The 57,671-nt window shown below is 42.8% G+C and carries 45 protein-coding genes (1 of these 45 running past the window's edge); 9 read left to right on the forward strand and 36 right to left on the reverse strand.

The window, feature by feature from the left end; translation table 11 throughout:
- Positions 1 to 494 precede the first annotated feature (494 nt).
- From glmS to G4420_RS17840, 26 genes are all read right to left on the reverse strand, one after another.
- The gene (glmS, locus tag G4420_RS17715) at positions 495 to 2,333 is read right to left on the reverse strand and encodes a glutamine--fructose-6-phosphate transaminase (isomerizing) (RefSeq protein WP_163325281.1); all 1,839 of its coding nucleotides are present in this window, start codon (positions 2,331 to 2,333) and stop codon (positions 495 to 497) included.
- A 131-nt stretch (positions 2,334 to 2,464) separates the two neighbouring features.
- Positions 2,465 to 4,492, reverse strand: coding sequence for a DUF4954 family protein (locus G4420_RS17720; protein ID WP_163325282.1), 2,028 nt, complete (start codon positions 4,490 to 4,492; stop codon positions 2,465 to 2,467).
- Positions 4,493 to 4,677: 185 nt separating this feature from the next.
- Positions 4,678 to 5,667 (reverse strand): PAS domain S-box protein, encoded by a 990-nt coding sequence (locus G4420_RS17725; RefSeq protein ID WP_163325283.1) that lies wholly within the window; start codon positions 5,665 to 5,667, stop codon positions 4,678 to 4,680.
- A gap of 65 nt (positions 5,668 to 5,732) precedes the next feature.
- Positions 5,733 to 6,209 (reverse strand): nucleoside deaminase, encoded by a 477-nt coding sequence (locus G4420_RS17730; RefSeq protein WP_163325284.1) that lies wholly within the window; start codon positions 6,207 to 6,209, stop codon positions 5,733 to 5,735.
- Positions 6,210 to 6,284: 75 nt separating this feature from the next.
- A complete protein-coding gene (locus tag G4420_RS17735) occupies positions 6,285 to 7,118 on the reverse strand; it encodes a ThuA domain-containing protein (protein ID WP_163325285.1) in 834 nt (277 codons plus the stop codon).
- Positions 7,119 to 7,147: 29 nt separating this feature from the next.
- Positions 7,148 to 10,390, reverse strand: coding sequence for an ABC transporter permease (locus G4420_RS17740; protein ID WP_163325286.1), 3,243 nt, complete (start codon positions 10,388 to 10,390; stop codon positions 7,148 to 7,150).
- Between the two features lie 38 nt (positions 10,391 to 10,428).
- Positions 10,429 to 11,106, reverse strand: coding sequence for an ABC transporter ATP-binding protein (locus tag G4420_RS17745; RefSeq protein WP_163325287.1), 678 nt, complete (start codon positions 11,104 to 11,106; stop codon positions 10,429 to 10,431).
- A gap of 39 nt (positions 11,107 to 11,145) precedes the next feature.
- Positions 11,146 to 12,432 carry a glycosyltransferase family 4 protein gene (locus G4420_RS17750; RefSeq protein ID WP_163325288.1) on the reverse strand — a complete coding sequence of 429 codons (1,287 nt, stop codon included), beginning with the start codon at positions 12,430 to 12,432 and terminating at the stop codon, positions 11,146 to 11,148.
- Positions 12,433 to 12,470: 38 nt separating this feature from the next.
- A complete protein-coding gene (locus G4420_RS17755; protein ID WP_163325289.1) occupies positions 12,471 to 13,577 on the reverse strand; it encodes an outer membrane protein assembly factor BamB family protein in 1,107 nt (368 codons plus the stop codon).
- 178 nt (positions 13,578 to 13,755) lie between these two features.
- A complete protein-coding gene (locus G4420_RS17760; RefSeq protein ID WP_163325290.1) occupies positions 13,756 to 15,309 on the reverse strand; it encodes an FAD-dependent oxidoreductase in 1,554 nt (517 codons plus the stop codon).
- A 39-nt stretch (positions 15,310 to 15,348) separates the two neighbouring features.
- On the reverse strand, positions 15,349 to 17,691 hold the full coding sequence (locus tag G4420_RS17765) for an NAD(P)H-dependent oxidoreductase subunit E (RefSeq protein ID WP_163325291.1): 2,343 nt from the start codon (positions 17,689 to 17,691) through the stop codon (positions 15,349 to 15,351).
- A gap of 19 nt (positions 17,692 to 17,710) precedes the next feature.
- Complete coding sequence (locus G4420_RS17770) at positions 17,711 to 19,558, reverse strand: PQQ-binding-like beta-propeller repeat protein (protein WP_163325292.1); 1,848 nt, start codon at positions 19,556 to 19,558, stop codon at positions 17,711 to 17,713.
- A 28-nt stretch (positions 19,559 to 19,586) separates the two neighbouring features.
- A complete protein-coding gene (locus G4420_RS17775) occupies positions 19,587 to 20,912 on the reverse strand; it encodes a 4Fe-4S binding protein (protein WP_163325293.1) in 1,326 nt (441 codons plus the stop codon).
- Between the two features lie 8 nt (positions 20,913 to 20,920).
- Positions 20,921 to 21,499, reverse strand: coding sequence for a 4Fe-4S dicluster domain-containing protein (locus G4420_RS17780; RefSeq protein WP_163325294.1), 579 nt, complete (start codon positions 21,497 to 21,499; stop codon positions 20,921 to 20,923).
- Entirely contained in the window at positions 21,489 to 21,680 is a 192-nt protein-coding gene (locus G4420_RS17785) for a hypothetical protein (protein WP_163325295.1), read from the reverse strand. Before G4420_RS17785 ends, G4420_RS17780 begins: the two co-directional genes overlap by 11 nt.
- Before the next feature lie 14 nt (positions 21,681 to 21,694).
- Positions 21,695 to 22,669: an NHL repeat-containing protein gene (locus tag G4420_RS17790; protein WP_163325296.1), complete on the reverse strand. Its 975-nt coding sequence runs from the start codon at positions 22,667 to 22,669 to the stop codon at positions 21,695 to 21,697.
- Between the two features lie 26 nt (positions 22,670 to 22,695).
- Entirely contained in the window at positions 22,696 to 24,123 is a 1,428-nt protein-coding gene (locus G4420_RS17795) for an outer membrane protein assembly factor BamB family protein (protein WP_163325297.1), read from the reverse strand.
- A gap of 59 nt (positions 24,124 to 24,182) precedes the next feature.
- A complete protein-coding gene (locus G4420_RS17800; protein ID WP_163325298.1) occupies positions 24,183 to 25,415 on the reverse strand; it encodes an outer membrane protein assembly factor BamB family protein in 1,233 nt (410 codons plus the stop codon).
- Positions 25,416 to 25,434: 19 nt separating this feature from the next.
- Positions 25,435 to 26,160, reverse strand: coding sequence for a LytR/AlgR family response regulator transcription factor (locus tag G4420_RS17805; RefSeq protein WP_163325299.1), 726 nt, complete (start codon positions 26,158 to 26,160; stop codon positions 25,435 to 25,437).
- On the reverse strand, positions 26,153 to 27,208 hold the full coding sequence (locus G4420_RS17810; RefSeq protein ID WP_163325300.1) for a sensor histidine kinase: 1,056 nt from the start codon (positions 27,206 to 27,208) through the stop codon (positions 26,153 to 26,155). The genes G4420_RS17805 and G4420_RS17810 overlap by 8 nt, the downstream gene beginning before the upstream one ends.
- A 109-nt stretch (positions 27,209 to 27,317) precedes the next feature.
- Positions 27,318 to 28,529, reverse strand: coding sequence for an outer membrane protein assembly factor BamB family protein (locus G4420_RS17815; RefSeq protein ID WP_163325301.1), 1,212 nt, complete (start codon positions 28,527 to 28,529; stop codon positions 27,318 to 27,320).
- Between the two features lie 406 nt (positions 28,530 to 28,935).
- The gene (gene typA / locus G4420_RS17820; RefSeq protein WP_163325302.1) at positions 28,936 to 30,747 is read right to left on the reverse strand and encodes a translational GTPase TypA; all 1,812 of its coding nucleotides are present in this window, start codon (positions 30,745 to 30,747) and stop codon (positions 28,936 to 28,938) included.
- A gap of 184 nt (positions 30,748 to 30,931) precedes the next feature.
- A complete protein-coding gene (locus tag G4420_RS17825; protein WP_163325303.1) occupies positions 30,932 to 31,501 on the reverse strand; it encodes an archaemetzincin family Zn-dependent metalloprotease in 570 nt (189 codons plus the stop codon).
- Positions 31,502 to 31,532: 31 nt separating this feature from the next.
- Positions 31,533 to 32,870, reverse strand: coding sequence for a sigma-54-dependent transcriptional regulator (locus tag G4420_RS17830; protein ID WP_163325304.1), 1,338 nt, complete (start codon positions 32,868 to 32,870; stop codon positions 31,533 to 31,535).
- Complete coding sequence (locus G4420_RS17835; protein ID WP_163325305.1) at positions 32,867 to 34,420, reverse strand: sensor histidine kinase; 1,554 nt, start codon at positions 34,418 to 34,420, stop codon at positions 32,867 to 32,869. The genes G4420_RS17830 and G4420_RS17835 overlap by 4 nt, the downstream gene beginning before the upstream one ends.
- 364 nt (positions 34,421 to 34,784) lie before the next feature.
- Positions 34,785 to 36,458 carry a hypothetical protein gene (locus tag G4420_RS17840; protein ID WP_163325306.1) on the reverse strand — a complete coding sequence of 558 codons (1,674 nt, stop codon included), beginning with the start codon at positions 36,456 to 36,458 and terminating at the stop codon, positions 34,785 to 34,787.
- Positions 36,459 to 36,998: 540 nt separating this feature from the next.
- Between G4420_RS17840 and G4420_RS17845 the strand changes: the two genes are divergently transcribed.
- The 3 genes from G4420_RS17845 (at position 36,999) to G4420_RS17855 (ending at position 38,537) form a co-directional block, all read left to right on the forward strand.
- Entirely contained in the window at positions 36,999 to 37,466 is a 468-nt protein-coding gene (locus G4420_RS17845) for an RNA polymerase sigma factor (protein ID WP_163325307.1), read from the forward strand.
- Positions 37,459 to 37,947 (forward strand): hypothetical protein, encoded by a 489-nt coding sequence (locus G4420_RS17850; protein WP_163325308.1) that lies wholly within the window; start codon positions 37,459 to 37,461, stop codon positions 37,945 to 37,947. The genes G4420_RS17845 and G4420_RS17850 overlap by 8 nt, the downstream gene beginning before the upstream one ends.
- A gap of 98 nt (positions 37,948 to 38,045) precedes the next feature.
- A complete protein-coding gene (locus tag G4420_RS17855) occupies positions 38,046 to 38,537 on the forward strand; it encodes a DUF4252 domain-containing protein (protein ID WP_163325309.1) in 492 nt (163 codons plus the stop codon).
- A 69-nt stretch (positions 38,538 to 38,606) separates the two neighbouring features.
- Here G4420_RS17855 and G4420_RS17860 read toward each other — a convergent pair whose 3' ends face one another.
- A complete protein-coding gene (locus tag G4420_RS17860; RefSeq protein ID WP_163325310.1) occupies positions 38,607 to 39,881 on the reverse strand; it encodes an outer membrane protein assembly factor BamB family protein in 1,275 nt (424 codons plus the stop codon).
- A 95-nt stretch (positions 39,882 to 39,976) separates the two neighbouring features.
- Between G4420_RS17860 and G4420_RS17865 the strand changes: the two genes are divergently transcribed.
- A complete protein-coding gene (locus tag G4420_RS17865) occupies positions 39,977 to 40,765 on the forward strand; it encodes an endonuclease/exonuclease/phosphatase family protein (RefSeq protein ID WP_204273736.1) in 789 nt (262 codons plus the stop codon).
- 17 nt (positions 40,766 to 40,782) lie between these two features.
- On the opposite strand, the gene G4420_RS17870 is transcribed toward G4420_RS17865, so the two are convergent.
- The 7 genes from G4420_RS17870 to G4420_RS17900 all read right to left on the reverse strand — a co-directional run bounded on the left by G4420_RS17870 (position 40,783) and on the right by G4420_RS17900 (position 49,498).
- Positions 40,783 to 42,132: a saccharopine dehydrogenase C-terminal domain-containing protein gene (locus G4420_RS17870; RefSeq protein ID WP_163325311.1), complete on the reverse strand. Its 1,350-nt coding sequence runs from the start codon at positions 42,130 to 42,132 to the stop codon at positions 40,783 to 40,785.
- Between the two features lie 222 nt (positions 42,133 to 42,354).
- The gene (gene amaB, locus G4420_RS17875) at positions 42,355 to 43,896 is read right to left on the reverse strand and encodes an L-piperidine-6-carboxylate dehydrogenase (protein ID WP_163325312.1); all 1,542 of its coding nucleotides are present in this window, start codon (positions 43,894 to 43,896) and stop codon (positions 42,355 to 42,357) included.
- 121 nt (positions 43,897 to 44,017) lie between these two features.
- On the reverse strand, positions 44,018 to 45,220 hold the full coding sequence (gene pcaF, locus G4420_RS17880) for a 3-oxoadipyl-CoA thiolase (protein ID WP_163325313.1): 1,203 nt from the start codon (positions 45,218 to 45,220) through the stop codon (positions 44,018 to 44,020).
- Positions 45,213 to 46,556, reverse strand: coding sequence for an aspartate aminotransferase family protein (locus G4420_RS17885; RefSeq protein ID WP_163325314.1), 1,344 nt, complete (start codon positions 46,554 to 46,556; stop codon positions 45,213 to 45,215). Before G4420_RS17885 ends, pcaF begins: the two co-directional genes overlap by 8 nt.
- Positions 46,557 to 46,574: 18 nt before the next feature.
- On the reverse strand, positions 46,575 to 47,243 hold the full coding sequence (locus G4420_RS17890; protein ID WP_163325315.1) for a 3-oxoacid CoA-transferase subunit B: 669 nt from the start codon (positions 47,241 to 47,243) through the stop codon (positions 46,575 to 46,577).
- Positions 47,215 to 47,937 carry a 3-oxoacid CoA-transferase subunit A gene (locus G4420_RS17895; protein ID WP_163325316.1) on the reverse strand — a complete coding sequence of 241 codons (723 nt, stop codon included), beginning with the start codon at positions 47,935 to 47,937 and terminating at the stop codon, positions 47,215 to 47,217. Before G4420_RS17895 ends, G4420_RS17890 begins: the two co-directional genes overlap by 29 nt.
- Positions 47,930 to 49,498: a hypothetical protein gene (locus tag G4420_RS17900; RefSeq protein WP_204273737.1), complete on the reverse strand. Its 1,569-nt coding sequence runs from the start codon at positions 49,496 to 49,498 to the stop codon at positions 47,930 to 47,932. Before G4420_RS17900 ends, G4420_RS17895 begins: the two co-directional genes overlap by 8 nt.
- A gap of 631 nt (positions 49,499 to 50,129) precedes the next feature.
- On the opposite strand from G4420_RS17900, the gene G4420_RS17905 reads away from it, so the two are divergent.
- Together G4420_RS17905 and amrB are read left to right on the forward strand one after the other, a co-directional pair.
- Positions 50,130 to 51,461 (forward strand): saccharopine dehydrogenase C-terminal domain-containing protein, encoded by a 1,332-nt coding sequence (locus G4420_RS17905; RefSeq protein ID WP_163325317.1) that lies wholly within the window; start codon positions 50,130 to 50,132, stop codon positions 51,459 to 51,461.
- 41 nt (positions 51,462 to 51,502) lie between these two features.
- Positions 51,503 to 52,600, forward strand: a complete 1,098-nt coding sequence (gene amrB / locus G4420_RS17910; RefSeq protein ID WP_163325318.1) for an AmmeMemoRadiSam system protein B — start codon at positions 51,503 to 51,505, stop codon at positions 52,598 to 52,600.
- A gap of 61 nt (positions 52,601 to 52,661) precedes the next feature.
- Here the strand turns inward: amrB and G4420_RS17915 are convergent, their stop codons facing one another.
- Complete coding sequence (locus tag G4420_RS17915) at positions 52,662 to 53,084, reverse strand: cupin domain-containing protein (RefSeq protein ID WP_163325319.1); 423 nt, start codon at positions 53,082 to 53,084, stop codon at positions 52,662 to 52,664.
- Between the two features lie 89 nt (positions 53,085 to 53,173).
- Complete coding sequence (locus tag G4420_RS17920) at positions 53,174 to 55,123, reverse strand: sialate O-acetylesterase (RefSeq protein ID WP_163325320.1); 1,950 nt, start codon at positions 55,121 to 55,123, stop codon at positions 53,174 to 53,176.
- 99 nt (positions 55,124 to 55,222) lie between these two features.
- On the opposite strand from G4420_RS17920, the gene G4420_RS17925 reads away from it, so the two are divergent.
- The 3 genes from G4420_RS17925 to G4420_RS17935 form a co-directional block, all read left to right on the forward strand.
- Positions 55,223 to 56,254: an AI-2E family transporter gene (locus G4420_RS17925; RefSeq protein WP_163325321.1), complete on the forward strand. Its 1,032-nt coding sequence runs from the start codon at positions 55,223 to 55,225 to the stop codon at positions 56,252 to 56,254.
- A gap of 16 nt (positions 56,255 to 56,270) precedes the next feature.
- Positions 56,271 to 56,870 carry a carboxymuconolactone decarboxylase family protein gene (locus tag G4420_RS17930; RefSeq protein ID WP_163325322.1) on the forward strand — a complete coding sequence of 200 codons (600 nt, stop codon included), beginning with the start codon at positions 56,271 to 56,273 and terminating at the stop codon, positions 56,868 to 56,870.
- Positions 56,871 to 56,950: 80 nt separating this feature from the next.
- Positions 56,951 to 57,671, forward strand: the beginning of a protein-coding gene (locus G4420_RS17935) for an aminoacyl-histidine dipeptidase (RefSeq protein ID WP_163325323.1). Its footprint extends 734 nt past the window's final position; the window shows 721 of its 1,455 coding nt (coding positions 1-721); it begins with the start codon at positions 56,951 to 56,953; the stop codon falls past the right edge of the window.

Genomic DNA, 57,671 nt, shown 5'->3' on the forward strand with positions numbered 1-57,671 from the left:
AACCTCCAACACCCGAAGATGAATAAATAGTAATAATTATTATAAATTTTGTTTTAAAGGTTAACAAAAGCATCCATCCTTCGGGTTGGGTGCTTTTTTGTGTGAAATACGATCAAAGAAGAACAGTTGTTTTTCGTCCGGAAGTTCGGGCGATCCTTGAACAGCTACCTTCGCCGGACGATTGCCATCCGGTCATTTCAGCCCGGCGCTACACACCGGGTTATTCACATTCGCCGCTTTCAGCGCCAATATCCCGAAGGGATGAAATAGGATTAACCTCGGGTGAAAAAAAGATGAAATCCCCCCGAATCTTTTTATTGGTTGCTTTGAAACGCTCCGGCAGGGATTGAAGCGACACCCTGTTGCAGGCAAGCGTGAAGTTTTTGTTAACGGATGGAGGCGGATGAAAGGAGCCCCCGTACCGTTTACAAAAACCACGCTTTGCCAAAAGAGGTAAAGCGGAAAGCCCGGCTGTCCGGCATTATTATTACGCCCTACTCTACCGTTACCGATTTGGCCAGGTTGCGCGGCTGATCGACGTTGCAACCTTTTAGCAAAGCGATGTGATAGGCCATTAGCTGCAGCGGAATTACCGCCAGCAAGGGCGCCACCGCGGGGTGCGATTTTGGTATTTCGATGATATCGTTTACCATTTCTTTTAAGCCCTTGTCGCCCTCGGTTACAATGGCAATTACGTTTCCTTTGCGGGCTTTTACCTCCTGAATATTGCTAACCACTTTTTCGTAATAATCGTCCTGAGGCGCCACCACCACAACCGGCAAATTACTATCGACCAGCGCAATTGGGCCGTGTTTCATTTCGCCGGCGGCATAACCTTCGGCGTGAATGTACGAGATCTCTTTTAGCTTTAAAGCCCCTTCGAGCGCCACCGGAAACAGGTAGCCGCGACCGAGGTAAAGCGCATTTACGGCCTCGTGGTATTTTTCGGCAATGACCTTTATTTTTTCACCGTCTTCGAGAATGGCACGTCCTTTTTCAGGAATTTCGGCCAGCTCTTTTACCAGCATTTTATAGTCGTCGTTGCTGATGGTTCCCTTGCGTTTAGCCAGTTTCAGGGCGATCATGGTAAGCACTGTTACCTGCGCGGTAAATGCCTTTGTTGAAGCCACACCAATTTCGACACCGGCATGGGTATACACACCGGCTTCGGTTTCGCGCGACAGGGTTGAGCCCACCACATTGCAAATTCCAATCACGGTTGCCCCTTTTGATTTGGCCAGTTCCAAAGCCGCCAGCGTATCGGCAGTTTCGCCACTCTGACTGATGAGAATGACCACGTCATCCGACGACAACACCGGCTTCCGGTAACGAAACTCGGAGGCATATTCCACCTCAACCGAAACCTGGGCATATTCTTCAAACAGGTATTCGGCAATAAGCCCGGCATGCCACGATGTTCCGCAACCAATGATAACAATCCGCTTTGCCGCCTCGATTTTTGGGAAAACATTTAGTAAGCCACCAAGCACAATCTCGGAATAATCGTTTTGCAAACGTCCGCGAAAAGTTTCTTCAATTGTTTTTGGCTGCTCGTGAATTTCCTTGAGCATAAAATAATCGTAATCGCCTTTGTCCATCGCCCCGATTTCCATATCGATATTGCTGATCTTCAGCGAAACCGGGGTGTTCTGAACGTTGCTTAGTGTAAAGCCATCTTTTTGCAGAATGGCAATATCTTCGTCGTTCAGGTAGATCACCTGATTGGTATACTCTGCAATGGGCGAAGCATCGCTAGCAATAAAATATTCGCCGCTACCCAAGCCAACCACCAGCGGGCTGCCTTTTCGGGCCACCACAATTTTCTCAGTTTCCTTTTTGCAAAGCACGGCAATTCCGTATGCTCCAACCACTTTCGACAAAGCCAACTGCACCGCCGCTTCAGAAGTCATTTCATTATCCTGTAAATAAAAATACTCAATCAGATTGGCCAACACCTCTGTATCGGTGTCACTTTCAAAGGTGTAGCCGTGCGTTTCCAAATCACGTTTCAGCTGCGCATAATTTTCAATAATACCGTTATGAACAATTGAAAAATGACCATTCATAGAAACATGCGGATGCGCGTTTTTGTCGCTGGGTTCGCCATGTGTTGCCCAACGTGTATGCCCTATGCCAATGGTTCCGTCGTCGGCTTTTCCGGCCACGAAGGCTTCGAGATCTGATACCTTGCCTTTCTTTTTATAGTTTTCGAGCGAACCGTTTAACAAGGCCACTCCCGCCGAATCATATCCACGGTATTCCAATCTTTTCAGGCCTCCGATCAGTATCGGAAAAGCCTTTTTATCTCCTATATATCCTACTATTCCACACATAATTTCTTTCTACTAGCCATTTATATTTCAGGGACATAATACATTATTACTTACTGACTCACCCTGATTGTGCCTTCGACACAATCGTCCCTCTCTACATATAGAGAGGGAATGAGGGAGAGTTCTTCTTACTAATTTTCAACTGTTTGCTTATTGACCCGTACCTGCATCATTTGCTCGATCACCCGACTACCAAGCCGTTCCTTTTTCTCCATGTGCTCTTTTATTTCCTTTACGGTGTCGTTATCTTCAAATTCGCCGCGCACTTCAGCAAAATCAAGTTCGCGAGCTCCGTCCTGACCGTCAACACCAAAACCGGTCATTTTACTCATCGAAAATTCTTTCCGGGCATCTTCGTACAAAAACCGATCGATTCCTAGCACACTTTCTTTCCATTTCTTTACAATGCTTATCACATCCGATGCTTCAAACTCGGAAATACTTTTCCCATAAAAACTTTCGAGCACGTCTACTGCCCAGGTCCATTCGAAATTGTAGTAATTCTTATGCATAGTTGCCAATGCCGAATTCACTTCTTCAAGTGACTGCACCGTGCCATTTTCTATTGATTGTAGCAATTGATCAAGCGCCTCAAAAGGACAAATCATTCCTGCCAGATCAACCCAATATCCTCTGCCAAATTTCATATCGGGTTGAAGAGTTTTTTGAATATCGGCTGCGGTTTCATACTCATTTCCGTTGAGACGGGTAATTAACGAGTTACCCAGAAACTTCCAGATTGCCATTTCATACAACTGGATTCCACGCTCGAGCGCACGTTTCTCGATCTTCATACGATCGTAAGTATATGCCTCAATGTTATCTCCCGAGGATTTTCGAAGATCCATTAATTTCTGCCGGCCTTTTACCATTTTATCAATAGTGTACGGACTCAGCAGGTTAAAATTAATCAGGTCGAGCAGATTTGAATCCGTACGTTTATCACGCTTTGGCCACTTTTGTGTATCGCGAATGGTTCCGATACTTTTTAGGTTGATGGCAGGAACAAGAATACTTTCGTCTTTACTCTCGATCAGGTACGAGAACGGAAAATCAGTCGTATCACAATGTTTGTAGTGGCGCCCCATTACAAGCGAGAATGCTCCAATACGCGAAGGCCATAGCACATAGGAATCGCTGGTGGTTTTAGCTCCACGCTCCATAATTCCCTGGTGAATAGGCCCCAATTTGTAAAGGTGGTTACTTTGATTCGATCCACTCCCGGCATTCAGGAATGAGAACATTCCGGCAATCAGCAAAGTAGATTTATGATGCGTAACGGTATATGGCCCGGCAAATATGGAACAGGCCTCTCCGTGAAATCCCTGGAAATTGGCAAAAAACAAGGAGTTTTCGGCCGAATAATGTTTATCGAGCACACAGCCCTGACCAATAAAACATTTTGAAACCAGCGTGGCATCGGTGATTTTTGACCCTGAACTAACAATAAAGTTATCCATGATCACTCCTTCGCCAATCGTTACAGGTGCTTCGTAGTTGCTGTTAATACTTCCGTTGTGTAATTTTTTAGCCCCATCGATTATGGTAGCCGGTCCGGTTTTAACATTTAAAATGGTGTTACAATTCAGAATTTTTGAATCGGCTCCGATCACCCCCATTTCGCTACTAACATATTTGTTGTAGTCGGCAACCATATTTTTTAGCGACCTCACCACCTCAGGCCGGTGCCTGTAAAGGGTCATCATGTAGGCAACATGCGTTGAGAGATAATCGTAAATCGGAATTTCGCGACCTCCTCCTTCGTTTATCGCTTCAACAACCACTCCGTTACCAAACGACGTTTCGCCATCAACAGCCAGTGTTGTGATGTTATGAATAATGACGTTCTCTTCAATCCGGTAGTTTGCAATGTAACTTCTTACGTTGTGGATCAGTGCATTTTTTCCCACCTCGCAGTTGTGCAACCAGGCATTGTAAATACCGGTTTTAAAGGTAATGCCTCCGATCAGCTTTACTGTTCCGGTAAAACTGTCGAGTCGGATACTTCCGGAGAACTTGCAATTCTCGATACAGTCAGGAATAAAATCGTGTGATACTTTTATTAAACTCCAATCGGAAGAAGAACACCCCTGATGAACGAGCTGCCCTATTTCCTCATCATATAGCTTTCGGTAATTATCTGCTGTGTTTTGTGTCATTACGGACTATTTTGAAAACCAAAGTTATTGTAAAAACAATATACCAATGCACACAACAACCTAACAACTACACAACACAAACAAACACCAACCTAACACTAAAACACAGAACCACGGTTTTAATGAGCTTTATATACTACCGAAACACTACATCAGAATATGACCAGACAAAATAATACCTAATATTACAATTGTCCCAAATAGTTCACCAAACGGATTTTTTCGTTTATGCCCAGTTTTTTCCGCAATCGTACGCGAGAGATTTCCACGCTTTTTGGGGTAATATTCAGCAGACCGGCAATTTCTTTGCTCGACAAACCCAAACGAATGTAGGAACACAATTTTTTATCATTGACCGAAACCACAGGATGTCGCTTTTGCAGGCGATCGAGAAAGCCCGGATGAATTTTATCCACCTGGTTTTCTACCATCGACCAATCAACCGGTTGAACGGCATTGGCCTCCAATAAATCTTTTAACTGCTGAACAAGCTTAACAGCTTTTTTCGATTTAGATGCCTCATCCGACTGAAGGATGTGAACCGCTTTATTCAACAACTCATTTTTCTGCGACAGCTGCAATAAAAATGAAACCAGTTCGCGGTCTTTCATTTCCAACTCGGTTTGCAGTCGCTGTTTATTCCGGCTATCAAATTCTTTTGTGCGCTCCAATTCAGAAATGTGCCCCATCGCTTGTTTCAGGCGGCTAATATCTATTACGGATGCCCTAATTCCAAGATACTTGCCAATTTTATCGTATACACCACGAACATTCATCATAAACCAACGAAGTTGTTTGGTACGTGTAAGCACACGAAATTCGAGGGTTTGGTTGACCAGTGTCTGATTTAAAGCACCACTTAAAAAGTTACTGTATTTCTCTTTGTCGGCGTCATAAACCAACAAGGCTGCAATTCCGGGCGAAGCAAGAATTTGATTTGCGGTATATCCTGTAAGATCGGAACACGAGGGCGAACAGTATTTTATCTTACCATTAGGCTCGAACCACAACTCCCAGGCAAAAGCAAACTCGGCAATCAGCTGGTAAAACAATCGTTTTTCCCGTTCCTGCTCTTCCTGAAATTTAACATTCTCCAGCTCAAGTTTTAGCTTTGAAAGCTCTTGCTCCAGTTCTTCTGTTCGTTTGTTCTGATCCTGATTCTTTTCGCCGGTCATGCAATAAAAATAAGAAAAATATTGTTGAGTGGATTTTTACAAAGTTCTTCTAATAAAGTGCACAGTTAATATTTCTTTTTATCCTCCTTTTTATTCCATGCGTCAAAAACCTCGCGGGCTTCATCGCGCATCATATTCTCAAACTGAATGTGGCGCCGACTCAGCTCCGTCTCCAGTTCATCGTAAATAAACTGATCATCAAATTGTGCACTTGCCGCATCCTGTTTTGTCGCTCCAAAAACAACTTTATCGGGGCGGGCCCAGTAAATGGCGCCTAAACACATCGGGCAGGGTTCGCACGAAGTATAAATCGTACATCCTTCCAATTGAAAAGTATTTAAAACCTTACACGCTTCCCGTATGGCAACAACTTCGGCATGCGCGGTGGGATCGTTTGACGATGTTACCTGATTGTATCCTTCTGCAATAATTTTATTGTCTTTCACTACCACAGCCCCAAACGGGCCGCCATGATTACCATCCATTCCCTTTTTTGCAAGCGCAATCGCCGCCTGCATAAATTTTTCTTTCTGTTCTCCCATTGTTTCTGAATGTTATACCGAACTCGTAAAATTAAAACAGTTATTGTTAAAATGAAAGCAGATCCAACTATCAAATCAATTCACTGAAGCTGAATCACGTGACATCAACCAAAACAAGGCATCAATTACCATCTTGTTTTGTACATCGTTTTTAAATGTGGATGACAGCTCCTTATTCGTCCCGCTTTCATAATCAATATCGTTGTGCCCCATATTCACATAAAGCATTTTGAAACGCCGGTTGGTCCACAAAACAGGATAATATCCGTCGTTCCATATTTCATGCTTTTTCGGACCTGTTCCAAGAGGAAAACTGGATGAGTCGATTGAAACAAGAATATCAATGTCGGGATTTTCTCTGAGATCATTTTCCCAACTATACCATTCGTTGGGCGAAGCACCAAAGGTTTTCGGCAGATCACTTGTTACAGGATGAGAATTATTCTCCACATTAAGAATTGCTGTCGTTGGGCGCCAGGTATTCCCCTTGTATTGCCCCGATCCTAAAAAGGTTTCATGATACCAGTCCCAGTTTTGAGGATAAGAAGAACCATTCAAAGCAAAAGCACAAAAATGAAATCCTAACCAGGCTCCCCCATTTTCCATATAGTTTTGAAAGGCCCGCCTCCCCGGTAGTGAATCCGGTCTTGTATCAAGAAATATAACAACATCTACGCTTGAAAGATTATCTTTATTCAGCTGATTCCAATCGTTTGTAGATTCGTATTCGAAACATGAATCTTTCGCCAACTCTGCCAACCATTGATCAGCTTCATGCACAAAACTTATATGTGCAGCATCATTCTTCCCGGTATAAAAAGCGACCACTCTGCTTTTAGCCGGAGACTGCGCTAATAGTTGAAATGTAAAACAGAAAATTAGTAGATTCAGTAAGATTATTCTTATCATTTTGAATTTCAATTGAAGAAATGTGAATATTATTCAACCTGTAATCCCGACACCAACACCTTTCGTTTCAACGCAAACCAGCTTAAACCAACAATCCATACTACACCGTTTACAAGAATTAATGCCACAACGATTGCTACTGTAGAAAATGACACATCGGTATTGGTCGACAAAAATGCCGGCAAAGTTGCAACAACAGCTGTAACAAAACCAAACAAAACACCTGATACCAGCAGTAACAAATATTCGCTTCTCAACAATTTAAATACGGAGTTTTTTGTAAATCCAATGGCCTGCATTAAAGCGATTTCCCGCCGACGCTCTAAAATGGTTCGGGCTAAAATAACAGCCAACCCAATGGTTCCGAGAATTAATCCCAAAGCACCAAGCGCAAGAAATATCGATAAATAAGTGTTTGTTACAGAATAAAACTCAACCAATCTTTTGGCTGCACTTTCCATTTCCCATCCATAATCACGGAATACCGATTGCAACTCGTCGCCGATCGCTACTTCATTTTCGGCATCACCATGCACCAAAAATATATTCGAGCCTGAACTGCTTGGGTAGTTTTTCAGAAAATGTTTATTCGAGATTATTACATAACCCTGAAAAACGGATGGTTTTGTTCCGGCGATCAGTTTCAACTCAAGAGTGTCGCCCAGTTCATTCTGATACAATAAAACATCACCCACTTTCATGCCGAGTCCCCACTGAATAACCGTTTGATCGGCGATGGCAGGAATGGTTCCGTCATCAAAATCAGTTTCCAGACTTTGCCACGGGTCAGTATCCAGACCTTTCATTTTTGCTGCGAAATCAAAACGCCCGGCCAAATTTTCAGCATCAACACCCAGAATTGCGGGCTGCGCAATACGATTCAGGTTCAGGCAACTTGCATCGTCGCCATCCACTTTGCGGAACTGCACCACATTAAAATCCTGGTATATTCCTTCTTCGGCCCTCTTTTCCTCGTTGTTAATATCGAAAAGAACCGGCATGGTAGTTTCAGCAAAATAGATAAAGCCACCGGTGCCACTTGTTTTTTTGTTCGCGCCGGCTATCAAATCCATTTTGTATGAACCGGTTGAAATAACGATAAATGTTCCCAACGCAAAAAGCGTAACAATGGTGACCGACCGACTGATATTTCTGGTAAGATTTATAGCAGACAACTGACTGAACTGAAATTCGCGGGATTTTTTAGCTTCCCGATTTTGCAATAACTTTCTGAAAAGCAATAACAATCCAAGCAACATTAATCCGCCCGACAGAAAAAATAGGGAAGCAGCGGCTTGTTTGGCAAACAATTGCATAACAAAAACTGCAACAGAAAGTGCTAATGCTCCCCACAACACACCATTCAGCAGGCGTGTTTTCAGGTGGCTTTCTTTAACCGCTATCTGCTTTTGCAATTCAACAGCTTTTTGTTTTTGAAAGCGACGTAATGAAATGGCAATGGCAGCCAAAGAAACTACCAAACTGATAACTAATCCGATTACCAATGTTGATGGCAACAATTGAATTTCGAGCACATTGGTACGAACAATGTCGAACCATAACGTATTTAATATGCGGAAAACCAGCGTAGTATAAAAATAAGAAATCACCAGCCCAACAACTCCTCCGAACAGAGAAACCACAAAACTTTCAGACAGATAAAAACTTCGGATGTGTTTTTGCTGAAATCCCAAAGCTACAAGTAGCCCGATTTGTGTTGAACGGCTTTCAAGATTCAGACGGAAAAGTAAAGCCGTCAAAATGATGGAAGCGACCAAAATAAAGAAACTTAAACCAATGAACAGTCCGCTAAAATCGGTACCGTTTTGAGCAGCGTGTACCCCCTGTTCTCGGATTGGCTCAACAATCATTCCCAAATCTGCAGGCGAAATAGCTTCGGCAAATTCCTTTTTATAATCATCCTCACTAAATGTTTCGGCGGGAAAGCGCACAGCCGTGTAGTCACCAAACCGATTGGACCACAACCGCAAAGCACTTTCTGTTGAAATAAAAGCCTTTGGTGTGCCTTTGTAGTCGTCCCAGTATTTTTCGTCTTTATCGCGGATGGCATCCAAATTTATTGGTACACCGGCTTCCCATTCGCGGCAATGACCGGCATCGGATAATCCCGGCAAATGCGGTACACGTGTTGGATCTGCGAATGGCGAATCCATTGGAACAATCTCCTTTAAAACAAAGGCTGCTTCCCTATTCACCAACTGGCGCAAAGGGCCAATCTCAAAATATTGCAAACGAATGGTATCTCCTATATTCGCATTAAAATCATCTGCGGCCCAACGGTTCAGAATTATTTCGTTTGGCCCCAACTTTGGCTCGGTCACCGACGACACAAATGAATAGGGAACCGAAGATTGATTGTGGTCGATCGCGTTTACAAAGTAGGTCAGGATCATATCTGCGCCTGGCAAACTTCCAAGCAGATCAGAAATTTTTGGTTCCATAAAAACCCGCTCGGTAGAAATTTCCACCTTTCGTCCATTATCTAATTTCTTCAACGTTAATCCTGCATCGGCGGGTGTTAAACAGCTATTCACTACTTCAGAAACCACTTCTGTTTTCAGCTCTGTAGAAACCAGAATCTGGTTCGCCTTTCCTTCAAATTCCATTAAACGATTGAGACGTTCAATCGATATGAAAATATTGTACGGTGCCGTCTGTGAGTTTTTCAAACTAAAGCGCCCCAACTCCTCTTTACTAACCACTTTTTTTATGGTTGCGCGTAAGGCCACACTTGTTTCTTCAGCCGATACAAACGGAGCGTTCATCGGAATTAAACTGGCTTTCTTTATACGAACCAGGATATTATCGCCGGCTCCTTTTTGCAGGCGTTCTGCCAGGTTTTCGCTTATGGCAATTTCATTATTTTGTAGTTCTGCAAAAAACTGCGTATTTGCGATCTCCTCAAAATCGGTATTAACGCCAACCACCTGAACTTTATTCGCGCGTTCCTGGCCTCCATCAGCCACAGCCATTCCCTCCAATAAAAGTACGGAAGTAGCTTTCAGATCAGGATTTGCAGTTTCCATCTCCGCAGCCATTTCCTGACGAAAATAGCGTTCTTTTACCGCGCCCAAATGCGTTGTTTCGCCCAAACGATAAAAGGTTGCCTGGGTTAGACTGTGCCTTACCGAATCGCCAATCACCAGCGAGCCGGTTAACACCATCGTACTGATAGCCACACCAATTGCCACCAACAAGTTGGCTTTAAAATAGTGAAGAAAAGATTTTATTATGTATTGAAATTTGGTCATACCCCTTTGTCCTTTGGACATTTCCCCTAAAGGGGAAACTATTCTTTTTCCAGTTTTCCGTTTCTTAGTGTGAATTTTGTATCCATTTTTTGGGCTAACTCTGCTGAGTGAGTTACTGTAACCAGCGTTACGCCTTCCTCTTCGCTGAGTTGTATAAGTAGCTCAGAAAGAGCATTGGCATTGGCCTCATCGAGTGCCCCGGTTGGCTCATCGGCAAGAATCAACTCAGGTTTATTGATTAGCGCACGAACCACAGCAGTGCGTTGGCACTCACCTCCCGACATTTCTGATGGTTTCTGATTACGCTGATCTGAAATACCAACCTTTTTAATGAGGTATTCTGCCCAGTCCTTTTGTTCCTTCGTAACTTTTCCTTGTGGTAAAAGCGGAAGCAACACATTTTCCCACAAACTCAGCTGTGGCATTAAATGGTGCAATTGAAATACAAAGCCGAGATTCTTGTTGCGAAAGGCAGCCAGTTGGGTTGAGTTATACCCGGTAATGTTGGTACCGTTAAACATGACTTCACCGGAATCGGGTGTATCCAAAGCTCCCACCAAATTCAGCAAAGTTGTTTTACCTGAACCACTTGGTCCTATTATAGCCACTTTTTGTCCTTTCTCCAATTCAAGATCGAGCTCTTTTAATACCGGACGAAAGCTGTGTGTACCGGCTTCTCCGTAACCTTTTGATATGTTTTTTAGTTGTAATAGCATTATGTTTCGTTTTACCGCTAAGGCGCAAAGACGCTAAGTTTATTTTTTCAGGGTTTCATACAACTCAACGATTTCGGCTGCATGGTTATGTATATTAAAATTCTTTCCAGTTCCTTCGTATCCGGCCAGGCTCAGTTTTTCCAGTTTTTCAGGATCATTTAATAGTTCTGCCCAGCTTTCACTTAATTTTTCAGGTGTATTTGGCGCATAAATCATACCGCCGCCAGAAACATCAACAATCTCCGGAAACGCGCCTAATCCAGGCTGCACTACCGGAACTCCCGATGCCATTGCTTCCAACAAATACATACCAAATGCCTCGCCTATACGAACCGGTACAGAAATCATAGAAACCTTCTTAAAAAATTCGTGACGGGCAGCTCCTTCAAACTCTTCCACCACCTCAAACTGATGCAATAAACCAGCCTCTTTAAGCTTCTGTTTTTGTTCTTTAAAAAACTTTTTATCATCGCCGGTCAAACCTCCTGTAGCAATCAGTTTCACCTCCTCAAAGCCGGCTTTCTTTTTCAATTCGATAAAAGCATCCACCACAATATCGAAACCGTCTTTGTGGCACATTCTCGAAATATAACCAACATTTTTCGGTTTCTCCATAACAGGAATGTATGGATAATCCTCCACATCAACTCCCAGGTAAAATTTGTGCACCTTTTTATCTTCCAAGCGCATGCGTTTTTTCATCTCACCGGCAAAATAAATACTCACGGCTACAAGCGCATCCACATCTTCGGCACGTTCGTGCATTAAATCCCAAATTGGCTGCTGAAACTGCGGTTGCATGGCATCAACCCAAACATCCTCATCCTGAAGCGAACAGACCACCGGAACACCAACCTTTTCTTTCAGCCGTTTGGCTAAACCAAGCAACAAAGCATTCGAAATATGGATAACATCGGGCTTGCAGTGCTCAGCAATCCAATCAACCATTTTTTCCAGCTCTTCCTTTTGCTCACCCTGTTCGCCCAGCAACATCGAAATGGTCATATCTTCCAAACCTTTTGCACGGGTTGAACCTGCCATAGAAGCAGCCATTTTCATCATGGGTTTTGAATTCAGCAGCTTATCGAACCAAGCCGGTGCTTTTCTGAAAATAGGATAAACCTGCTTAAGATAAGTACTTATTGCCCCATAAAAAATCGGGATATCGGAGATGTCGTGTTCATCGGAAAAAAGTGGCAAATACATGGGGATTTTTATCACCTGATGATCCAGTTTTCGTAAGGCATCCACATATTTGCTGTCGCGCAGACAATTACCGCAATAAAAGCTGCCACCTGATCCGGGTATGATTTGAATTATATTCATGCGCTAAATATTTAGAAGCCGGAAGACTGAAAAGGCAATTATTCGCCAAAACAATAAATGTTGCCATCGTAAGCTCCAACAAAGAGCTTTCCGTTGGCAACCGCAGGATTACTAATGATCTGACTTCCTATTTCATAAGTCCAAACAGGCTTTCCATCCGAAAGGTTCACAATGGCCAAATCGCCACGCATATTCGCCACAACTACCTTATTTTTAACAATTAGCGGAGAGGCTTCCACCTGTCGACCGGTGTTGTATTCCCAAAGTTTCTCTCCTGTATTTTTATTGAAACAGTATAAAAACTTGTTGTGATTGGCCGTTAATACTTTATCGCCTAACAAAGCCGGCGATGCAATAAACTGTAGGTTGGTTTTTTCGTCGGACCACACCCAGGTTGTTTTATCATTTTTTATATCCACCTGAAAAAAGCGGCCATCGTAATCGCCCACATAAGCTTTATCGTTTTCAATGGAAACCGATCCGGCCACATAAGTTGCCACATCAATTTTTTTCACCAGCTTACCTGTTGTTACGTCAACCACGTGAAGATAGCCGTCGCAGCCACCAAATATCGCCTTTCCATTGGCACAGGCCGCTGCTCCGTTGATGAAGTTATCCGACTCGTATTTCCATTTCAGCTCACCGGTTTTGGCATCAACACAGTGAAGGTAATAATCGTAACTGCCTACAAAAATATAGGTTGTTCCTCCTTCTGTCCACCAGTTTGCCGAGCCTACGATCTGGTTTTCACATTCGTAATCCCAGAGTTTTTCGCCGTTATCGAGATTTAGCGCGAATAGCATCCCATCCAAATTCCCAACGTATACTGTATTGTCAAGAATAAGAGCAGGCGCTTCAATCGAATTTTCGGTATTGAATTTCCACAACAATTCACCCGAAGTATCAATACAATAAACAAAACCATCGGTAGAACCGATCACCACTTTATTGTTCGCTACTACCGGTGCTGATTTGATATTATCACCGGTTTCGAAAACCCATAAAAGATCCGGAGCATCTGGCAGCATCGTTTTCGAAACTCCAGTAAGATGCTGCTCTCCGCGAAAAATGGGCCACGAATCGGAAGGCTGAGCAACAGCGCCAAAACTCAGTATTATAAAAAAAGTAACTATCCAATACTTCATCATTTCTTTGATTTGCGAATATTGATTAACGAATTTCGATTGTAGATTTACTACTAAAATCGCTACTCAACACTCTTCGTTCTTTTTTGAACCACATAGACACATAAGGACCAATAGCGTTTTGCCTATTGCAATTTGTCAACTGCCGACTCAATCTCAAATCGTTAATCGACATTCTTTATTCATCATTCTTCAACGAAATCGCTCCGGTTGGACAACCGTCAGCAACTTTTCGTGCTGTTTCGGTCAAGCCCAGTTTCAGGTCTTCGTTAAACGGAACGCCAATCTCCACATCAAAACCTCTGCCAATAAAAGTAAAACCAAACTTCTCCTTGTATTTCCCGGTGAGGCGCACACAAATTCCGCATTTAATACATTTTTGTGGTTCGTAAATCACCACATCATGATTGATCTCTTTTGTAATTTTTCGACGCTCGCTGGTTTTAAAGCGTTTCTGATCCACCTGATACTGATCGGAATATTCACGCAGTTTACAATTATCTATAGCGCGACAATCGCAATGCAAACACCGCTTTGCTTCAGCAATCGCTTCTTCCCTTGTAAAACCGGCATTCTTTCCCTGTTCCGGAATCTTCCGTTTACCTTCCACCGATTCTTTCAGGTATTCTGCAAACTCATCGGCAACCATTTTTCCAAAACGCGAATTAAATAAACGTGGCTCACCTTTTATCTCCTGCCCGAACAGGAATTGCATAACCGAAAAAGCCACTTCTTTTCCCTGACCAACCGAGCGAACTGCCAACCTAGATGAACGTAAAACATTGCCGATGGCGAAAACCTTTTGATCAGAAGTTTGATAGGTTGTTTTATCGGCGTTAATTCCTTTTGGATTGGCTTTTAAACCATACTTTTCTGAATCATCAGAAATTACACCCGATGCCAGAACAATAGCATCGAAATCCTTTTTCAGCTGTTCAAACTCAGCGGCTCCAATCGACTGACCTCCACGAAATTCAACACCGGTTTTTATTACCGCATCAATTTCTTTATCCAATACATCCATTGGTAAAACTTCTTCACTCAATTCGGTACGAAGCAGACCGCCGGCTTTTTCATTTTTATCAAAAAGTGTTACGTCGATTCCTTTTAGTTGCATGTAATAGGCAGCCGCCAGTCCGGCCGGACCGGCACCAATTACAGCTACTTTTTTCCCTGTTTTTTCAACTTCCGGAGCTGTTGGTACAATTCCGTTGTCTCCCACAATTCGTTTCAATAAACAAATCGAAATCGGTTCGTCAACTGTTTTCCGATGGCAGGCACCTTCGCAGGGAGCAGGACAAATACGTCCTAAAACTGCGGGCAGAGCAATGTCCTTTTTCACCACAGCAAGCGCCTCATCAAATTTTCCGGCAGCAATCAATCGATTCATTCGCGGAATATCCATGTGTGCCGGACAAGCCACCTGACAAGGACCTTCACAATCGCCAACATGTTCACTTAAAAGCAATTCCAAGGCAGTTTTTCGCGACTCGGCTATCTCCTGATCATCTGTAATCACCTCCATTCCTTCTGTTGCCCTTACCGAACAGGACGGGTAAAGTCTGCCGTTTTTGTGGTCCTTCACCATACAAAGCATGCAAGAAGTAAAGTGCTCCAACTCGTCGTGCCAGCACATATTAGGAATCTCAAATCCCATTTGCTGCGCGGCTTTCATCACCGAAGTCCCTTGTTCAACCTCAACTACTTTGTTATTTATTTTTAGTTTAATCATTTGTTTCTCGATACTGGATACTCGTTTCTTGATACTGGATTATTTCACATCAATGGCATCAACCGGACAAGCCGCCCGGCACGCATCACATTTTATACACAATTCCGTATCAATGGAATGTTTTTCGTGCGGCGTAAAAGGAATCGCATCAACCGGACATTTTTGAACACACTTGGTACATCCGATGCACTCGTCGTTTACCGAATAAGTAATCAATTCAGCACATTTTCCGGTCGGGCACGTTCCATTGATGTGTGCTTCATATTCCTCCCTGAAATGCCTCAATGTACTTAACACCGGATTTGGCGCCGATCTTCCCAATCCGCAAAGGCTTCCTTTTTTTGTCCAATCGGCCAGATGCTCCAACTCTTCAATGTCGCCTTTTTTCCCTTTTCCACTCACAATACCATCAAGAATGTCGAGCATCCGTTTTGTCCCAATGCGGCAGAATGTACATTTTCCACACGATTCTTCCTGGGTGAATGAAAGAAAATAACGTGCAATATCCACCATACAATCGGTGTCATCAAGAACAACAAGACCACCAGATCCCATCATGGCTCCCATTTCTCCCAACGATTCAAAATCAATTGGCGTATCAGAATGTTCAGCCGGAATACAACCACCCGACGGGCCACCAATCTGCACCGCTTTAAACTTACGTCCATTGGCAATTCCACCACCAATTTCTTCAATAACCTGCTTTATAGTGGTTCCCATTGGCACTTCAATTAGTCCGCCACGGGCCACCTTCCCGGCAAGGGCAAAAACCTTTGTTCCGGTACTTTTGCCTAATCCGATTTTTGAAAATCCTTCTGCTCCCTCACGTAGGATATATGAAATCTGGGCCAGTGTTTCGGTGTTGTTCACCAGGGTTGGTTTTCCCCACAAACCGCTCTCTGCCGGAAACGGCGGACGCATTCTCGGAAAGCCCCTATTTCCCTCGATAGAAGCGATAAGTGCACTTTCCTCGCCACAAACAAAAGCGCCGGCACCTTCGTAAATCTGCAAATCGAGATCAAAACCACTTCCCAGTATATTTTCTCCCAGGTAGTTTTTAGCCTTACAAATTGTTAAGGCCTCCCGAATTCGTTTCACCGCCAGCGGATATTCGGCACGGATATAAAAATACCCCTTATGAATGCCCGTTGCATAGGCCGCAATGATCATCCCCTCAATTACGCGATATGGATACGACTCTAGCAACATACGATCCATAAATGCTCCGGGATCGCCCTCATCGCCGTTACAAATAATATATTTTTCAGGATTCTCCTGTTTAGCTACCAGCTCCCATTTTATACCAGTTGGGAATCCGGCTCCACCACGGCCTCTTACTCCACTGTCTTTCACTTCGCGGATCACTTCTTTCGGAGCCATCTTATTCAATACCTTTTCCAGGGCTGAAAAACCACCACGACTCAGGTATTCATTAATATCCAGCGGATTGATAATTCCACGGTATTCGGTAGCAATTGGCACCTGTTTCCCTAAAAATGAAGCTACCGGTTTCTCGCGCATACTAATTTCGTAGCGCTCAATTCCATCCCAGTTACGATCGGTTTGAATCTCTTCAACCGTGTGTATCAATTTATTTTTCAAACGGGCAAACAAGCCAGGCGCCTGAAAATGACTTTCTACGATATTTTTTACGTCTTCGGGTTTTACTTTGGCGTAAAGTGTAGGCTCTCCTTCATTTGGAACCACCTCCACCAAAGGCACCTGGTGGCACATTCCCACACAGCCCACATGTTTTAGATTAACACGCAGCCCACTTTCGTTTACTACGTGCTCCACTTCCTCTTGGATCTCCTTACTTCCACTGGCCACACAACATGATCCAAGCCCAATCCGAATCTCACCCTGAATTTCGGAACCATCAGTTTTTCGGGCTTTCTTGGAGTTTTTAGTTCCTTTCAGACTTTCAAAATCTGCTATTAGCTGACCAACCTGATCGGATGCCACGTGACCATAGGTAGTTTCATCAATCTGAACTACCGGTGCCAGCGTACAACAGCCCAAACAAGCTACTTGCTCCAATGTATATTTTCCTGATTCCTCGGTATCCTGCCCGTCTGTCAGCTTCAGTTCACGACGAAAAGCATCGTAAACCTGCCCTGCACCTTTTACGTGACATGCCGTTCCCACGCACACTTTTATCATGTGCTCGCCAACGGGTTGCAAACGAAACTGTGAGTAAAAACTGGCCACGCCAATAATTTCAGCCAGGCTGATCTCGGTTTTTTCAGCCACCATTCTCAAAATTTCCTCAGGCAAATAGTTGTACTCCTTCTGGATAGCCTGCAGAATCGGAATCAGGCTCTTTTTTGTTACACCTTTTTCCTGAATGAGCTGATCGATGTATTTATTGTCTTCTGTCATTTATTCCTCCTCAAATGTCCTACTTCCCAATGCAAAACAAGTCGTTCTCTCCTCTTATATAAATTCGTCCATCGGCGAAAGCCGGTGTAGGGCCAGACATTTCACCCAATTCGTTTTCGCCAACTTTTTTCAATTCCCTTGAAAATTCGTAGATACGCATTACTCCGTCGTTGTCCATAAGGTAGACCTTTCCATCGGCAAAAACAGGCGATGAGTAGACCGGCGAACCAAAATCATCCTCCCAAAGCAATTCTCCCTCTTTAAGGTCGTAGCAAACAAAAACGCCATAACTGGTCGCGACAAATACCAATCCGTCGTGCGCCAAAATACTCGATGCTTCAGGCAGATAAAAATCGTCTTCCCAAAGTACCTCCTGCGTGCGAATATCAATCGCCACCATTCGTGCATATTCGTTGGCAGCCACCACAATTCCATCGGCATAACCAACCGATGGACCAACTTCGCCCATCATACATTCAACCGACCAAAGTTCTTCTCCGGTCTCAACGTCGTACCCGGCCACAATCGGATCGGCAGTTAACAGCAACTGATATTTACCATCAACTTCAGCCAATACCGGACTTGCCCATGAAATCTTCGAATTACGCTGTGTTTCCCACACTGTTTCTCCTGATTTATTATCCAGAGCCATCACTTTTCCTCCCCGGTTGGTATCGTATTGAACGAGAAGCTTTCCGTTCCAGCTAATCAACGATGATGAATGTCCATAGTGGTTATCCGGCACACCAAGATTCCGTGCCCACAAACGTTTGCCGTTCATATCGAAGGCAATTACATCGCCGGTAGCAAAAATCGCAAAAACGGCTTTCCCGTCAGTAGTTAAAGTTGGGGCAGCAAGACCGGTATCATCAGTAACACGCGGAGGTGTAGTCGGTGAACCTGAGATATTATCAGCAACTCCGGTCCAAAGCAATTTTCCATCGTTTCGATTGTAACAATATACTTCGCGGGTGGTGTTATCAGCACCTGCAACAAACAATTTGTCACCCCATATAATTGGCGAGTTGAATCCGTGTTTTGGTACCTCAACCTTCCATACCACATTTGTTCCGCCAGCGCCGTCCCATTCGGTTGGAATATTTTTATGCATAATCACTCCCTGTGCCAAAGGCCCGCGGAAAGAGTTATGATTTTTCTGAAGTTCAGCAAGCGTCATTCCTGATGACGCAGCTGCCGGTTTGGTTTCCGTGACAGGTGTTTCTGGAGAAGCATCTTCAGATTGCACCTCTGTTACATTTTCTGAAGCAGTAGTTTCGTTTACAGCTACCTCTTCCGAAACTTCGTTGATAGCAGTTTGTTCCGGAGCTACATTTATTACCTCAACTGCCTCATCTGCTGTAGTTTCGTTTTCAGCTACCAAAGCATTTGCATCGTATGATTTTAGCTGGTTCACCGAAAGATACGAAGCCAGAAGTGCCAAAACCATAACTGCCGCGCCAACAATTACAATTCCCTTTTGAGCAATTATACGGCTGGCAATTTCATTTTCCAATACTTTCTCAGGCTCTTCAATTTTACTTTTTGCAGCGTAATAAACCCGCAGTACAAATGCCAGTACAATGGCACCAAACAGCAACATGTAGGCACCAGTTTCAACCTGCCACTGGCTGTTAAAATAGGCCTTACGGGCCAGTAAATCGAAATTGCGAATCTCCTCTTTCAACTCCTCATTGTTTCGATCGTCTTTTAACCGTTGAACCAAAGCTTCCAAAGCCTTACTTTCAATGGGATCGGTTTTTGTGATCTGCCAAAAATTCAATAAAAGCAGCAGTGCAACAGCCGCACAAAAAATACCTGTAATTAAAGCAATGTTATGCGAGAGTTTTAGTTTATCCTGATTGTTCATTATTTTGGTTCTTCTTTTTTATTCAACATTATTTTTCCACAGGGCAATAATCTACACACCTTGCGCAACTGAAACAATTTCCTTTGTGCGGTTCATAATCCTGTCGTTTACGGAACACTACTGTATTCAACAAAGTCATCCCGATTACCAATCCCATAAATCCTCCGGCAATCATACTTCCGATGTAAAATTTCTCACGAATTGCAGTGGCTTCACTTACCAGCTGCTCCATCGGTTTTCCGGAGGCAAGGAAAGTCTGTACATCAATATTATCAGGATCGTTTCGCAACTCAGGATGTGCAATCAGCAATTCTGCCAGGTATACATCCTGATTTGCCTTCGAGAGGAAAGTATGCGATTTTGCGCCCACGAATACCCCAAGCGCAATCCACAACGGAATTACTAAAGCGTAGGTTATAAAGCGTTTTGGTCCCAGACCTGATTTTACCACTTCTTTCTCATTGGTTGGGAAATCAATAGCATCAAACGGGCACGAGTGTGTGCATAATTTACACTGAATACATTTTGATGGTGTGATAGTTAGATGCCGGCTTGAAAAACGCGACATCCAGCTGAGCAGCACGCCATAAGGACATAAAAAACGGCAATACGGACGGGCAACAAACATTCCCATTAAGAGGAAAGCAATACCCAAAACGATCATCAGGAATTTTGCATCCATACGAAAAATACCCACGAAGGGATCGTAGCGGCAAATGATAAAATCGGTTCCGGTAGCCGCAAAAAGCACTGCCAGCGACAGGTACAAATACGGAATCAACCCGAGTGTTTTATTTAACCACTTTGGCAAACTTATTGGTTTAACCACCACTAAATCCTGAATGGCACCCAACGGACAGGCACCGGCACAGAATGTTCGCCCGAAAAAGAGCGTAACAACAAGCGGAATAACAAAAAACAATAAGGCCGTTAACGAAATGGCATACGCCGGATCGAAAAAGGTGAGCGTAACATTTTGTATGGCTCCGATGCTGCAAATACAGCCGTTCCGGTAAAATCCGAAATAAACAAGCGTGAAGACCGAAAGCCACAAAATACCTTGTCGCGAGCGGCTTTTTAAGGCAAAATAAGTTGCTGCCGCTAAAACAAGCAGCAGAACCAGCACATCGAAATATTCCATTGCCAGTGCCCGTGGTTCGGGTGTTACCGGCGTTGGTTGCGTATAACCTGTATCGAATTCAGGTTTTGGGAACCTTTGTTTCTGGGCCGACAAATTAAAAGTGAAAAGGAAAAAGGCAAAAGTAAAAAGTAAGTACTTTAACTTATGTCTGATGTCCGGAATTCGAAGTCCGAAGCAATTTTGGTTTTTATTTTGGTTAAGTTGATTTCTCATTTTAAATATCAGGCTTCAGAATTGTTTGTAAAATCGCCTTTTACGTTGTAGGCTTCACTGGCTTTTACCCGGCTAATGGCGTCGGACGGGCAAACCCTGGCGATGGAACATTCGTTGCAATTCACACAAATGTGGTGCATGATCTGCAGGTGCATCGAACCGTTTCCGAAAGAAGTACACCCGGCCACACATTTTGCACAACCAATGCACAAATCCTCATTAATATGATATTCGAAATAGGGTTCCTCGATAAAACGACGTTCGATGGCTGCCGTAGGGCACAACTGGTTTTCGGCAGCTGTACTTTGCGCGTTTGCATCGGGTTTGAGGTAACCGCCGCAAAGGTCGCAGTAACCACACAAATCAAAAGCGTGCAGACATTTTACGGCTGAAGGATTTAATACACACTCGGTTGCACATCGGCCGCACTGCGTACATTTAAACGGATCGATCTGCCACACATAATCATCGCCACTTACCTTACGAAGTGCCGAAACACTTACCGCGCCCAACGATAATAACAAGGAGGCGCGCACCCCGTTACGAATAAATTTCCGGCGGCTTTGTGATTTGCTGTTATTTTCCATCTTTTACCTCCTTCGCCTGTGGCAAATCGCATTTCTGAAATTTGCCACAATTATCACAAGTTGGGGAAACCGAACAAGCAGCAGACACTTTTTTATTCACGAACAAATAACCTGCAGAAGCAGTAATTCCTCCGAGAAGTAAAAGTCGGCCTGTTGTTCTTATAAATTCTTTTCGTTTCATCTCCTTAAAATTGTCTATTCTGAAATTTTTGGTTCAAATACACGCAATACATTTCTGTCGAAATCAAGCGCATAAATATTTCCTTCGTCGTCGACAGCCACATCGGGTGCCTGTCCTTCAATTTTTTCATCGAATTTTGCCGGTGGTGCTACAACTCCGCTGAATTCTCCGGACGCTTTGTAGATCTTCACACGAACCAAACCTTTTTCGCTGGTAACAAAACTGCCATCGGGCAAAAAGCAAAAATGAGCAGGATTGCAACATCCGCTAAAATTTTCGGTTTGATTTCCTGAAGCTTTCCAAAACTCGCGCAAACGACCTTCTTTAGTGTAATTTTCCATGGTATGCATACCCGGATTGGCCACCCATAAATCGCCATAGGCATTTATATCAACGTCGAAATACGGGCTGGGAATTATAAAACCGTGTGCTAAATCGTCATCGGTTTTTCCTTCAAACTCATTCACAATTTCTCCCTGGTGATTAAAACGCAGAACGCGTCGGTTGCCGGCATCGGCAACCATAATATCCTCGCCATCAACTGCCACAGCAGTTAAATAGGTATCTTCTCCTTCAATTTCCCATTTGTGAATGGTAGTGCCCGTTTCATCAACTATCCACACAAATTTCTCGAAAACCACATAAATGGTATCACCAACCACATCCAATCCGTGAGGTTCGTCAAGAAAACCAACCTCGCCCAATAGCGTCCCTGAAAAATCAACGATCTTCAGTTCCTGATCGCCAACTGCATATATTTTATTATTGGCAACTTCCAGCGCTTCAGCCAAAACAAAGCCCAGGTTAAAATTCCGGGTTTCTTTGTACTTCACCAACTCCTCCGGAACGTTTCGAAACTCATCAACACTGAACTCAAATTTATTGGCCTCCATGTTATCCGGGCGCTTCGAGTACCAGTCAACCACCATTATGCCAACGATTACTACCGCCAGTACAATCAGAAATAGTACAATTCCTTTATTCTTCATGACTATATATTTGCATTAATGCTTTTCTATCCGTTCACATTCAAATCGATACAGATCATTGTTTTTGCATCGCGCAGCAACAAATAACCATCGGCCAGTGCAAAAGGAGCCCAGGCATCGTGCCCGTCTTCAATTACTTTAACCTGTTCCAACTGAATGTATTTTTCGGTGCTTGGGCGTGCAATAGTCAGGGTTCCGTCGTCGCTCAGAATAAACATTTTATTGTCGGCAATAAAATACGGACCAAGTCCAAAACGGGTTTCCTTACCACTTGTCCACACTGCATTCCTGGTATCATTTGGACTCACACAAATCAGCTGATTTCGGTTGGCTCCTCCATCTTTCGGAACGATACCAAACAAATAGCCATTCCACAAAATCGGTGTTTGCTGCTCGCATGCCAGTCCATCTTTTGGTGCATATTCGTAAAGCGGCTCAGCAGAGAAAGCGCCATTACTTTCCGTTAGTTGAACCATCATACTTCCGGCACCATAACCCGCGGTCATAAATATCTTTCCGTCGGGCATACAAACCGGCGAAGGTGCGACAACCGAGTGGTTCCACTTCGATGTTTCCCACAAGATCTGCCCGGCATCAGGACCGTCGGCAGCCACTCCAAGCAAACCTCCGATGGCACTGTACACATACATTTTTCGTCCGCCAAAAGTAAAAGGTACAACTGATGAGTGCGACATTTTCCAGCCCTCCGGATTTAGCGTTTCCCATAATTTCTCGCCGGTTTCACAATCAATAGCCACCATCATTTTACTTCCTCCGGTGGCAATAATTGCAACGCCATTGTCGATTATCGGACACTGCCCGGTATACCAGAAAGGAATTTCATTCTGATACTCTTTCACTACGTCGAGTCCCCAGCGGAAATCTCCGGTTTCACGGTCGAGACACATAACATGGCACTTTGGCCCGATGGTTACAATGTAGTCTTCAGTAACTGCCGGAATTGTTCGCGACATGCCGTGATTTCGTTTTATGGCCACATCGTAACCGCGTCGCCACAGCTCTTCTCCAGTAACCACCGAAAAACAGCGCAAAATATCGGCACGCTCTTCTTCGTCGTAATCAAGCACATACGCCAAACCTTTGTAGATTGCAGCGCCTGAGTGTCCTTCTCCTAATGTTTTCGACCAAAGAATTTTTGGCCCTTCAGCCCCAAAACTTTCCACCAGTTTTACCGGCGACTTTGAGATATTATCATAATCGGCACCCCGAAAATTGGTCCATGTTTCTTCCAGCACCTCGTAATCAGAGGCCAGTTGTTCGAAATGCTCACCAATAGTTACATCTTGCGGAGGCACTCCTTTCCCCCTGTTATCGGCACCTTCAAGATTAACGGTAAAATCTTTTGTAGGATCGGCATTTAACCACCAAAAAATAGAAATAAATCCAATGGTACCGATCGAGATCAGAATGATATTTATGGTTCTTTTAGTCATCAATTCAGGTAAAAAACAGAAAGATAATAGTTTTGCTGCAAACTTGAGTTAACGCGGGGTTAAGCTTTAATATTATACACCATCAGCACATCGCCATGGCGCATATACAGCTTACCATTTGCAATAAACGGATGCGCCCAGTGTGGTCCGGCTCCCTCGGTAATTTTAAACTGGCTTATTACTTCAAAACCGTCAGGATCAGGTTTTACAAGGCCAACATTTCCACGTTCGTTGTAGCAGAATAAAAGTCCATCGGCCATAACAATTGCGCCTTTTGTGTCCCAATCGGCTACGTATTTAATCTCACCAGTGTCCCAGTTCATGCAAATCCAGCGTCCGCGTTTGTTGTCGAACCAGTTCGAGCCATACAAATATCCATCGTGAAGAATCACTCCATGATGATGATTATCAAAAGTATGGTCAACAAATTTTTCGCTAACTGAAGTTCCTGTTGAATCCATTTCAAGCATAACAGCCGGGTAATCGTAACCCATCGTAAGGAAAATAGTATTGTCTTTAAAAACAGGCGTATTCGTCCAAATCAATCCATTCTGATCCCACTTATCAGAATTCCAATACCTGTAACTCCAGGCTATCTCGCCAGTTTCGGGAACAATTGCCATAAGATCGGTGCCGATTACCGCCAGAATATAACGGAAGCCATTCCACTCGTAAATAGTTGCCGACGCATACGCTCTCGGGCCTCCAAGCGACTTGGTTTGCCAAACTTTCTCGCCAGTCATTTTATTTAACGCCACAACGCTGGTTTCTTTTCCTCCGGGCGAAACAATTACTTTATCGTCGTAAATCAGAACGGTTTCAGAATTTCCCCAAATATGGTATTCTCCATGAAAATATTCGTCAACGTTAACTTCCCAAATGATTTCCCCGTTTTCTTTGTTGATACATGAAACCTGTCCGGTTCCACTTTGAACATAAATCCGACTATCCTCAACAACCGGTGTACTACGTGTGTCGGGAAACGATTTATTCCATGAACGCCCGTAAGGTACCTGCCATTTAAACGAACCATCAGGATTTATCGCAGTAAGGTAATCGAGCGTATCAATCATTCCCGTAATGTAAATCATATCACCTTCGGGAATTGCAGACGAATATCCTTTTCCTATTTTCTCCACCTGCATCAACAATTCAGGGCCATCCTCGGGCCATTCTTTTAGCAGACCAGTTTCGGGGAAATGCCCGTCGCGGTTTGGGCCGCGCCATTGGGTAACCTGTGCGCTTATTGAAAAAGCAAATGCGGTAATCAAAAGTGTTAGTGCAATCTTCATGTTTTTTTATTTATGGTTTTTATTTGTTCAAAAATGAATTATAATCGAGTTTTTCAAAGGTCTTTTCGCGGTACCGAGTGCCTATCGGGAACTCTTTATCGCCAATGGCAACCATAACCGGACTAAAGCTGGTTATCCGGCTAACAGCAATTAAAAACGAGCGGTGCACCCGGATAAAGCCCTTATCGGGCAAAGCTTTTTCGAGTGCTGCCATCGTGCAGCGGCTGTTAATTTCCCGGTCGGGCGTATGCAACTTCAGGTAATCGCCAAAACTTTCGACATAAAGGATTTCGGTAACCGGAATTTTGTGAATCACATTTTTCTCGCGCAGATAAATGTATTCCGAATCGCCGTTGTGTTTATGTAGCGAAACCTCTTCAATCAACAAATTTTGCTGTGTATATTTTTCCACTGCCTGCAAAAAGCGCTCGAACGAAATGGGTTTCAACAGGTAGTCCAGCACATTCAGATCGTAGCTTTCAATGGCATATTCGCGGTAAGCAGTTGTAAAAACAATGGCCGGCGGTTTTTTCAGGGTTTTCACCAGGTCAGTCCCTTTCATTTCCGGCATATTGATATCAAGAAAAACCAGGTCTACCTTGTGCGACTTTAAGAAATCGAAAGCCTCAATGGCATCGGCACAGGTTCCAACAATTTCCAACGAATCCAGCTTTTGGATATGCGACTTTAACACTTCAATCGCAAGCGGTTCGTCATCAACTATTATGCACCTTGTTTTATTCATTTGCCCAGCACACTTTTAGGTTAATCTCAAATTTAGTATCCTGCTTATCGATCGTAAGTTTATGCGATTTTGGATAAAGCAGTTCCAAACGCCGACGTACATTTTTCAACCCAATTCCTTCATTCAGCTTCTCTTCCTTTTCGTTCTCAGGATGGATTGAATTTGTCACCTGCAACGTCAGGCATTTTTCGTCAATCTCTATATCGATGTCTACCTTTGGGTTTTTACGGTCTTTGCTGGCACCATGTTTAAATGCATTTTCAATAAATGGCAATAATATCAGCGGCGCAATCCGGTGATGATCAACAGCTCCTTCGATGTTGTATTTCAGATCGAGGCGATTATTGTAACGCATGCTTTCCAGCTCCACATAGCTTTCAATAATCTTAATTTCTTCTTTTAACGGCACAAAATCGTCGTTGCTTTTGTAGATCATATAATCGAGCAAACCCGACAATTTTAGCACAATATCGGGTGTTTTTTCCGATTTGATCAAGGTAAGCGCATAAAGGTTATTTAGTGTATTAAAAAGAAAATGCGGATGAACCTGCGACTTCAGAAAATTCAGTTCGGCGGCCAGCTTTTCTTCGGCCAGCTTTTTATTTTTTTGCTCGTCGATGTACCACTTTTTAAATACGATTATTGATGCGGCCAAAAGCGGAATTCCATAATTGGAAATAACTTTATTGAAGATTTTTGGCACATAAAAAAGTGGCAGTTTTGAATAATCAAACATTTCGGGATACAAGTTTGGTATCTTGTACGAAATGTAGATCAGAAATCCGAAAAGCGGTGCATGAATCAGGGTTAGAACGCCAAAAGTTACAAATTTTTTCTTCTCAATGGCATACGGTAAAATACCGTATATAAGCGTATATGTTCCTATAATTCGGGCCGGCAATAAGGTTAAACCGATAAAAAATTCCTGACGATAATGCTCAAGATAACCGCCGTAGGTAAGCCAGTAGCCAATAAAAACAACCACCCAAAACAAGAGGTGCCACAAAAAACGGTAGCGAAAAAATATTGGTAGTTGGTTTTCGTTCATGATTTTTTCTCAAATATACTTTTTGAGCTATTGGCCATCAAAAACATACGACAAATAAAGGCTAAAAAAGGATGTTTACTTTGCAAACATCCTTTTTCAGTTCCTCCATCTATTTTATTTTGTAGGCAATTAGTACGTCGCCATGGCGAACAAACAAACGGCCGTTGTTAATTACCGGGTGTGCCCAATGTTGTGCAGCTCCCAGTTCAACCTTTGTTTGGCTTACAATATTAAAACTTTCGGGTGTAGCTTCAACCAGGGCCAGTTCGCCACGTTCGCTGTAACAATACAACATGCCGTCGGCATAAATGGTAACACCTTTTGCAATGTCTTTCGATGCATATTTTTCCTCGCCTGTTTCCCAGTTCACACAGCGCCATTCGCGCCCTTTGTCGCCCGATCCGTACATGTAACCATCAACCACAACCATTCCTCCCATGCGGCTGTCGAGTTCCGGTTTTTCCCACTGTTTTGTTACGCTGCTGCCATCGTCGCTAAGATCGAGTTTTACACCACCTTTACCATAGCCACTAAAGCAAAACAAATCGCCGTTGTAAAAAAGCGGTGTATTCGGATGAACGCTCCACTGGTTTTTATGCGGGTAATCCCACAACAACTGCCCGGTTTTAGCATCAACACCAATAATATGATCGGCAGTGTGTGTAACGATAAGTTTCCGTGCCGTAAGATTTATCAGAAGAGGAGTACAATAGGCTGAGAGTTCTCCTTTTCCGGCTGATGTCCAGATCAGGTCGCCGGTAAAACGGTTTAAGGCCACCATATTATTTTTCTTTCCACCCGGAGTTAAATACAAAACGTCGCCATCGATAAGAACGGTTTCGGTAACTCCCCAGCGAATATTTTCACCATCGAAATCTGTAAATGCGTTTTTTGTCCATTTTTTAGCCCCCGAATTGGCATCCATACAAACCAAATCGCCATACCCGGTATACATATACATTAAGTCGCCTGCAACCACAACCGACGAACGCGTTCCGGGATAACTTTCCGTAAATTCTTTTCCGTAAGAAATCTTCTTAAGCTCCTTACCGTTTTGCGAGAAAATGAAAATAAAACCTTCGCCATCGATCATCGTCGACAGGTAAATTTTATCGTTGGCAAAAACCGGCGACGAATGTCCTTCGCCCAAACCCTCAGCGGTCCATAATATTTCAGGACCATCGGCCGGCCACTCCTTTAACAGACCGGTTTCCGGGTAAACGCCATTATTTTCGCCCCGCCAAACCGTAGGTTCCTGGGCAAATAAAATTGTTACTGAAAAAAGCAGTACCGAAGCAAGAAATAAGCATTTTCTAATCATGACTTTATCGTTAAGTTTTGCTCCTAAAAATAGAACCAAAACCCCACATTAGCAACGCTTACCAGCAATTTATCAGCTATCTAAATAGTAAGATATGTTTAGAATTGGTTTAGAAATTATTAACAAATAAGAAGTAGCGAACAGAAATTAAAACATATGTGTGAATTGCTTAAACGACAGGAATTGAATTGTCTGAATTAGCTATTTTTGGGAATAAGTAACAATTTGATACAATTTTGGTTTCTGATAAATCCTACCCGCAAGACCCCCTGTAATCCCCCAAAGGAGGATAATTCCTCCCCTTTGGGAAGGCTAGGTGGGGTGAATAAGATCTACTTATAGAACAGAACTCAAAAAAAAAGGCAGATCGATAATCAACCTGCCTTTCCTATATTCTTTTAGCTTCTTATTCGCTTATTACTTTCGCACGGCGTTTACGCTCATGCTCATCGAGGTAAATTTTACGGATACGCATAAAATTAGGTGTAATCTCGATGTACTCATCATTACGGATGTATTCCATTGCTTCTTCCAGCGAAAATTTAATCGCCGGTGCAATGGCTGTTTTATCATCGGAACCTGATGCACGCATGTTGCTCAACTTCTTGGTTCTGATAATATTTATAGTCAGGTCATCTAATCGGGTATTTTCGCCAATTACCTGTCCGGCGTAAACCTCCTCGCCCGGATTTACAAAGAAACGCCCGCGATCCTGCATTTTATCAATCGAATAGGCAATAGCTGTTCCTGTTTCAAGCGAAATAAGTGCACCGTTTCGTTTTACGCCCAGCTCTCCTTTCCATGGTTCGTAACCTTTCAAACGGTGAGCCATAATGGCTTCTCCTTCGGTAGCTGTAAGCATTTGGTTACGTAAACCGATCAAACCACGCGCCGGAATATGAAACTCCAAGTGCGCACGCTCGTCTTTTACTTCAATATTTGCAATATCACCTTTACGGGCAGTTACCAGTTCAATTACTTTTCCTGAAAATTCTTCCGGAACCTGAACGGTTAATGCTTCAATCGGCTCGCATTTTTTGCCGTCAATTTCTTTTATAATTACCTGTGGCTGTCCTACCTGAATTTCGTAACCTTCGCGACGCATAGTTTCAATCAGAATCGACAAGTGAAGAATTCCACGGCCATAAACCAGGAACGAATCGGCCGAATTGGTTTCTTCAACACGCAATGCCAGGTTCTTTTCTGTTTCTTTAAACAAACGGTCGCGCACCTGGCGCGAAGTTACAAACTTACCATCGCGTCCGAAAAATGGTGAATTGTTCGACACAAACAACATGCTCATGGTTGGCTCATCTACCTGAATCGGAGTCAATCCTTCCGGTTCTTCAGCGTCGGCAATGGTATCGCCAATATCAAAACCTTCCAGTCCGAGTACGGCACAAATTTCGCCACACGGTACCGGAGCTTGTGTTTTTTCTTTTCCCAGTCCTTCAAACAAATAGCACTCTTTAGCCGCTGTTTTTAGAATGCTTCCATCGCGTTTTACCAACGACACTCTCGAGCCCGGAATCAATTCGCCACGTGTAACTTTCCCTACCGCAATACGGCCGGTGTACGACGAATAATCAAGCGAGGTAATACGCATTTGTACGGTACCTTCTTTGTGTTTTGTTGGCGGAATATGTTCCAGAATCTGATCGAGCAGATAAACCACATCTTCAGTTGGTGTTTGCCAGTCGGGTCCCATCCAGCCGCCTTTTGCCGATCCGTAAACGGTTGGAAAATCCAACTGATCTTCAGTAGCATCAAGGCTAAACATCAGGTCGAAAACTTTCTCCTGTGCGATTTCGGGCGTACAGTTTTCCTTATCAACTTTATTTACCACCACAATTGGTTTTAATCCCAACTCGATGGCTTTTTGCAAAACAAAACGGGTTTGCGGCATTGGGCCTTCAAAAGCATCAACAATTAGCAAAACCCCGTCGGCCATATTCAATACGCGCTCCACCTCGCCACCAAAGTCGCTGTGCCCCGGTGTATCGATGATGTTAATTTTGGTGTCTTTGTAGCGTACCGAAACGTTTTTCGAAAGAATGGTAATTCCACGTTCACGTTCCAGGTCGTTGTTATCCAGAAAAAGTTCCTGAACCTCCTGGTTCTCACGGAACAACTTTACCTGGTGAAGTATTCGGTCAACCAACGTAGTTTTTCCGTGGTCGACGTGTGCAATAATTGCAATGTTTCTGATTTCTGTCATTTTACTTTTTTCTAATCCAACTAACCAACACCGAAAGGCTTTATTTGTTTTCAATCAATTATTTATGTCATGGAAAACCAGACTCCGGAATCGGCGCGCAAATGTAAGAAAGTTTTACTGACGACAGATAAAACCCTGATTAAATGAGCCAAATTAATATATCATTTAATAAAGGCAGTGAATATTAAGCCTGATCTGTTGAATTACTTGCATTTAAAAGGAGCGCTGCTTGCAACTCAATACTGCATTTTTTACAGAAAAGATGCTTTTTCTGATCAATATCTTCCACATAATTGCCCGGTCTCATTACGCAAACCGGAACATGACAGTGTATCAATCCAAAAGTATGCCCCAGTTCATGGATTATTACTTTTCGAAATCGTTCGAATAATAAGCGGTCATTCCCCTTCATTCCGTAATTCTCGTTTCGTAAACGAAAAACCGATGCCACGCCTGCATTTCCCCTGTAATGTGCCTGCCCAAATATAAACGTAAGAATAGGAATATAAAGATCAACCTTGAAGATTCCCATGGTTTTGAAACCTTCGCTTGCGTACTCCGAATCAACCAGCTGTAGCAAACGGTTGGCATCGTATTGTTTCCGTGTGGGATCAAAATAAGAAGCGATATCATGCAGAAACTGCTCAACCAAAACCGGCATTCCGAAAATCACCTGCACATCTTTTGCTAAAGCTTCAAGAAAATTTTTCTCGAAACTGCCATGCGAAACCAGCGTAATTCCTTTTGTTTCCAACGTGTAGGTGTAATTAATTGAAAAGCTTAAGTTATTTATGCTTTAACTTATGCTTTTTGATCTTGTTGTATAGTGTCACCCGATCAATCTGCAATGCACGCGCTGAACGGCTGATATTCCAATCGTACTTATTCAGTGTTTGTAAAATGTACTTCTTCTCCAGTTCGTTCAGACTGTCATTCGAGTTGCTGATCACATCTTTTTCCAGCGGAAGATCCTTCAACCGTATTTCTTTCCCGTTTCCAACGACAATAGCCCGTTCAATCATATTTTCCAGTTCGCGCACGTTTCCCGGGAAGTTATACTCTTCCAGGCGACGCAAGGCCGCCGGGTTGATCGTAAGGACATCCCGGCTCATTAAAGTGCAGTATTTTTTTATGAAGTAGTCAACCAGCATTGGGATATCTTCCTTTCTGTCGCGGAGAGGCGAAATAGCAATGTTCACCACATTTAAACGATAGTAGAGATCTTCCCTGAATGCCCCCTCTGCCACCATCTTTTTTAAATCTTTATTGGTGGCACAAATAATTCTGAAATCGGATTTAATCTCTTTGTTTCCTCCAACACGAGTAAAACTTTTCGTTTCGATCACCCGAAGCAATTCAATTTGCATTTTCATCGAAATGGTTGCGATTTCATCCAGAAAGATCGTTCCGCCATCCGCCATCTCAAACCGTCCTTTCCGGTTAAACATGGCACCTGTAAACGCACCTTTTTCGTGCCCGAACAACTCACTTTCAAGCAGATCCTCAGACAAGGCACCACAGTGCACCGTCACCAACGGGAAAAACTTACGCGGTGAATTGGAGTGTATGGCTCGTGCTATCAGCTCCTTTCCGGTGCCACTTTCACCAGTTATAATTACAGAGGAAGCGGTTATGGCAACATTCTCCACTTCCTTCAGCACCCTCATCATACTATCGCTGTTTCCAACAATATCCTCGATATTTTCAAGTGTCACTATTTTATTTTTCAGGGCTTCGTTTTCATTTTTCAGCGTGATCTGCCTGGCCGCATTTCGAATTAAGTGTGAAAGATCATCAGGATCGAAAGGTTTGGTGATATAATCAAATGCCCCGTCTTTAAGGGCCTGCACTGCTGTTTCAACCGAAGCAAAAGCGGTCATTATAATTACGATTGCAGCGCTGTTAAAAGCTTTAATTCTTCGGTGCATTTCCAGTCCGTCCATCCCCGGCATTTTAATGTCGGCAAGAATAATATCGAAGTTTCTGGCCTCGACTTTTGCAAGCGCCTCCTTGGCATTTGCCGCACAATCTACATCATAACCATCTTCAATAAACCAGTTATATAACGAATCCCGAACTGATTCCTCATCATCAACAATAAGCATTGAAATTGTTGTTTTCATATTTCGTTTTTTTCATTTTTTACCAGTTTGAATAATACCGACATTGTAGTTCCTTTACCGGATTCGGAAACAACCTCTACCTTTCCCTGGTGACTTTGCACAATTCCGTGCACAATAGCCAGCCCAAGCCCCATTCCACTTGCCCGTTGTTTGGCAGAATAAAACGGCTGAAAGATTCTTGAAATATCCTCTGCAGCTATTCCAACTCCATTATCGGAGATATTCACTTTTATATGATCCGCATCCGGATTGGAAGTGCTGATTAATATCTCCCCGTTAACGGTTATGGCCTCCATTGCATTTACCAAAAGCGCTACGCAAACTTGTTTAACCTGATTATCGTTACAAAAAACCAAGTCATCGTTAGCATCAAACTCGGTATAAAAATGGATTCCAGCCATATGCATCTGGTGGGCCATCAGATTATATGTTTCTTTCAGAATACGATGCAGCTGGCAATTCTGGAAATTCTCCTGGTCTTTTCTGGAGAAATCGAGAAGGCCTTTTACAATATCGCCACAACGTTTCGATTCGCTTTCGATAACCTTTAAGTAGCGCAACATCGAATCCTTTGTTTTTTCGGGCAGCTCAATTTTTGCCAATTGTTTGGCCACTAATTTGCTGTAGGTTAGAATCCCTGAAAGTGGATTATTAATTTCATGTGCAACGGAAGAAGAAAGCTTACCGAGCGATGTAATACGTTCAATGTGGATCAGTTCGTTCTGAATTTCGGCCAGTTCTTCCGATTTCTTCTGTACTTTATATTCCAACTGATGCGACCAGTTTTCCAATTCGCGGTTGGCTGCATCCAGATTATCAAGCATGTTGTTAAAGGCCAGTGCCACTGAGCGTATATCATCCAATAAATATGGTTTTATCTCTAAACGCCGGCTGCGGTCGCCTTTCGAAACTGCTTCGCTGGCAGTAATAATATCGCTTAACGGTTTCCTGATCTTATTGCGCGTAAAAAAAATCAATAATGAAAAGACCAGGATAGTGATAACAATAGCAAGTATAAAATATTCGGTTGATGATTTTGCAACAGCGGCATCGAGCTCAGTCAGCGGCACTTTTATGATCAGTGAACCCAGCACTTCCTCGTCGCGGCTGTGTGCATGGCAAGCGCTTACATAACACGATTGTTCATTCAGAATGGGAGTCCGCAGCAGCAACTGGCGATGGCCCTTATCGCTCTGGTTCATACTGCAGGCGCTTTTGTAATCAATTATCCGGTAAGTTTTTTGCCTTGAAGGGAACATCACCTCAAAATCATCATGACAGCTCAAACAGTCCGGATTGCTATGTACTGCAGAATCAGGGGTAAACAAAGAATACACCACATCTCCCTGGCTGTTGTACATGTTCACTTCGTCAATCCCCGGCATGGCATTAATAATGTCGAGGGTACTTTGCAGCGCGCTTTTATCGTTTTGTAACATGGAATAATACAAAGAGCCCTCAATTACAGACCCCATATTATCACTCCGCTGCCGAATTACGGTATTCAAATATTCTTCGTAAACCGATCTAAAAATTAAGCTGTAAGCCACAAAAAGAAAAATGGATAAAATAGCAATTATAGATACTACGCGCGCATAAATAGAGGAACGGAAGCTAAAATAATGATTAAGAATTTGAAGAAAAGACTTTCTTCTTTCGGAAAATGGTCTATTCACATTATGTGAAGCATCGGTTTTCATTGTAGTTGGTCGATCTTTAGCAGTTTTGATGTGAAAAGTTACAAAAAAGAACGAAAGAACTATTGAACATTAGTAATTAATCACACTTCATATTCCGAAAACTGCATTTGAAAATCATCCCAAACAAAGGCATCCAGGCAGCTAACAGACTCACCTGCAATAGACAACTTCACTGGACAACCTTTTCGTTATGAACAACTATTTAGTAATCAAACTAGTAAATATCTGAATTATCAATGAACCGAATCTGGAACTCTTCCCACACATGAGGTTCGAAATCGTGCAAAACATGATCCGGTAAATCACCACCTTCCTGCAATACCAATTGACCTTCCAACTCTTTTTGCTGACAAATCTCAATAATGAAATCTTTGAAACGTGTTAATTCCTTGCTAATCCAGGTGCGGTACTGTTCCGCCATTTTCAAAAATGCTATTTCGCGTATCCAGTTCGTTGGCTCCATTTCATACAACCATCCCCAGTTATAGGGAGAATTGTTGGCTAGTGAAGGAAAATCCATCAGATCTTCATTCGTTTGAATGATGCGCCCTGACACGGGAGCATAAATATTAATCTTTTTCCCTTCGTGAACCAGGGTTGCAATGATCTCATTTCGCCGAACCACTTCATTTGGACTCTTAACCACCAACCCGGTATAATTACCGGTAACATGTTGCAGAAAATCGTCGATGCCAATTTTTACTACCCCATCTTTTTCCATAAAAGCCCAGGTATGTTTCTTGTCGTAGAAAAGACCTTCAGGTGTCTTGATTGACTCAGGTCGAAGTAAACTGTTGTTTTCTGTATTGTCGTACAATAGTTTGTGCGATTTTCTGTGCAAGTTCCAAACCATTAGTAAAACAACAACAGCCAACACTACAAATACCAATATTAGGATTCTTGTAGCAACAGCATTATTCGATGAAGCTTCTCCCATTGTTAAACGAACCACAGGATTCAGTTTCCCTAAGCTCGACTGTTTTTCGTAATAGGCCAGATCGGTATATCCGCTTTCCTCTACAGCCGATTGACCTAACGTAAATGTCCAGTTCAAAAAATCAATAACAGACTGATTCTTTGGCTGCTCCGTAGCTAAAGCATAAATATTACAAATTAGCGACCTTGGATATTTCCCGATCCAAATCGAACGCTCAAACTGGTCAAGTGAACCGTAAATATTTTCATTAGAATCGATCTTACCATTGTCGTTCCTATCAAGCGGTAAAGGAGAAATATTGGCGGCAAACTCATTATTCTCCACATCTGTGAGTGTTACCAGTTTGCAAAACCCAATGGAATAAATATCATTTCTAATCATCTGGATAAAATCGTTACCGGAATTCATTGTATTCATCGCTGAAGGTTCCAAACCAAGAAACTTTGCAACAAGCAACTCCACCTCTGATTCATTTTCCAAAACTACTGTCAGCCGGTGATTAATGCCATCGCCCAACACGTCTCCCCACCCGGGATTTTTGTTGCTTACCAGCCCGGCAAGTGCCTCTATGGAAATGCCTGCTGATTTGAGATTTTCGAAATAAGGATTTGAGGTATTTACAACAGGAACGATAACTTCCCTGCCAAGAGTAATGTGCCACAAAGATGTAGCTACTGTTTCAATATCGGGACTTCTTTTCACAATGCCGATGGTGTTCTCACCTGCTACTTCAGTATTAATTTTATCAATACTGATATTATTGAGCTCAAATTTTTGATCGGGATTTATTTTGATGTAGTTGCTGATCCATATTTCAGCCATATTCTCCATATCAGGAGTGACGCAAATTTTAATGGGCTCCTTCTCTGATGCCAACTGCGTGGCATTCTCACTGCTCCAAACAAGTAAACTCATCAATAGGAGCATACTAAATAAAAATCTTGTTTTCATAGTTGTATTGATTTAAATATTACAGAACTAAGGTGTTTCTCACTATCTCCTATTTACTGAAACACTCCGAATAGCACAATCCAACTATGATACCAAACCTAAAAACCCACACAATCAACTGATTTAATGCCTATTACACAAACATCTGTATTGATTTTAAACATAACGAACTGTTGAATATATTTACACTTTTAATGAACATCATCATTTAGCACTGATATTCAATAGTTTATAATAGTGTTTAATTTTTCAACAGGTGTAAGTATTTTAAACAGTTTAATGTGGCTTATGTCTGGAAACCCGACCAAAGACACCATTTCGCCATAAACTTTTTTGAAATACCAGCGAAGAGATAAATAATAATTTACTTTTCCAATTAATCACGACAGACACAATACACTCAAAATCAGCCCCGGTATTGAATACCACAAACAATTGTTTCATTTTTTTACCTTAGCCGTGTTATGAAACCGGTACTTAAACGTAATTCATAAAAGCAAGAACCCGCGCAGGATGACTAGGAGCGAATTTGAAAAACTCATGATACAACAAAAAGACAAACTATTCAGGTTTGCCTTTAGCATACTAAAAGACAGCAACGATGCGCAAGATGCAGTTCAGGATGTGGTGCTGAAGTTGTGGAAAAACAGGCGCTTGCTCGATAATGCAAAAAACCTGGAAAGCTATTGTTTGAATGCGGTTAAAAACCTTTGTTTCGATGTGTTGCGAAAGCAAAAAAAACACCAAAACTATCTTCAGACAAACATTTCCGAACACATGGAAGAAACACGATTTGATACCATTGACTTTGTAGAAAAACTGAAACAGGAATTGCACCAACTTCCCGTTCAGCAACGAATGGCTATCGAATTAAAAGATTTCCAGGGAATGGAATATGAAGAGATAAGCGATATTATGGATCAAAGCGCAAACACCATACGCGTGCATGTTTCGAGAGGAAGAAAAAAATTATTTGAAATTTTTAAGGAGGAGTTAGCAAATGTGTAACAAGAAAACAAAACACTTTTCTGAAGAGGATTTCGATCTGAAAGATTTCAGCCAATCCGAAAATGATAATTCGGTTGAACAGGAGTTTATCCAATCGTACCAACAACTGAACGACCGGATAAATGAGGAAATTCCAAACTTTAATCCGTTCGAAAAATTAGAAGAACATAAAAAACAGCGTTTCTTACAAACAAAACGATTGTTTGCCTATGCTGCCTCAATTCTGTTAGTGGTGAGCCTGGTTTTTGTTGGTGTAAATCACACGCGCAATGAAAATCAGATCACATTAACAGAAAATGAGTTAGCTGAACTACAGGAAAATACCAAGCTGGCTTTGTGGCATTTTTCGAAAGAAATGAATGCCTGCCTTGCCAATCTTGAAAACGCAAAACGAATCAATGCTCCGTTAAGCGACGTTGAATCGTTGAGAAATTTGAATATTCAATTTGACAATCCAATTAAAGATCTTAAAATCAATTAATCATGAAATGAGCATGAAAGTGGGATCGCACCAATCGAAATAATCAGCTGTAAAATGCGAGTTCCATACAATGTCTTATTCACAAACATTTTAATCGTATGAAAACAAAATTCATCTTATTTTTTCTATTCATTAGTTTCTGCAGCTTGGCACAAAATGGCAACAAAAGTATCGATCAGGCCTTTAAACTAATCGACAGCCGCGAAGACATTTCGTACTTTGAAGTTACCAAAGACATGTTTAAAATGCTGTCGGAATCCCGGGATATCAGTCCCGAGTTTAAGGAATATATCAGCACGCTTCATCAACTGAAAATGATTCAACCAAGGGGTGAAAAACGCCAGGTGCTTGGCGAAGAGCTCTACAATAGCATGATGAACAATGTGAATCTGAAGGATTATACGCGGCTAATGACCCAACGAGACCAACGCTCTAAAATATCGTTCTACAAAAAGGATGGTAAAGATGAGAATGAGTTTCTTCTGGTAAGTACAAACATGATTATTTACATCACAGGCACACTCGACCTGCAGAATATCCAGCAGTTTGAGCAAATAATTGAAATAGCCGGAAGTGCTATGGGAATGTAGTTGAAACTCCCATTTGGAAGAACGAAAAGGATGTCACCTTTTGAGAAGATGACATCCTTTTTCTATTTACTACTGAATCAAAATCAAATTCTTCTCGCTCCGTAAAAGCATTTTATCGCCAACAAAAACCGGTACCGCTTTAACGGTTTCACCGATATCGTTTTCAGCAACTTTTTCAAACGTATCTCCGGGTTTTATAATCGTACAAAATCCTTTTACATTGATGAAGTAAATATTTCCACCGGCATAAATGGGTGATGAATTAAAGTTGCCTTTCAGTTTTTCTTTCCAGATTACTTTGCCGGTCATTGGATCCAGGCAAGTTACCATTCCGCGGTCGTGTACCATATACATTTTACCATCAACAATAAGCGGCGTTGGAATTTGAGGCACCTCATCTTCATACATCCACACCTGGTGGGTTTCAGTTACATTGCCTTCTCCTGTTGGATCGATTGCATACTGGCGGGTAAAATACGGGACTCCGTCGAGAAAAATCCAGCCGGAATTTACAAATACCAGGCCGTTGCAAAATAAAGGCTGACTTACGGTTGAGTCGTAACCATACTTAAACGACCAGACTACTTCTCCGCTAGTAACATCATGTGCAAAACACATGTAGGCCGAATTACTGATCAGCAAATCCCGGTTGCCCACAGTTATTACAATTGGCGTTTGGTACGACTTCCGGTAAACCGGCTCCAGTGTATCATAAATTTCTTTTGGGCGAACACTTTTCCAAATTGTTTCTCCGGTATTTTTATCCAGCGCAATTACATACGGATCTTCTGTTCCTTCCAGATGCACAATCAATTTATCATGGTAAATAATTGGCGACGAAGCCGGTCCCTGCATGTGTTTACATGGTAAATCATCTCGTTTCCAAATTACTTCAAAACTTTTGGTATCAACACAGGCCGTCCCAAAACTTCCGTAATGCACATAAACGTGTTCTTCATCAACACACGGAGTTGGCGTGGCATACGAGTTTGTTCCATGAATACGTTGCGGATCTTCTGCCGTAAATAAGGTTTGTTCATTCAGTAGTTTGCCGGTTTCCAAATCGAAACAAAACAGGTAAAATTCGTGGCCATCCTTTTCGGCTGACGTTACCCAAATCCGGCCATCATACACCACCGGCGACGACCAGCCCAATCCTTTTACGGGCACTTTCCAAACTATATTTTCAGTCTCGCTCCAGTGCAAGGGAGCAGTTTCAACATGAGCCTGTCCATCCATGTTCGAACCACGAAAATGGGTCCAGTTTTGTTGTTTATTTTGGCACGCTGCCAACACTAAAAAAAGGAAAACAAATACGGTGAAGTTGATTCTTTTGGTCATCATTTTAGGTAAAGTTTGTTACATCCAAAGTTAAATGAATTCTGGAATTTCAAAAATTTAATCTCTACCTTCACCGCTTTAATTTAAGATCGATAAAAATGACAAAACTGGCACTTTCTATACTCACTCTTATTTTAACGTTCAATGCTCTTTCTGCGCAGAATAACAGTGATGAAGAACTTACGATTCGGGTTCTAACTTTCAATATTCTTCACGGTGCAACGACCAAAGGCGATTTTGATTTGGATAAGATCGCATCGGTAATTCAAAACACAAATCCCGACCTGGTAGCACTGCAAGAAGTTGACTTTAAAACCAACCGCGCCCGCAACTACGACTTGGTTACCGAACTGGGCTGGCGCACTAAAATGGCGCCCTTATTTGGTATTGCCATGCCTTTTGACGGTGGCGGATACGGAGAAGGAATATTGACAAAGATGCCTATTCTCTCGAGCAAAAATGTACCGCTACCCCATTCACCCAACAACGAATCGCGGGCAGCACTTCAGGTATTGGTGCAACTGGAATCGGGCGACACCATCAGCTTTATCGGCACGCATTTGGAGCACCAGGAGACCAGCACAGACAGAATCGACCAGGTAAATACCATCAATGAAGTTTTTGCCTCATGTAAGTACCCGACAATTTTAGCCGGAGATTTAAATGCTACGCCCAACAGCCAACCAATTTCAATTCTAAAAGAATACTGGACAGCAAGCGACCAAAAAGGCGCAGTAACTTATCCTTCCAATGATCCTGAAATAAAGATCGATTACATATTTTTCAGGCCTGCCGACAAGTGGCAAGTTGTGGATACGGAAGTTATTTGCGATGAAATTGCATCCGACCACTGTGCCGTTTTATCCGTACTTAGATTGATAAAATAAGGGAAGATTCTTTCTCCTTACAAGGTATTTTCCTGTCCTGCCAACCTTTTCTCCTTTTCGGTGAATTTGATACCAAAACTTTCCAATTCGTCCAAAATTGGTTCATAAATATCGGGATGCGTTGGTATATAAACTCCACGGTGGTTGAGTTTATCGGTTAGAAACAATTTGGCTGCAACCGCGAGCGGTAAACCTACGGTTTTTGCCATGGCTGTTTTCTCTCCCGATTCTCCAATTACCACCAACGAGCTGTTCTTCTCCACTTTATCCTTAGTATCGCGATCCAGGTATTCAAACTTATGCCACATCACGATCATGTCTTTGTCGTCGGGCATCAATTGCCATTTTTCCGAAAGTAACTTTTCCATAACCTGGGCAGGCGTAGCACGTTTTAAGCCAATTTTTCGGTTATCAAAGATTCCCAACCACTCCAGCTTTGGAATGATTTCCGAATCCATTGGTATTTGCATCGAATGATACAGTTTCAGATCGACCGTTGCAGGATGGTAATACAAAAAGGAGTTGATAAACTCGCGGTAGGTCATGTCTTCCACATTGTCGATATAGTGATCGTCGCTGGTAGCTCCCAACTGCACAAACACATTCCATGCTTTACAAAAACCCGGTCGACGCAAAGTTCCCCGGAAAACAGTGGGAACCTCCTGCAATCCATATTTATCGATATAGCTCATCGAATCGCGGTTGGCATAGCCTTCAAACCAGCCGTAATCATCAATTTCAATCACCTCCGTTCTGCGAAATAAACGGTTGTACGGAATGTACTTTACCTTTCCTTTCTGGATAAATTTTGCAGGTCCGCCCTGCCCTGCCAACACCACATTTCGCGGATTCCAGCTAAACTTGTAGTGCCACGGATTATCATCCGATTCGGGCGCGACCAAACCTCCGGTAAACGATTCAAAAGCCTCCAACTGATGACCTTCCTGTTTAATCTGGTTGATCACACGCATGGCTGACATGTGATCGAGGCCGGGATCCAATCCGCACTCGTTTAAGAATAGCAGGCCTTTACTTTTCACCTCATCTTCAACCTGATGAATCTCTTTACTTTCGTAAGAAGCCGTAAACAAGCTTCTCGAATATTTCAGGCAAGATTGCATCACCAGTTTATGAAAGCGTGCAGGCAACATGGAAATTACCAGGTCGGCTTCGCGAACTTCCTGATCACGGGCAAATTCATCCCGCACATTTAATATCGCAAAAGCCAGTTTTAACGATTTTACCAATTCACTTTCTTCGGCGTCAACAACTTTTATGTGCCAGTGATATTTTGATGCACGTTCGGCCAGATAGGTGAGCAAAAATACGCTCGACCTACCGGCTCCAAAAATTAATATGTTTTTCATACTTTTTAGCTATTAGCTACGAGCCACGAGTTAACATGGACTGTCTATAAAGTTAAAATAGAAAATGATTGATGTACAAACTGAGATCGTTTTTATCAAAGCCCCCCCTAAATCCCCCAAAGGTGGACTTTCTCCTCCCCTTTGGGGAGGCCGGGTGGGGTCATTATTAAAAATTGAACACGTCATTTCTACTATTACTTTTTTGACACCTCGACTTATCTTTTAAACATTAAACTCAATTCCCTGAGCCAACGGAAGCTCTGTACTGTAATTTATTGTATTGGTTTGGCGACGCATGTAAACCTTCCAGGCATCGGAACCCGACTCGCGACCACCGCCTGTTTCTTTTTCGCCACCAAAAGCACCACCAATTTCAGCACCTGATGTTCCAATATTTACATTGGCGATTCCACAATCAGATCCTTCATGCGACAGGAATTTTTCGGTTTCCAATATATGTGTTGAGAAAATTGCCGATGATAATCCTTGTGGGACATCGTTGTGTAAACGAATGGCCTCATCAAATTCGGAATAACGAATCATGTATAACAATGGAGCAAAAGTTTCGTCCTGAACGATTTCGTAATGATTTTCCACTTCCGCAATAGCCGGAGTAACAAAACATCCTGATTCGTATCCTTCTCCCGAAAGCACTTCTCCGCCAATCAGCACATTTCCGCCTTCAGCTTTTACTTTCTCAATGGCGGCCAGGTAAGTATCCACAGCCCAACGATCAACCAGCGGACCAACCAGTGTTTTTTCATCCAGGGCATGACCAATTGGTAACTGCCCGTAAATGGCGACCAATCGGTTTTTAAAATCTTCGTAAACCGAATCGTGAACGATAATGCGGCGTGTGGAAGTACAACGCTGACCGCAAGTCCCCACTGCACCAAAAACAACCGCACGAAGCGCCATTTCCAGATCAGCTTCAGGAGTGATTATTATGGCATTGTTTCCGCCGAGTTCGAGGATGGTTTTCCCCAAACGCTGACCGACAAGACCGCCAACTTTCTTACCAATTTTTGTTGAGCCGGTAAACGACACCAGCGGAATATTTTTATCGCTGAAAAACTCGTCACCCAATTCGCGCGAACCAGCTGCGACCAGGTTCAAAACACCTTCAGGAATATCGTTTTCTTTTAAAACTTTAGCAACAATGTTGTGAACGGCAATGGCACATAAAAATACTTTTGATGAAGGCTTCCAGATTACCACATCACCCGCTACCAAAGCGATCATTGCATTCCATGCCCAAACAGCAACCGGAAAGTTAAAGGCTGAAACCACACCCACAATTCCAAGCGGATGATACTGGTCATACATGCGGTGCTTTTCCCGTTCCGAATGCATGGTGAAACCGTATAACTGGCGCGACTGACCAACAGCAAAATCGCAGATATCGATCATTTCCTGCACCTCGCCCAAACCTTCCTGGTAAATTTTACCCATTTCGTACGAAACCAATTTTCCGAGCGGCTCCTTGTATTTACGAAGTTCCAGGCCAATCTGGCGCACAATCTCACCGCGTTTTGGAGCCGGCACCATTCGCCACACTTTAAAAGCGTCTTTTGCTTTTTTCACCACCTCGTGGTAGTCGGCAGCAGTTGCCTGATTCACGCTTGCAATCAACTTTCCATCCGAAGGCGAAAACGATTCAACAACTGCACCGGAGGTTGTTTTCCATTCGGTTCCGGTGCAAACACCATTGTTAACTTCACTAATTCCTAACTGTTTTAATTCTTTTGAGATGTCAATTTTCATTGTACTATTTTTAGTTGTTTATAAATTCTACTTATTAAATTATCATCAACCCTTTGCCTATCGGCATTTCCCCTCAAAGGGAAAACTCTATCCTACAAGCGGGCAGATATATTCTTATCTTTTAAACCTTTTCCAAGACCATTGAAACTCCCTGACCAACGCCAACACACATGGTACAAAGCGCGAATTTTGAGTTTGAATTTTGCAGCTGATAAATTGCTGTGGTAATCAAACGCGCTCCAGACATTCCCAGCGGGTGTCCGAGTGCAATTGCTCCGCCTAACGGATTCACTCGCGGATCATCATCTGCCATTCCAAACTCACGGATGCAGGCCAGCGATTGAGCGGCGAATGCTTCATTTAATTCGATAATATCCATCTGGTTCAGACTCATTCCCAGTCGTTTCAAAAGCTTATTGGTCGCCGGTACCGGTCCAATTCCCATGGTACGAGGCGGCACTCCGGCAGCCTGAGTTCCCAAAATTCTGGCTTTCGGAGTAAGATTGAACTTCTTAACCGCAGCTTCCGAAGCTACAATTACAGCTGCTGCTCCGTCGTTAATGCCCGATGCATTGCCAGCGGTTACTGTAGTTCCCGGGCCATAAACAGTATTTAGCGTCGCCAGTTTTTCAAGCGAAGTCAGCCGCGGGTGTTCATCCATTTCAAAGATGATAGGATCTCCTTTTCGCTGCGGAATAGAAACCGGAATTATTTCCCGGGCCAGTGCCCCGTTTTGCTGAGCTTCAGCCGTTTTCAGCTGACTGTTGTGTGCAAAACGATCCTGATCTTCACGACTGATCTTAAATTCTGAGGCCAGATTCTCGGCCGTGCAAATCAATGGATCTGTCCCATACTTCTTCTTAAACTTTTCATTCACAAAACGCCAGCCGATGGTAGAATCATATATTTCTGCATTTCGGGAAAAAGCCTCTATAGCTTTTGGCATTACCAATGGCGATCGCGACATATTTTCGGCTCCGCCGGCAATCATCAGCTCCGCCTCTCCGGCTTTTATGGCGCGCGCTGCCATTCCGATGGCTTCCATCCCAGAAGAACACAAACGGTTTACTGTTACTCCCGGAACCGATTCCGGCATTCCTGCCAAAAGCAAAGCCATTCGGGCAATGTTTCGGTTGTCTTCTCCCGCCTGGTTCGCACATCCCATTAGCACATCATCAAACGCAGCCGGATCGATCTGATCGTTGCGTTCAAGCAAAGTCTTTATGGGAATGGCCGCCAGATCATCGGCCCGGATCGCCGACAGTGAACCTCCATATTTTCCAACCGGCGTGCGTATTGCATCGCAAATAAAAACATCATTCATAGTTATCTTTGTTTAGTTTTTCAATCCTTGGTTTAAATGTTGTGAACGCCCGGTGCAATCCTTCAGAGAGTTGGTCAATTTCCTTTTGTGTCATTACCGTTGAAAGCATACACGAAAAAGTGTTGATCATCAGCGTATTTTCTTTGTAATACATATAATCCAGCAATTCATTAACCAGCTTTTTGCCTTCTTTGTCCATATAGGCCTCGCGGTATGTTGTGGGCGGATCGGGGCGAAGATGCATCCGAAACATCGAACCGGCGCCGGTAACCGCAACCGGAACACCGGCTAATTTGATTGCTTCGCGAATCTGCTTAACGGCCACATCTGCAAGTAGATTTAGCTGCCTCACCGCTTCCGAATCATAATACTTCATGGCCTGATAACCGGCAGTCATGGTTATCGGATTTGCCGAGAATGTTCCGGAATAAGGTAACAGAAGATTCTTTTCGTGCGGATCGAAAACCTGCATCACATCTGCTCTTCCGGCAACAGCACCCACCGGGAATCCACCACCGATAATTTTCCCAAGCGAAGTAAGATCTGGTTTCACTGAATAATTCTCCTGTGCCCCGCCATAATTCACCCGAAAAGTTATCACCTCATCAAAAACCAGTAAAGCCTCGTTTTTCCTGGTCCAGCTGTAAAGCGCCTCTATAAAATCATTGTTACCGGGAACCAGACCTACCCGGTGAGGAACAGGATCGACGATAACACAGGCAATATCTGACGCATGTCTATCCAGAATATTCAGCGTTCGTTCAATGTTGTTGTACGGATAAATAACCACATCTTTGGTTACCGATTGTGGTGTTCCATGAGCAAGTGCAACACTGCTGGGCTGATCTTCCTTCCCCCAATTTGTTGGATCTGCCATTTGACTCACCTCCGCAAAATCGTAAGTACCATGATAGGCACCTTCGGCTTTTGCAATTTTTGGCCGGCCGGTAAATGCCCTCGAAGCTTTTATCATCGCCATTACCGCTTCGGTGCCCGAATTCATAAAACGAATACGCTCAAAACTTTGCACGCGTTCGATCAGGTGAGTGGCAAAAGCAACTTCAATTTCGGAAGCAAGCGTGTATGCTGTTCCTTTTTTTAGCTGTTCGATTACCGCATCAATAATCGGCGGAAATGAATGACCATGAATTAGTGCCGCCATGTTATTAGCAAAATCGGTACGCACTGTGCCGTCGATATCGGTGATGTAACAGCCCGAAGCACTGTTGGCATAATTCGGATAAGGCATCCGGAAAACTGTATTCCGGCTTACACCGCCACTTATAACCTGGCGCGCCTTGTTATAGATTTCTTCGCTATTTTCTTTTTTAGTCATCTTTCTGCCCTTAATGATTTATTCCTGATGCAATGTTGCTTCGGTATGTTTTTGCAAAAATTCAAAACTCACTCCGGGAGCTAGTTCCCTCACAAAAAGCTGTTTATCTCTGACATCAATTATCGCGTAATTGGTATAGATTCGACTCACCACATTTTTTCCCGTTAAAGGATAAGTACACTGTTTTACAATTTTCGATTCGTCGGTTTTGGTCGTGTGTTTTGTGATCACATAAATGGTTTTCACACCGGCCACCAAATCCATGGCACCTCCCACTGCGGGAATATCATTTGGATTTCCGGTAGACCAATTGGCCAAATCGCCTTCTTCCGAAACCTGGTAAGCTCCCAACACACATACATCGATGTGGCCGCCGCGAATCATCGCAAAACTGTCGGCATGATGAAAATAAGCTGCGCCGGGAATCGCTGTGACGTATTTTTTGCCTGCATTCACCAGCTCCGGATCTTCACTACCAACTTCAGCGACTTTTCCCATACCAAGCAGACCATTTTCGGTATGATAGATCACTTCGCGACCTTCAGGAATAAATCCGGCTACCATTTCAGGAATGCCAATCCCTAGATTTACATACGCACCATCATGAATATCCATGGCAACTTTTTGCGCCATTTCGCCGGTGCTCCAACCTATAATTTTATTGTCTGATTCCATGGTATTTTTCATTTTCGGCAACTAGTTTCGATTCATCAGCCGGATTGGAAATTTCTACTACCCGATGAACAAAAATTCCCGGTGTTACTACATGTTCCGGATCAATAGTTCCAAGCTCAACAACCTGTTTGGCTTGAACGATGGTAGTTTTTGCAGCCATACACATTACCGGCCCAAAATTTCGGGCTGTTTTGTTATAAATGAGGTTGCCGTACTTATCGGCAGCTGCACATTTCACCAAAGCAAAATCGGCTTGAATAGCTTCTTCCATAACATATTGCCGGCCATTAAACTCACGAACTTCTTTGCCTTCTGCCAATGGAGTATTTACTGTTGCAGGTGTATAAAATGCCGGAACTCCTGCGCCGCCTGCACGAATGCGTTCGGCTAACGTTCCCTGTGGCACCAGTACCAGTTCGATTTCGCCGGCCCGGTACAACTCGGGAAAAACAACTGAAATAGCCGTACGCGGAAAAGAGCAGAGAATCTTTTTTACCTGTCGGTTTTCGATAAGTGCGGCCAAACCAACATGTCCACTCCCAGCGTTATTACTTACAACGGTTAGGTCTTTCGCTCCCTGATCGACCAATGCGTGGATAAGCTCCACCGGACTACCGGCCTCACCAAAACCACTGATCATTACGGTTGCTCCGTCAAAAATTCCGGCAACCGCTTCTTTTGCCGAACTCACGATCTTGTTAATCATGGTTTGCCATTTTTAACGATTCTTTTTTCAAAGCCTCTTCCAGTCTGCCCTCGATTTCTTCCAGTTCTTCTTCGTAAAAGTATTTTTCAGCCTTGTATGGCTTTAACTTTTCTATCGTGTTTTCCTGCTCGTCGTACTTGGCAAAATATACGCGGTCCATCCACTCCATGTTCCGGGCTTCGTTGAATTTGAGGACGAACACTTTTTCGCCATCAATCTCGGTTGTTCCCATTAATGAAGTTTTTCCGGCAGAGGAAGTCATGGTGATATAGCGCGACGGACGATTTATCGACGCCAGACTACGATACACCTTATTGAATACTTTTGTGATGTCGGCCAATGGAGCTGTAAAATGATGATGCTCGCCTGTTGGCCGTGCGTAGTACATGGAATGCAACCCGACTCCAACCATGGCAAGTACATTGCCCAAATCGATCCAGTTTTGTGCCGAGCGATCCACATCCACTTTCCCATTTTCATCCTTATACAAACTAATGGTGTTCATAATCGGACTTTGGCTCTTCACTTTAATGCCGTATTTTTTTAGTCGCTGAATGGCGGCAATTGCCCCAGGATTCAGGATTTCACGCGGTGTTGATGTATGTGACATCCAAACTACCTGAATACCATTTTCAACGGTCATTCTCAGCAATTCCAGTATTTCTTTGAACTGATCGGTCAGCAAATGCTCAGGATGAAAAGTGATAGCCCGTGAGCCGATTCGTAGCGTACGGATATGCAAAAGCTCGTCATCTTCCAGAATTGGTGTGAGGTATTCTTTTAAACGCCTGTAAGAAATGTAACCCGCATCTCCACCTGTAATTAATATGTCGGTGACTTCTTTGTGCTTTTTCAGGTACTTGTGCACCTGGCTTATATCGTGCTGCACAAACATGTCTTCGTCGCCACGAACTTGCGCATGCCGGAAACAATAAGTGCAAAAAGCAAAACAGTTTTGTGTTCCGGCATCCAAAATCAATTTTATTGGCGGGTACTTGTGCTGGCTTCCTTCCAGAATTTCTATTTGCCCCTCTTCGTTAAAAAAGAAAGGTTTGTTTAGTTTCTGTTTCCCGTCGTGCGGATTGGTTTTTAACTGGTATGCTTCAACAACTTTTCGTCTTTCTTCGTCGCTGTCGGCGTCCAGGTATTTCTGTACATCCGCTTTGTTAATCATATCAGGCTGCGGAAATACGAGGTAATAATTCGGATCATTTTTATAGTCGCTCCAATCAATGGTATTCAGGATATGTTTGGTAGCCATAAAACGGTACACCTCCAGGAAAAACTCGCGTTCTTTTATGTTGTCGAGCTCTACTCCATTTCCTATTAGCACCTGTAAAATTTCGCGAAAACCGTTTAATCCGGAGTAATGTGTTTTTCCTTTAAAAAGTGGGTCCTTTTGTTTTGAAAATTGGGAATACTGAGGATAACATTTTTGTAAACGCCGAACTAAACCGGCAGGCAAAAGTTCCTCGTTATTAATGGTTTGTACTGTTTCGGGCGTAAAATCGTAAGCACGCATCATTTCTGCAATATTCAATGACTCCTTCGTACTAATCATCTCTTTTGATATTAAAAGTTCATATTGAAAATTTCATAATACACACAATAGCACAGACACAGTTGTATACGAACCATGCAGTACGGCTGTTCCGCTTCATTCCGAATCCGTCTTATCGACACACCGATTTGAAAGGAATTAATACAGTAAAAAACATTGACAAGCGTCAATAAGAGTTATGGAATAAAAATAACTGCGGTTGCAGCTAATGTGAAACCGTATCATCATCTAGGCACTCCGGCATGCCTAGATAGAAAAATACAGGACATGAATACGATTGTACCATGTGCACAATTTATAAAAATTTGAGTCAGAAGTCCATGATTTTTACCATAATTTATAAAAATGGTAGATATCATCTTTTGTTCAGTAAATTTTTAGCAACTTAAGGGGCTGAAAAAAAGAAGTTTATTGCATCAATTAAAAATCCATTTTTTTTGATCAGGACAATAAATTCAGGTAAAAACCAGGGTGAAAATTATCGAACGAATTCTTATAATTTTCGTTTGAATAATTGGAAACAAACAGAAAGCAGAAAAAATGAAACGAGCATGAAAAAGACTGTCAGAAATAGGCATTATAACTATCATGCGAGTTCCATCTTATGCCTTAAAAAAACAATTTTAATACGATGAAAGTACTATTACTTGGCGCCGGGATGGTGGCCAAACCACTTACCGATTATATTCTTGACAACCAAATAGAATTAACCATTGCCAGCCGCACTATTGCAAAAGCCGAAAAATTAATAAGAAACCGAGCCAACGGCAAAGCGCTGCAATGGACCACCGATGATCTTACTCAACTTGATCAGCTAATTGCATCTCACGATTTAACCGTAAGTCTGCTGCCTTATGCGTATCACGTAACAGTTGCCAAATTGTGTATACAACACAAAAGAAACATGGTAACCACATCGTATGTATCGGAAGAAATGAAAGCTTTAGATGCAGAAGCGAAAAAAGCCGGTATTATTATTCTGAACGAAATCGGTGTTGATCCCGGATTCGACCATATGACTGCCATGCGAATAATCGACAAGGTGAAAGTCAAAGGTGGCAAGATTAAAGAATTTTACTCGTTGTGCGGTGCGCTGGCAGCACCCGAAGAAACCAACAATCCGTTTAAATATAAATTCTCATGGTCGCCTAAAGGTGTGATTATGGCCGGGAACAACGGAGCAAAATATTTAAAAGGAGGAGAAATTGTTGAGCTGCCAACAGAAGATCTTTTTAAAAATCCATTAAAAATTGATTTCCCTGAAGTTGGGGAAATGGAGGTTTATCCAAATCGCGACTCGCTGGCGTATATCGATATCTACGGATTAAAAAATGTTACTACCATGTACCGCGGAACTTTCCGTTACCCAAACTGGTGCGAAATAATGGATGCCATAAAAACGCTTGGATTGGTTACATACGACAAACAAAGTTTTGCAGGAAAAACCTACAAAAAAATCATGGCTCGCCAGCTGGATGTTTATCCGGCCAACATTAAAGAAAAAGCTGCTGAGCGCCTACGGCTGCCAATCGACAGCCCGGCAATTTTAGCAATGGAATGGTTGGGGCTTTTCAGCGATTATATGGTTGCAATGGACGAAGGCTCAAACTTTGACATGGTGACCGACCTGATGCTCAAAAAAATGATGTTGCCCGAAGGTGCCCGCGATATGGTTATTATGCTTCACTCATTTTTGGTCGAAAATGCCGACGGAAGCATTGAAGTTATTAAATCGCGACTGCTTGATTTTGCCACTAAAGAAGATACATCGATTGCGAGAACGGTTGGATTACCCGCTGCAATTGCGGTTAAAATGATTCTGGACGAAAAAATCACGGATAAAGGCGTTCAAATTCCCGTTTTGAAAAGTATTTATGAGCCCATTTTAACAGAACTGGAGAATCTCGGCATTGCCATGAAAGAAGAATGGGGATTGGCTGATTCGGCAAAAATCAACATCTGAACGTCAACCACAATTTTTTACGTCAGCGGAAAATCTGTTTTATGAAAATACTTCATTTATTTTTCAGCCTATTTGCATTGCTCTCGATTTGCGGTTGTAGCACTAAAACAAAAACTCAAAACGCTTTCGAAAATATTCGCCCAGTTGTTGACACTGTTGGCTTTGCCCATCTCGACTGGCAAATGGATTCTATCGTTTCGAGAATCTCAACTCAGTTTGGTGACAAGTTAGCAGACGCAGCTCAGCCTGAAAATACAGTTTGGCGTACCGCAATCTGCCCACACGACGACTATGCTTATGCCGGCTGGTTGTTCCCGTCTGTACTGAAAAATCTAAAAGCAAAAACGCTGATCATCTTTGGAGTTGCACACAAAGCCCGCAATTTCAAGCTCGAAAACCAGCTTGTATTCGATAGTTTTGATGCCTGGCACGGACTGTATGGAAATGTAAAAGTTTCTTCTATACGCGAGCAGTTAATGGAAAAAATGCCGGAAGAGTTTTATGTGGTTCACGACAGCATGCAGCTTGTTGAGCAATCAGTTGAGTCGATGATTCCATTTCTACAACACCAAAACAAAGAAACAGAGATCGTAAGCGTGCTTGTTCCCTACATGGAAAAAGATAGAATGAACAGCATTGCAGAATCATTTGCAGCGGCGTTAAAAGATATTACGAACAATCAGCAATTAAAATGGGGAGAAGATATTGCTTTGCTGATAACAACTGACGCTGTACATTATGGCTGCGAAGAATGGGGTGGCAATAATTACGCCCGCTTTGGCTGCGATAGTGTTGGCTACGCAAAAGCGATAACCTACGAACAAGAAATTATAGCGAACTGCTTTACCGGAGAGCTTAAAGACGACAAAACCGATCAGTTCATTAATTACACCGTTCAGGAAGATAATTTTAAGGAATACAAATGGACCTGGTGTGGCAGATATTCGGTTCCGATGGGATTAAAAGTGGCCGACCGGTTTCAGCAGCTTACCAATTCTACTCCGCTTGAAGGGATTCCGCTGGCTTACGAAACTACAATCAGTCATCCGGAAATACCGGTTAAGGATTTAGGAATGGGAAAAACAGCTGTTGCCACCACTAAACACTGGGTGGGATTGGCTGCCATTGGTTTTAAATAATGAATATTTCTCAAAAAAAACAGCTTAAGAAGTAAGCACAAATTCAACTAATTTATTCCGTTCATTCAGCATGAACAGACAAAGCGGCTCCAACAGTTCCGGCATAGAACACAACTATTTCGGCAAGTTCGTCACCTTCATTCACTCCAAAGTGCCAGGTTCCAACCACTTCCGAAAGCACATCGCCGGTTTTCATTTTTAATGTGTCGCTTTTTTCTGTTATCACAGTCAGTTCGCCTGCAAGAAGAATTCCGGCATTAATCACCTCATGCTTGTGTAAGTCAAGTTGAGAATGAGGGGGAATACTTACTTTCAATATTGATATCTCCGGTTTTCCTTCAGGATAAGACGGAAGTTCGCTACCATCCCAGCTTTGTGTGGTCTGTAATAAAGTTTCCACTTTCAGCTCATCGGTTTCAGATTCCAACTGAATACAGGAAAGAAGAATAGCCAGCAAGAATAACAGGATTAATGTTCTTTTCATAAGAGTAATTTGTGAGTTAGATAATAGATTTAAACGTCCAACTCCAAATATAGTCATCCTGTTTTAGATTTATGTAAAGTCTAAATCAATTATTTTTGAGTAACTACTTTCCAATTGTCGGTGCGGAACGGAAGTGCCGGCAAACCTGCGCTGTTTACCAGGTTACAATCCGGATTATTTGCCCAGGCATAACGCACAGCAACCGGATTTTTAACTTCTTTGGCACTTATAATTACTTCATCTCCAACAATTTTTGCATCAGCCCAATAAAAGTTATGGTCTTCGCCGGCCACTGCAAAACCAGTAACCGATTCACCATCCGAAGTAGACAAACCATCAGCAATTTCAGCAAATTGAATCCTGATATCGTTGCCTTCAATGGTATAATCTTTCATAACCGGCCCCGAGGCCTGAACATCCATGTCATAAACCAGCTTTTCAGCCACAGCCGCCAAACGGTTTCCAACGTCGGTTTTATTGGTGGGGTGAATATTATTTGTTTCTCCAAGCTCTACTATACAAGCCATTCCGGTATTTGGCAACTGCAGTGTTTTTGTTTGCGATTCGCGCATTACGGCCCATTTCCCGTCAGTAGGCTCGCTATCTTTTTCCATATAATTGGGCAACTGCACCCACAAAAACGGCAAAAATCCTTGCTGCCATCGTATGCGCCAATCGTTAATCATCAGCGGTAAAAGCTTTCTGTAATCGTAAGCCATATTTTCGTTTGCTTCACCCTGATACCAAATAAATCCAGCTAAACTATAAGGCACCACCGGATTGATCATCGCGTTGTACAAATAAGATGGGTAGTACTGAAAATTATGAATCGTCGGAATAGCCGGCTCGAGGTCCTTTTTGTATTTCCACTCTCCTGTAAGACTGATTTTATTTTTTCCATTACTCAGAAAAATCTCTTCTGCGGGAGGATAAATTCCTCCCCCGCCCCATAAAGCAGCCATTCGGAATGCAATTGTATTTTTACCTTTTTTTACCAATTCTGCGGGAATTTGGTAATCGTGAGCAAGGTTGGAATTCCATTGTGTTTTACAGATTTCGGCCCCGTTGAAATACAACGAATAGTTCATTTCCGGATGACCAAGATTCAATGTCAATTCCTTGCCAACAAACTGTGCATCCAGCTCAATCGTTTTTCGCAACCAAATCATTCCCTCATAGAATTCGGTCTCCCACTCGTTAACATTGCCAGGTACCGTTACTGTTGTCCAATCATTATCATTAAAATCATGTTTCGGAATCATAGTGTCCGTACCATTTTTTGGATTGTAAACGATATCCCAGAACTTGATCAAATCAAGACTATCTTTTCCAAAATGATCTTCAGTAACCGTATCATTCTGCAATACTTTATTTCGCATAACCGGTTCCGAAAGCAACATCTCGCGGCTGGTCCATGCTTCAACCGGTGTTCCGCCCCAACTGCTCTGTAAAATTCCGATCGGGACATTAGTGGTTTGTTGCAATTTTTTGGCAAAATAATAGGCCACTGCCGAAGCTTCTTTTACACTGGTTGAATCACAAACTTTCCATGCTGTTTCCAGTGTATTATCCAGCGGAGTAATACTTATATCGTGAGGCACATTAAACAGACGAATTTGCGAATTGAAAGCAATTGGAATCTCTTCATCTGCGCCATCAGCCTGCTGCACCTGCCACTCCATATTCGATTGCCCAGATGCAAACCACACATCTCCAATCAGCACATCCTGAAAAACAACTTCAGCTTCTTCATTTTCATCTTCGTAAATTTTCATCTCATAAGGACCACCGGCTTCCATTTTTGCAAAATGTACCATCCATTTTCCATCTTCATCAGTAGTAGTTGATACTTCCTGACCGGCAAAGTCTAAAGTTAGATCGGCTCCGGGTGTTGCCCTTCCCCAAACAGGAATTGGGTTTTCGCGTTGCAATATCATATGATCGCTAAAAACATATGGAAGCGACACTTGTGCTTGTAGAGAAATTGATAAAATCAGAAGGGTTAAAAGTCCAGTAAGTTCTTTAATTCTAAATACCATATCATGCTTATTGTAGAAACTACAACAAACATACAAAATTTAGGCAATTGCAAACAGGCAACGAAGTTTTTTGTATTTTCCCCAATTAATTTCTACCTCATGGAAACAAGCAAAAAGATTTATATTTTCTTGATCCTTATCACAATTGTTGTGGTTTGTATTTATGCTCAGTCAATTATTATCCCGTTTATATTGGCCATTCTGTTTTGGTTTCTTATCCGGGTAATAAAAAAATTACTCGTTAAAGTAAAATTCATTGGCCGCATGCCCAAATGGATCATCACCCTGTTTTCTGCATTGGTATTGATTGGCTTTTTGACACTGGCCGTTACGATGATTTCGAAAAACATTAAAACGCTTTCGACTACCTTACCGGTGTACGAAGCCAACGTAAATAAAATAGCCCAGCAGATCAGCCAGCAATTTGATATCGACCTAATGAATATGGCCGGAAATTTTGCTAAAGACCTGAACTTCGGAAGTATTCTTTCTTCGTTGTTGAGCACGTTAACCGGACTGTTTGGTAACGCCTTCACGGTGTTGCTTTATCTTCTGTTCTTGCTGTTGGAAGAGCCGATTTTTCCCAAAAAGCTGAAAGCCATGTACCCTGACAAGGAACGTCATGAGCATGTAAAAAAACTGGTTGATAAAATTGATCACTCCATTGGGAACTATGTGGCACTGAAAACCCTGACCAGTCTCCTAACCGGTTTTCTGAGTTATTTTGCCTTGCTTTTTATTGGTATCGATGCTCCGGTTTTCTGGGCGTTTCTCATTTTTGTACTCAACTTTATACCAACTATCGGATCGCTTATTGCCACTGCGTTCCCGGCTATATTCGCCATTTTACAGTTTGGCGAAATCACTCCCGGAATTTTGGTACTATCAATTGTCGGGACCATCCAAATGGTAGTTGGAAACTTCATTGAGCCAAAACTAATGGGAAACACGCTAAACATCAGCCCACTGGTTGTATTTCTAACACTGGCCATTTGGGGTGTAATCTGGGGAATTTCAGGCATGTTATTAAGCGTACCAATTACTGTTATACTAATTATTATAATGTCGGAATTTCCAGGCACGCGACCATTTGCCATATTATTAAGCCAACGCGGCACCATTAACGAATAAAATCTGTTTTTAGAAAATGAGACAACCACTTGTAGCTCCAAAAACCGGAGACTCTGATCCGGAATTGCAACAACTTATAGAATTTTACGAAGAAACGCTTGGTTTCTGCCCTAACAGCGTAAAAACCATGCATCACCGGCCGCGAATTGCCTATGCTTTTATCGAAATGAATAAGGCTGTGATGGAAAACAAAGGACGGGTTACCAGCGCGCTAAAACGAATGATCGCCTATATTAGCAGCAATGCTGCGGGTTGTCGTTATTGCCAGGCACACGCCATACGAGCTGCAGAACGTTACGGTGCCGAACAGGAAAAACTCGACAATATTTGGGACTATAAAACACACGCAGCATTCTCTGAAGCCGAACGTGCGGCACTGGATTTTGCATTTGCAGCATCCATTATTCCAAATAGTGTTGATGACCAAATTTCCGAAAATTTAAGAGCTTATTGGGATGAAGGTGAGATCGTGGAAATTACCGGAGTGGTTGCTTTATTTGGCTACCTCAACCGTTGGAACGACTCGATGGGAACCGAAATTGAGGACGGAGCTAAAGAATCGGGCGAAAAGTTATTAAGCCGAAAAGGCTGGAATACCGGAAAACACTCTTATTGACCAACCGGTCTCAGACCTGTCATCTGTCAACAAATTTTTCCGTTTGTTTTTCCAACTTTGTACTTCTAAATTTCTGGAGAATGAAAACATTAGCAGCGTTAAAACCACAGCCTCTTTTTAACTATTTTGAAGCCATTTGTCAGGTGCCACGGCCATCGAAAAAAGAGGAAAAAATAAGACAGTATTTACTTGATTTTGCCGAGCAGAATAAGCTTGAAGCAACCACCGATAAAATTGGAAATGTTGTAATTAAAAAGCCTACGAGCAAAGGAATGGAGCAGGCGCCAACCGTTATTCTGCAAACGCACATGGACATGGTTTGCGAAAAGAATTCGGACAAAGAATTTGATTTTGACAATGATGCCATTGAGCCCGTAATTGTTGATGGTTGGGTAAAAGCCAAGGGAACAACATTGGGTGCCGACTGCGGAATTGGTATTGCAGCCCAATTGGCAGTACTGACTTCAAAAGAGCTAAAACACGGCCCAATTGAATGTTTGATAACAGTGGATGAAGAAACCGGATTGACCGGTGCTTTTAACCTGCAACCCGGCTTTTTATCGGGTTCGGTTTTACTGAACCTCGACTCGGAAGACGAAGGCGAACTGTTTATCGGTTGTGCCGGTGGAATTGACACACTGGCTACTTTTGATTACCAGCAGGAAGAGACAGATAAAAACTCAATAGCTATAAAAGTTTCAGTTAGCGGACTTTTGGGTGGCCACTCAGGAGACGATATTCACAAAAACCGTGGAAATGCCAACAAAATCCTCAACCGCTTTTTGTGGAACTGGAACGAGG

The organism is Draconibacterium mangrovi, from assembly GCF_010586825.1.
Taxonomy (GTDB): domain Bacteria; phylum Bacteroidota; class Bacteroidia; order Bacteroidales; family Prolixibacteraceae; genus Draconibacterium; species Draconibacterium mangrovi.

What these genes read in the sequence shown, in the direction of transcription:
- G4420_RS17800 (WP_163325298.1), bottom strand. Translation starts at nt 25,415, where the DNA reads ATGAAGATTGCACTAACACTTTTGATTACCGCATTTGCTTTTTCAATA.
- G4420_RS17730 (WP_163325284.1), bottom strand. Translation starts at nt 6,209, where the DNA reads ATGGGAGAACAGAAAGAAAAATTTATGCAGGCGGCGATTGCGCTTGCA.
- G4420_RS17850 (WP_163325308.1), top strand. Translation starts at nt 37,459, where the DNA reads ATGTGTAACAAGAAAACAAAACACTTTTCTGAAGAGGATTTCGATCTG.
- G4420_RS17765 (WP_163325291.1), bottom strand. Translation starts at nt 17,691, where the DNA reads ATGACAGAAGACAATAAATACATCGATCAGCTCATTCAGGAAAAAGGT.
- G4420_RS17810 (WP_163325300.1), bottom strand. Translation starts at nt 27,208, where the DNA reads ATGAACGAAAACCAACTACCAATATTTTTTCGCTACCGTTTTTTGTGG.
- G4420_RS17740 (WP_163325286.1), bottom strand. Translation starts at nt 10,390, where the DNA reads ATGACCAAATTTCAATACATAATAAAATCTTTTCTTCACTATTTTAAA.
- pcaF (WP_163325313.1), bottom strand. Translation starts at nt 45,220, where the DNA reads ATGAATGATGTTTTTATTTGCGATGCAATACGCACGCCGGTTGGAAAA.
- G4420_RS17860 (WP_163325310.1), bottom strand. Translation starts at nt 39,881, where the DNA reads ATGATGACCAAAAGAATCAACTTCACCGTATTTGTTTTCCTTTTTTTA.
- G4420_RS17785 (WP_163325295.1), bottom strand. Translation starts at nt 21,680, where the DNA reads ATGAAACGAAAAGAATTTATAAGAACAACAGGCCGACTTTTACTTCTC.
- glmS (WP_163325281.1), bottom strand. Translation starts at nt 2,333, where the DNA reads ATGTGTGGAATAGTAGGATATATAGGAGATAAAAAGGCTTTTCCGATA.
- amrB (WP_163325318.1), top strand. Translation starts at nt 51,503, where the DNA reads ATGAAAATACTTCATTTATTTTTCAGCCTATTTGCATTGCTCTCGATT.
- G4420_RS17815 (WP_163325301.1), bottom strand. Translation starts at nt 28,529, where the DNA reads ATGATTAGAAAATGCTTATTTCTTGCTTCGGTACTGCTTTTTTCAGTA.
- G4420_RS17845 (WP_163325307.1), top strand. Translation starts at nt 36,999, where the DNA reads ATGATACAACAAAAAGACAAACTATTCAGGTTTGCCTTTAGCATACTA.
- G4420_RS17805 (WP_163325299.1), bottom strand. Translation starts at nt 26,160, where the DNA reads ATGAATAAAACAAGGTGCATAATAGTTGATGACGAACCGCTTGCGATT.
- G4420_RS17885 (WP_163325314.1), bottom strand. Translation starts at nt 46,556, where the DNA reads ATGACTAAAAAAGAAAATAGCGAAGAAATCTATAACAAGGCGCGCCAG.
- G4420_RS17760 (WP_163325290.1), bottom strand. Translation starts at nt 15,309, where the DNA reads ATGATTAAACTAAAAATAAATAACAAAGTAGTTGAGGTTGAACAAGGG.
- G4420_RS17790 (WP_163325296.1), bottom strand. Translation starts at nt 22,669, where the DNA reads ATGAAGAATAAAGGAATTGTACTATTTCTGATTGTACTGGCGGTAGTA.
- G4420_RS17915 (WP_163325319.1), bottom strand. Translation starts at nt 53,084, where the DNA reads ATGAAAAGAACATTAATCCTGTTATTCTTGCTGGCTATTCTTCTTTCC.
- G4420_RS17930 (WP_163325322.1), top strand. Translation starts at nt 56,271, where the DNA reads ATGAGACAACCACTTGTAGCTCCAAAAACCGGAGACTCTGATCCGGAA.
- G4420_RS17755 (WP_163325289.1), bottom strand. Translation starts at nt 13,577, where the DNA reads ATGAAGTATTGGATAGTTACTTTTTTTATAATACTGAGTTTTGGCGCT.
- G4420_RS17745 (WP_163325287.1), bottom strand. Translation starts at nt 11,106, where the DNA reads ATGCTATTACAACTAAAAAACATATCAAAAGGTTACGGAGAAGCCGGT.
- typA (WP_163325302.1), bottom strand. Translation starts at nt 30,747, where the DNA reads ATGACAGAAATCAGAAACATTGCAATTATTGCACACGTCGACCACGGA.
- G4420_RS17840 (WP_163325306.1), bottom strand. Translation starts at nt 36,458, where the DNA reads ATGAAAACAAGATTTTTATTTAGTATGCTCCTATTGATGAGTTTACTT.
- G4420_RS17925 (WP_163325321.1), top strand. Translation starts at nt 55,223, where the DNA reads ATGGAAACAAGCAAAAAGATTTATATTTTCTTGATCCTTATCACAATT.
- G4420_RS17735 (WP_163325285.1), bottom strand. Translation starts at nt 7,118, where the DNA reads ATGATAAGAATAATCTTACTGAATCTACTAATTTTCTGTTTTACATTT.
- G4420_RS17905 (WP_163325317.1), top strand. Translation starts at nt 50,130, where the DNA reads ATGAAAGTACTATTACTTGGCGCCGGGATGGTGGCCAAACCACTTACC.
- G4420_RS17870 (WP_163325311.1), bottom strand. Translation starts at nt 42,132, where the DNA reads ATGAAAAACATATTAATTTTTGGAGCCGGTAGGTCGAGCGTATTTTTG.
- G4420_RS17725 (WP_163325283.1), bottom strand. Translation starts at nt 5,667, where the DNA reads ATGACCGGCGAAAAGAATCAGGATCAGAACAAACGAACAGAAGAACTG.
- G4420_RS17895 (WP_163325316.1), bottom strand. Translation starts at nt 47,937, where the DNA reads ATGATTAACAAGATCGTGAGTTCGGCAAAAGAAGCGGTTGCCGGAATT.
- G4420_RS17900 (WP_204273737.1), bottom strand. Translation starts at nt 49,498, where the DNA reads ATGATTAGTACGAAGGAGTCATTGAATATTGCAGAAATGATGCGTGCT.
- G4420_RS17720 (WP_163325282.1), bottom strand. Translation starts at nt 4,492, where the DNA reads ATGACACAAAACACAGCAGATAATTACCGAAAGCTATATGATGAGGAA.
- G4420_RS17855 (WP_163325309.1), top strand. Translation starts at nt 38,046, where the DNA reads ATGAAAACAAAATTCATCTTATTTTTTCTATTCATTAGTTTCTGCAGC.
- G4420_RS17780 (WP_163325294.1), bottom strand. Translation starts at nt 21,499, where the DNA reads ATGGAAAATAACAGCAAATCACAAAGCCGCCGGAAATTTATTCGTAAC.
- G4420_RS17770 (WP_163325292.1), bottom strand. Translation starts at nt 19,558, where the DNA reads ATGAACAATCAGGATAAACTAAAACTCTCGCATAACATTGCTTTAATT.
- G4420_RS17750 (WP_163325288.1), bottom strand. Translation starts at nt 12,432, where the DNA reads ATGAATATAATTCAAATCATACCCGGATCAGGTGGCAGCTTTTATTGC.
- G4420_RS17890 (WP_163325315.1), bottom strand. Translation starts at nt 47,243, where the DNA reads ATGAAAAATACCATGGAATCAGACAATAAAATTATAGGTTGGAGCACC.
- G4420_RS17795 (WP_163325297.1), bottom strand. Translation starts at nt 24,123, where the DNA reads ATGACTAAAAGAACCATAAATATCATTCTGATCTCGATCGGTACCATT.
- G4420_RS17775 (WP_163325293.1), bottom strand. Translation starts at nt 20,912, where the DNA reads ATGAGAAATCAACTTAACCAAAATAAAAACCAAAATTGCTTCGGACTT.
- G4420_RS17830 (WP_163325304.1), bottom strand. Translation starts at nt 32,870, where the DNA reads ATGAAAACAACAATTTCAATGCTTATTGTTGATGATGAGGAATCAGTT.
- G4420_RS17865 (WP_204273736.1), top strand. Translation starts at nt 39,977, where the DNA reads ATGACAAAACTGGCACTTTCTATACTCACTCTTATTTTAACGTTCAAT.
- G4420_RS17920 (WP_163325320.1), bottom strand. Translation starts at nt 55,123, where the DNA reads ATGGTATTTAGAATTAAAGAACTTACTGGACTTTTAACCCTTCTGATT.
- amaB (WP_163325312.1), bottom strand. Translation starts at nt 43,896, where the DNA reads ATGAAAATTGACATCTCAAAAGAATTAAAACAGTTAGGAATTAGTGAA.